Below are 57354 nucleotides of genomic sequence, written 5' to 3' on the forward strand. Positions count from 1 at the left end.
CGCGCGCAACAAGGCGGCGCTCGCATCGCGGGAAGAAGAGATCCGTGCGGGCAAGGCACAGCTGATCCTCGTCAAAGAGGCGTTGGGGCGGGGCGAAGCGGAATGCGCCGCCGGCGCATCGGAACTGGAAGAGAAGCGCAGGACGGGCGCCGCGGAGCTCGACGCCGCGGCGAAAGAGCTCTGGCAGGGCCGTGCGGATCTGGAGGCGGCGCGCAGGGAATACGCCGAGAGAGAGCCCGAAGCCTTGCGAGAACTGAAAGAAGGCGCGGAGGATTTGGACCGGGCCGAGGAACTATTGACGGTCCTGCGCAAGCCCACCTATACGATTACGCCGGCGAACGAAGAGACGAAGGTCTATACCTTCCTCGACTACGCCAAGCGGATCGATCTGCTCGCGGGGATCTTTCCCGTGTTTCTGTTTGCCATCGCCCTCTTGCTCGCATCGACGGTGACCAATCGCATGGTCGAGGAGCAGCGCATTCAGATCGGCACCTATAAGGCGTTGGGCTACGGCAATATGGACATCGCCGCAAAATACGTTAAATTCGGATCCTTGGCGGCGCTGTTGGGCGGCATACCCGGGGCGCTGGCGGGGAACTTCTTCTTAAGCCGCGTGATCGCCGACGCCTACTTCAGCGGCGGTGCCTTCTTCGTCCTGTCGATGGGGCTCTATCCCCTACACATCGTCCTCGCGATCGCGGCGGGCATCCTCGCCACGGGACTGATCGCCTTTTTGAGCGTGCGGGGCAGCCTTACCGAGCGCACCGCCACGCTGCTTTTGCCTAAGCAACCGGCAAAGGGCACGCGGATCTTCCTCGAGCGCATTCGGCCGCTGTGGGCGCGCATGACCTTTTTGCAAAAGGTCACCTCGCGCAATCTCTTCCGCGACAAAAAGCGCATGGCCATGACCGTGATCGGCGTCATGGGCTGTATGGCGCTATTGGTGCTGGGCTTCGGCATCCGCACCTCCGTCGACGGCCTGGTGGATAAGCAGTTTGGCGAGATTACCCGTTTCGACCACATCCTATTGTACGAGCCCCTGCTTTCGCCCGAGGATCACGACGCATATCAGCAAGAGATCGCAAAGGATCCGGACATTCTGCGACGCGCCACGGGCCGGCTGGTACGCCTCCGCGTTCCGTATTCAGAGGGGCTTGCGCAACCGGTGAATTTGATCGTGCCCGAAACGGAAGCGGCGCTCGAAGACGTCGTCGTGCTCCGCGATCCCAAGACCAAAGCGACCGTCGATTTGACAGACGGGGCGGTCATCACCGAAAAACTTGCGAAGATCATGAAGCTTTCCCTCGGCGATTCGATCCGCGTAAAAGACGAGGACGACAGATTCCACGACATCTCCGTCGCCGCCATCACCGAAGGCTACGCGGGCCACTATATGTATATGAACCGCACGACCTACGAGCGGGTATTTGCCGCGGACTACAAGGCGAATACGGATCTGGTGTATACGGCGGGCAAGGACATCGCCCGCTACCGGGACTACGATTCGGTGACGGCGCTGTTGGATACGTCGGGGATTCGGCATATCGTCGAGCAGGTGACCGACAATATCGGCTTTATCGTGTTGGTCATCCTCGTGGCCTCTTCCACCCTCGCGGTGGTGGTGCTCTCGACGCTTACGAGCATCAATATTCAGGAGCGACGACGGGAGATCTCGACGATCCGGGTATTGGGCTTTTATCCCGAAGAGGTCACCGCCTATATCTACCGGGAGACCGGGGTGCTGACCGCCGTGGGCATCCTCGTCGGCTGTGTGGTGGGAAAATACCTCCACGCCCTGGTGATCTCGCTCGTCGTGCCCGACGGCGCCATGCTCGACCCCGCGCTGGGCGCGGCGAACTATTTGATTCCCGTCGCCATCACCCTGGCGATTTCCGTGGTGCTGATGTTCTACTTCCACCGAAAACTGCAGAAGATCGATATGGTGGAGGCGCTCAAGGGCGTAGAGTAGTTGCCTTCGGGGTAAAAATATGCTATACTGTTTAGACCGAAAAAGGGCCCATGCGCCCTTTTTTATTGTCTAAGAATCGAAACGTAAGAAACGAAAAGAAAGAAAGGTGTGTATGAAAGAAAATAAAATGGGTTACGAGCCGATCCCCCGGCTCCTCATACAGATGTCGCTTCCGATCGCCCTTTCTATGTTGGTGCAGGCGCTCTACAATATCGTCGACAGCGTCTGGGTCTCCCGCATCGGCGAGGACGCCTTGGCGGCGGTTTCGATGGCCTTTCCCCTGCAGCTGTTGATCAATGCCCTTTCCATCGGGATCGGCGTGGGGATGAACGCCTTGCTTTCCCGCTCTTTGGGCGAGCGAAATGTCAAAAAGGCGAATCTTACCGCCCAGACCGGCGCCTTTTTGATGCTCGTGACATCGGCGCTGTTTGCGGTGGGAGGCGTCGCCGTGGCGCCTTCATTGATCGGCATGCAGACCGCCGATCCCGGGATCTACGCCGACGGGGTGAGCTATCTGCGGATCTGCTTTTTGTTCAGCTTCGGCCTGTTCGGGCAGATCTATATGGAACGGCTTTTGCAGTCCACGGGCCGGGCGGTCTTGAGTATGTATACGCAGATTTTCGGCGCCGTGCTCAATATGGTCCTCGACCCGATTCTCATCTTCGGCCTCGGGCCCTTTTCGCCCATGGGCGTCGACGGGGCGGCCATCGCCACAGTGAGCAGCCAGATCAGCGCGCTCCTGTTGGGCTTTTATCTGAACGTAAAAAAGAACCCCGAGCTGGAACTTGCGCAGCCGGGCTTTCGCCTAAACGCAGACATCATTAAGAGCATCCTCGCCGTGGGGATTCCCAGCGCCATTATGATGTCGGTGAATTCCTTCTCGATGTTTTTGATCAACGCGATGCTCGCGGTCTTCGGCTCCACCGCCATCGTCGCCTACGGGGTGTATTTTAAGGTACAGAGTTTCGTGTTTATGCCCATCTTCGGCCTAAACAACGGGATGATCCCCGTGATCGCCTACAATTACGGCGCGGGGTATCGCACGCGGATCTACGAGATAATACGGATCGCCTATAAGGCGGCTACGGTGATTATGGTCTTGGGATTTTTGGCATTCCAGTTCTTCTCGCCGCAGCTGATTGGCTTTTTCGATCCCTCGCCACAGCTCTTGGAGATCGGGGTCACGGCATTTCGGATTATTTCGTTTTCCTTTATCTTTGCGGGCATCAGCATTATCAGCTCCGCCGTATTCCAATCCTTAGGAAACGGCATACTCAGCATGATCGTCAACTTGATCCGCCAGTTGGTATTGATCATTCCTTTGGTCTTTGTGCTGAGTCGAACCGGCGTGCTCGCCAATGTGTGGTTCGCCTATCCGGCGGCGGAACTCTTTACCATGGGAATCGCGATTTTCTTTATGCGAAAGATCGATCAGGCGAAGATTCGAAATCTCGAGCCCATCGAGGAACCGGAGGCATAAAATAAGCATCGACTTTGTCGATGCTTATTTTTATTTCAGAAACTTGCCCAAGACCCCACCCAGGGAGTCGACGATGTTTTCGCCTTGGCCGCCGCCCAAACTGCGGAGCACGTCGTCTAAGCCGAAGCCGTCGTCGTCTTTTATGGTTTCGATTTCTTGCTTGGTGACCGTTTCGAGATCCTTGCCCTTCGCCTTTTCTTCCGCGAGCATGGCGGCGATGGCGGGGGAGAGTTTCTCGAGGACGGCATCTACTTCTTCTTTGGAGGCGCCGGATTTTTTGGCGATCTCTTCGGCGACATCGGTCTGTTTGCCTTCAAAGACCTCGTCGAGCATTTCCCGTCCGTCGGCGCGGTCGACGCGGTCCAGATAGCCGCCCACATCGCCGGAGACGGCTTCGCCCTTGTAGCGATCGATTTTCTCTTCCAATTTGGGGCGGGCGTTTTCGCTTTTGGATTTTTGCCAGAGCCCGAAGAGGATCACCGGAATGGCGAATTTGGCCGCCTGTGCGATGGATTCGGAGTTTTTGCCGCCGAGTTTTTGGATATTTTTTTCGTTCTTGAGCACGTCGTTGCCCAGTTGATCGAATAAGCCCATATAGACCTCCCGTAAATATGCCTTGTGTCGTTCTTTCTGTCTGTATCTTACCCCGAATCAAAATTTTTATGCGTCCGGGGCAAATTCCCGTCCCGTTTCTTGACGGGTCGCGGGGGTGTTGCTATAATTCACTTGAGGTTGAAATTCCATAATCCCGACAAACAGCGATTTCTCCCCCGTTACGCGTCCATATTCGGACATCCGTTTAAGTGCATGAAGGAGTGTAGAAATGGGAAAAGAATTTAAGTTTTTTCTGAAACAAGGGGTCGGCGCACCGCCGGAACCGGTTGTGGAAAAAGGCGACTCCGTAAAGCGGGGCCAAGTGATCGCAGATTACGATCCCGAGAAATTGAGTGTACCGCTTCACAGTTCCGTGAACGGAAAGGTAAAAGAAGTACACGAAGACTATATTCTCGTGGAACAGGGCGACAAGAGCGACGATTTCATCAAATTGGAGCCCGGTAAAGACGATGCCGAAACGGTACGCAAGGCCGGCATCCTCGGCATGGGCGGGGCAGGTTTCCCGGCTTATGTAAAAATGGGTACGAAACTCGAGGAAGGCGGATACATCCTCTGTAACGCCGCCGAATGCGAACCGATTCTCGAACACAATATGCTGCAAATCATGGAAGAAACCGAAGCGCTCATCGGCGGTATCCAAATCGCCATGAAGTCTACCGGTGCGGCAAAAGGGATCATCGGCATTAAGCTCAAACACAAAGAAGAAATCAAGCATATCAATAAATTCCTGAAGGAAAAAGGCATCAAAGACATTCGCTGCCTGCCCCTCAGAAATGTATATCCCGTAGGGGAAGAGCGCGCATTGGTACGCGATACCGTAAACGTATTGCTCGAACCCGGTGCGCTGCCCGCGGCGGCAAACTGCGTCGTATTTAACGTGGAAACCCTGTGTGCCATCTACGAAGCCGTAGAACACCACAAGCCCATGATCGACAAATACGTCACCGTAGCCGGCAAGTTCAAGAAATTCAAGAAAAAAGGCGAAAAAGAAATCATCCACATTCCCTACGGCATGATGATCGAAGACATCATCGAAGATTTCGGCGGCATCGACGAGCCCATCGGCGAAATTCTCATCGGCGGCCCCTATACCGGACGCAGAATGTTGGAAAACTCCGCCGTCTACAAACTCTACGGCGGCATAACCGCGGTAGAACCCTTCGCCGAAGCCAAGGGTCCCTTGGGCATCATCCAATGTGCCTGCGGTCCCGCTAAGGAACGCCTCTACGAAATCGCGCAATCCTTGGGACAAGAGCCCATCGGATACCGCGTGTGCAAAAACGCCGTAGAACAAAACAACGGAACCTACAAGTGCAAGGATCCGGGGAACTGCCCGGGACAGGCGGAACACGTGCTCCACTTCAAGAAGGAAGGCGCCAATTCCGTACTGATCGGCCACTGCACCGACTGCTCCAATACGGTTATGGGTTCTGCACCCAAGGCCGGCTTGGAAGTACACCACGCCACCGACGCCGCACTGCGCACCATGGGCATGCCCGTGATCCGCAAGTACGACGAAAGCCAACTCTAAAGACAGATAGGAGGAGACCATGGGAATCGGTCCTTCCACGAAAGAAACCAGTTTACACCACTTTCGCGATCCCCTCGTGGAACTCTTGGGAGAAGATACCGACATCGACTTTCAGGGCGTCGTCCTCGTGGGCACTCCCCAAGACAATGTCGATAAGTATCTGGTCGGCACCCGCGCCGCCCAGTGGATCGAGGGCATGCGTGCAGACGGCGTCATCCTGAGCGCCGACGGCTGGGGCAACTCCCACGTCGACTTTGCCAACACCTGGGAGGAGCTCGGCAAGCGGGGCATCCCCACCGTGGGGGTCACCTTTCAGGGTACGCAAGCCGCATTTGTGGTGAAAAACAAATATATGGACACCCTCGTGGACATCAACAAGTCCGAGGCGGGCATCGAGACGGAAGTCGTCGGCGAAAACAATGTCGACGAATTGGATGCGAAAAAGGCGATCGCCTTTCTCAAACTCAAGATCCGCAAGATGAAATCCCAAAAATAGTCCGACATTTGACAAAAGGGAACGCATATGCGTTTCCTTTTTCTATGTGAAAAATGGCGGGAAAACGCAATGCAAAGATTCGCCGGACTTTCCCAAAACAAAGCAAAACCATGGGGTTTAGAGGTATGAAATGGCGTAAATAAGCCGTTGATAGCCGACTATCGATTTTTCAAATAACTTTTATTTCCCGAGAAATATTCAAATACTAATGTAATTTTATTGACGAAAACTCCCTACCTTTGTTAACATCGTATCTGACGGGGGAATTTCACAAATCGAAATATTCGGGTCTGCAGCAACATGCCTTCGCGAAAGTGCTGCAGTTTTCGTGAAATGGCGTGTAATACCCGCATAGATCGTATGTGGAATTTTGCCTCGCCGACGAAACATCGATTTGAATTCAAATGTATGCAGTTTGTCACGCGTAATGTAAACGTATTCAACTCCGGCCGAGAATACCTTGAAACGAAGGAGGCTGTATATGTCGTTAACCAATGAACAAGTCCAAGCACATTTAAAGGATCCGGCAGTATTCTGCTGCCGCACTGAAAAGGGAACGAAGATCAGCTCTGCCGACCTCGAAGATCCCTCTCTCTTCCCGGATATGGTGGATGCCGGTTTGATCGAACTCTCTGACGACGGCTTGACCATCGAGCAAGTACTGGGATCGGTTCTGCAGGAAGATGCCGACGCATTGATTTCTATCACGAAGGATATGATCGATAAAGTCCAAGAACCTTCCGCCGAAAAAGAAGAGCCGAAAGCAGAAGTCAAGGAAGAAGCGAACAATGTATCTTCTATCGTCCCTACCGTAGGAGGAAGCGGAATGATTCGTATTGAAATAGGAAAGGCGGAAAAATTTGACGGCCTGAAGGTCGAAGTGCCCGTAGGCGTTGCCGCACAAGGCGCACAAGCCGCCGCACCGGCACAAGCCGCAGCGGAAATCGGCGAAAAGAAAGTCATCCATAAACTGACGAAAAAACATATTAAGATCAACGACGCCAAGCTCGGCGACAAGACTTCCATCGAAAACGGCGTCATCACCATCGACAAGAACATCGTAAAAGAAGCCGTCAAGGAAGACGTCCTGGTGAAGAGTCTGGAGCTCGACGTAATCCATCCGGACAATCGCCATATCGAAACCGAAACCATTATGGATGTCGTACCCATCGCCACCAAGATCGAAGGCAATTTGGGCGAAGGCGTTACCAAGATCGTCGACGGCGTCGTATTTATGCTCACCGGCGTAGACGAAGACGGCGTACAAATTCACGAATTCGGTTCTTCCGAAGGATATCTCGACGAGCAAATGTTCTTCGGCCATCCCGGATGTGCCGACGAAGGCGACATCATCATTCGCTGCCACGCCGTAGTAGAACGCCTCACCGGTATGACCAGACCGGGACCCTTGGCCGCACACAAATGCCAAGACTACATTATCCAAGCGGTTAGAGAAGAACTCAAGGATTATGAAGGCGAAGTCGTAAAAGAAGAACTCTGCGAAGACGTACGTCGTCCCGGCAGACCCCGTATCCTCCTCGTTAAGGAAATCATGGGTCAAGGCGCTATGCACGACAACTGCCTCTGTCCCAGCGAACCCTGTGGCGTCGCCGGCGGTCGCATGAACGTAGACCTTGGCAACGTTCCTTTGGTATTGAACTCCAACGAAATCAGAGACGGTGCGGTACATGCGCTGACCTGTATCGGACCGGCTACGAAGGAAATGACCCGCCACTATATCCGCGAACCCTTAATCGAAGGATTGGCAGAAGACGAAGAACTCGACTTGGTCGGCGTATGCCTCGTAGGCTCCCCCCAAGTCAACGACGAAAAAATGTGGGTTTCCGAACGACTCGGTTCCACCCTCGATGCCCTGTCCTTGGACGGCGTAATCATCACCACCGAAGGTTTCGGCAATAACCACATCGACTTTGTAGAACACATCGGCCAAGCCGGTAAGCGCGGCATCCCCGTAGTGGGCGTATCCTTCTGTGCATACCAAGGACAATTGGTCGTAGGTAACGAGCACGCCGATGCCATGGTCGAAGAAAACCTCGATGCGGGCGGATTCGAAAACGACATCGCCGGCTGCAACTGCATCACCCCCGAAGTGGCTGCAAGAGCGATCCAAATGCTCAAGAACAAGATCGAAGGCGTAGAAATCCTTCCCGCCGAAAAGAAATGGAACCACGATGTAATCAACGAAAACAACAAGATCATGGGTCTGCCCGTTTCCGAGCTGGTTGAAAGCGGTACGATTCACTAATTCTGATGGAGTACTCGATACAACCCGTCAAGGTAAAGGGAAAGATTAAGAGCTTCGATCGGGTAGAGGAGAATCGGATAAAGATCCACTTAAGCGGCCGCCTGGGCGTCTTGGTCATCCCCAAGACATTGATCGTCAATTACGAAGATTTCGATAGAAATCGGTATTTGACCTTCTATTACAGTTATCTGCGCGTACAGGATATGCCCTTTGACAATGACGTCTCCGAACTCCTGAATCAGAAGACCATCGAACCTTGTGTAGTCAGCGGCGTTCTCACAGAAGTAAACGATACGGCCGTAGAATGCAAGATGAACCGCGATCTGGGCGCCATCCGCGTCCCGAGGCGCACGGTAATTACCGAAGTACCCTTAAAGGAAGGACTACCGGTAGAGTTCTATCTGAGCAAGGCCCTCGTCGTCGCCGAATAAAGATTCAGACAACAAAGTCGATTGTAAGGAGGACTGAAATGACTTTAAAAACCGTGGAAGGATTGAGATCGGAAATATTCGTGCCGAATATTCCGAAGGCAGTGTTTAACGAATTAAAGAAACCCCTGAGCGAATGTAAAGTCGCCTTTATCACCGCCGGTGGGATTCACAATAAGAAGGACAAACCCTTTAACACCTCGGGCGACTTCTCTTATAGAGAAATTCCCTTCGACACGCCCTCTTCCGAATTGATGGTTACTCACGGGGGATTTGACAACTCCGATATCAACAAGGACGTCAACGCGATGTTCCCCATCGACCGCCTGCACGAGCTGGTGGAAGAAGGATTTATCGGATCCCTCCCGGAAGTAACCTACACCTTTATGGGCGGTGGCGGAAACGTAGAAAAGTTCCGCGAAGAAACCGGCCCCGAAATCGCAAAGAAATTGAAGGAGCAAGGCGTCGACGTCGTACTTTGTACCGGCGGCTGCGGTACCTGTCACAGATCCGCGACCATCGTTACCCGCGCGTGTGAAGAAGCGGGCATGAGCTGTGTGGTAATCGCCGCACTCCCCCCCATCGCAAGACAACAAGGTGCACCCCGCATTGCCGCTGCGCACGTTCCCATCGGATCCAACGCCGGCGAACCCAACAATGTAGAAATGCAAATGGGCATTTTGAAGGATTCCCTGGAATGGGTACGGGACTGCCCCAGCTACAATCAAACCAAGATGTTGCCTTACGAATATCGTCACAACGTATAAACGCGGTTTCGTGGTTTATAAAAAGCTGTCACATTCGTGGCAGCTTTTTTTGAAAGGAGGAATCCATGGGTTTAGGTCCCAGTATCAAGATGACGAGCCTGCACCATTACCGCTGCCCGATAACCGATCTCTTGGGCAAAGACGAAAAGGTCGACTTTCCCGGCGTCATCATCAACGGCGTAAGCGAAGTCTACGGCGATAAGGTCTTTACCGCAAAGCGCACGGCGGAACTCGCCGAGGCGCTTGCAATCGACGGCGCTTTAGTGGCCATCGACGGGTGGGGAAATCACCATATCGATTTTGTGGAAGTGATTCGAGAACTCGGGATTCGCGGGATTCCCTCCGTAGGGCTGAGCTATGTAGCACAGCAGGGGAGGCTCGTCGCGACAAATCCCTATGTGGAGACGGTGATCGATTTTAACAAAGAGGCGTCGGGCTATGAAACCTGTAAGGTGGGCGAAAACAATCTGACAGAGATCGACGCCGTCAAGGCATTGGCGCTATTACAGTCGAAACTCAAGAAAAAGGGCATCGTTCCTGCAGATCCGCTGCCGAAGGGAGAAAAGCGGCATCGCTTGACGAAAAAGACGTTCGCCATCGAAAAAGTAGAATTTGGCGAAGAGACCGCCATTCGTAGAGGCGTCCTCACCGTGCGAAAGGGGATCGAAGAGCGAATAAAAGAGACAGAGCCGCGGATTCGAGATATTCGGGTCTCGATCCTCGTGCCCGGAGAGGTCGACGGCTTCGTCAATTCCAATCTCGATTTCTCGCCCATAGCGGTAAAACACCGCGGCAGCCTTGGAAAGGGTATCACCCACGTGTTGGAAGACGTGACGGTGATGAGCACCGGGGTGGAGGAGAATAGCGGATTTCAGCCGTCGAATATCGGATCGTCCGAAGGCATTCTAAAAGAGCGGGTAGAATTCGACCGGGCGGGGACGCCGGCATCGTCGGATTATATCCTCCACATCGACTATCTGTTTGAAGAAAAAGAAGGACGCACCGCCGAAGGTCTCGAGGCGGCGCACCGCGCCACAGACCGCATTGTCGGAGAGATCCGCGGCGTCTTGGCGGATCTGATGGATATGAAATCCGAGCGCAAGGACTATTACGACGAGACGCGGCCGGGCAATCCCCGTATTCTTTTGGTCAAGATCACCTCGGGCCTCGGCAATATGTACGATAGCGCGGTATTTCCCGACGAGCCGGCGGGATTTATCGGGGCGCGCATGCTGAGAGATTGCAACAATATTCCTTTTTTCGTGACCCCGAACCAAATTCGAGACGGCGTGCTCCACACCCTGCTTTAGGTATCAAAAAAGACCGGCATCGCCGGTCTTCGGTGTGATTTATGCGCGCACGCGGACGCCGTCATGAAATTTGGTGAATCCGCGGCGGTCCATTTCGTCTAAGATCTCGACCGCGTATTTGCGCGAGGTGTCGATGGCGTTTCGGAAGTCGGCGAGTTTCATTTTGCCGGTTTCGTCGATCATCGCAAGGGCAATCGATACCGCCTCGTCCCAGACGTCGCGGTGCAAGGTGCGGGTTTCTAAGGCGATCAGCGTTCCCGATTCTTCCATAAAGCGGAGCACGTGTTCGCGCTTTTTGCCCACGGGAACAAAGTCGCTGTCGTCGGCGCCTTCGAACCCCTTTTCCTTGGCGATGGCTTCGGCGCGCTGCCACTGCTTTTCCTGTTCGGGGGTGAGGGTCGCGGTAAAGTGGCTGTCCTCGATGCGCTTGCCGTGGTCTTCCAGCAGGTGCTTTTGGTAGAAATGGGCGAGAAACGCCTCGGGAATTTTTTCGTCATCGAAGTGCTCCGCCTCTTGGAGCTGATGGCGAAACGCCTGCTTGGGCATGCCCGTCTCGAGGGGAAATTCCTCGTGGTAGCGGGCGAGGATGGCGCGCGCGTTTTCCAGCACGCCTTCTGCGGTGTGCGCGTGTACCAAGAGGCCGCCGGGCAGTTCGACGGTGGTGCCTGCTTCGGTGAGCTCTTTTCGGAGCGCGTGTCGCTTTTCTTCGGAAAAGCCCAGCGCCGCCCCCAGTTCGCGCTCGTCGGCATAGCGATAGCGGTTTTCCTCGAGGGCGAGGGCGAAGATCGTGGCGTCGTCTCCGGTATCTTTTTGAGAAAGCCGCTCGACGACGCGCTCGTCCTTGCGCTTGTGGCGCTTGGGATGCACCTCGAGCACCCGTCCGCCGGCGATGCTTTCGACGGGCGAGAAGAAGCGCAGCACAAAGGGGTCGTCCTTTCGAATGGGAATCGGCGCCTCGAATCGCAACTGGCCGTAGGCGCTCATGGCGGGGAGCAGTTCGTCTTCGCCGAAGAGAATCACCCGCGCCAGTGCTTCGCCGCTGCCGTAGTTTACGTGGACGCGGCTGGAATTTTTCATGGTGCGCTCCGTGGAGGCGAACATGTGAATCGCCACGTCGATCTGCTTGGTGAGGGGAAGGCTATGGGGCGGGGCGAGTACGTCGCCGACTTCGAGGCGGTCTTTTTTGACCGAGATATTGAGTGCCACCCGCTGTCCGCCAAAGGCTTCTTCGACCTCTTTGCCGTGGACTTGAATCCCCCGCACCGCGGCGAGATCCTCTTTGGGGTACAGGCGCAGCGTATCGCCCTTTCGGATGGCGCCTTCTACCAAAGTGCCGGTGACGACGGTGCCGTGGCCTGCCACCGAGAAGATGCGGTCCACCGGCAATCGGGTGAGTTCGGGCGTGCGGGGCGTCTCCTCGGCGGCCTCGGCCATATCGAGCATAAGATTTCGAAGCGTCTCGATATTCTCGCCGGTATAGGCGGAGACGGGGACGAGGGGCGCGTCTTCTAAGAAGCTGCCCTGTACCATTTCTCGGGCTTCTTCTTCGAGGATGGGGATCCACTCCCGATCCACCAGATCCACCTTAGTGAGGACCAGAATGCCCGTATCGATTCCCAGCGCCTTTACGATCTCGAAGTGCTCGCGGGTCTGGGGCATAATGCCCTCCTCGGCGGAGATTAATAAAAGCACCAGATCGACGCCGCCGATACCGGTGAGCATATTATGCACGAACTTTTCGTGGCCCGGCACGTCGATAATGCCGATATCCAGTCCCCGGTCGTTTTCCATGGTGCTGTAGCCGGGATTGATGGTAATGCCTCGTTTTTGTTCTTCTTGTAATGTATCCAAATCGACGCCGGTGAGTGCCTTCAGCAAGGTCGTCTTGCCGTGGTCCACGTGGCCGGCGGTTCCGATAATGACGTTTTTCATCGCGATGTCTTTCTAAGTTTCATGGCGCGCAGAATCGTGTCCGTATCTCCCGGGCGCAGCGTGCGCGCATCGATCAATAGGCGGTCGCGCCGAATGCGAGCGACAATCGGCGGATCGTTCTTGCGGAGGTCTTCCTCGAGCGAGGCGGCGCTCGCCTTGGGGTCTTCTACCGACACCACATAGGTGTCGAGGTACTCCCCGGGGCAGGAGCCGCCGCCGATTTCGCTCTGGTCGCGAGCGACTTCGGCGAAGTAGCCGAGTTCTTTCAGTGCTTCTGCCATCGCCTCGGCTTCTTTTTGGATGTCCTCAGGACGTTTTGCGATCATCGAGAGCACCGGAATGTCTTTGCGCGCCTTTTCGGGATTGCGGTAGCTTTTGAGGGTTGCCTCCAAGGCGGCAAAGCTCATCTTGTCCATGCGCACCACCCGCGCCAAGGGGTGGCGCTTCATGCGGGAGATATACTCGCGCTTTCCGATGGCGATTCCCGCCTGGGGCCCGCCCAACAGCTTGTCGCCGCTAAACAGCACCAGATCCGCCCCCGCCGCGAGGGAAGAGAGCACGTCGGGTTCCCGAATGCCCACATCGGTAAGGGGGTGCATCAGTCCGCTCCCCAAATCGTAGATCAGGGGCAAATCGTGGCGATCGGCGATCTCTCGGAGCGCGGGCAGTTCTACCTCTTCGGTAAAGCCCATAATCTTGAAATTGCTGGTGTGTACTTTGAGGAGCACCTCTGCCGCTTCGCTTTCGGCGGCGCGCCCGTAGTCCGCGGGGTGCACCTTATTGGTGGTGCCGATCTCCCGCAAGGTGGCGCCGGAAAGCTCGATGATTTCGGGAATCCGAAACGAACCGCCGATCTCGACCAGCTCGCCCCGGGAGACGATGACCTCGCCTTCGGGGGCGGTAAGGGCGCTGATGGCGAGGAGCACCGCCGATGCGTTGTTGTTTACGACCATCGCATCTTCCGCGCCGGTGATCTCGCGCAAGAGGCCGCTCAAAATATCGTGGCGGCTGCCGCGACGCCCTGCGTCCACATCGTATTCCAGATTGGCGTAGCGGCCCGTAAGCGCAGAAATATTTGCGATGGCATCCTCACTCAAGAGCGAGCGGCCCAGATTGGTATGAAGGATCACCCCGGTGGCGTTGACCACCGGCATCAGCGCCGGACGCCCCTTGGCGGCGAGGGCAGAAAGGATCGATGCTTCGATCGTGGCCCGATCGGCGAGGGCGCGGCAGCGCTCTCCGTCTTCTGCCGCAAGGATTCCTTTTCTCGCGGCATCGAGTGCATCGCGCACCGCCTCTTTCAATAGCGCCACATCGTCGGATTTGCCTTCGAGCGCCATTAAGAGCTCGTTTACCTGGGGCAGCTGTTGTAAGTATTGTGATTTTTCCTTCATACTAAATGTCATTGGATTTCCGCCTTTTCGTGAATGTATTTTTTGAACGCCTGTGCCTGTTGCGATAAGGTGACGTTCTTATTCCATACCATATAGAAATCCCGCGTCATATGCAACTCTTTGATTTTAAAGATCAGATAGTCCCGCGCCTCGTAGTTTTCCCATGCGGAGATCTTCGAAATGACCGAGATGCCGAGGCCTAGCTCTACGCATTTTTTGATCGATTCGATATGGGTGAGAAGCGCGCTCATGCCCCATTGGTAACTGGAATAGCCGAGCTTTTCCACCTCTTTTTCGAACTGGCGGCGGGTGGCGGAACCCTCTTCTCGCCAGATAAACTGTTCGCCCAAGATCTCCTTGATGCTGAGCGACTGATACTTCTTATATAAGGTCTTGTACTTTTCGTTTTTGGGGCAGATCAGCACCAAGGGATCGGTGAGCACTCGCTCCGATCCCAGTGCGGAGTTGGGCTTTTTGCCGAGAAATCCGAGATCGCCCTGGCCCGAGAGCAGATTGTTTTCTACGATGTCGCTGTCCGACTGGTCGATAAAAAAGCGGACATAGGGGTGTTCCTCGCGAAAGCGGACCAAGTGCTTGGGGATCCAGGATTCGCCGATCACCGACGAGACCTGCATCGAAAGCACCCCCGCCACCTCTTCGTGGACCTCTTGCTTGACCTCGTGAATGGCCTCGTCGCGCACATTGATCAGATTGACCGCGTATTTATAGAGTTTTTTGCCTTCGTCGGTGAGGATCGCCTCGCCGCGATTTCTGTTGAGCAAGATCACGCCCAGTTCCTTTTCTAAGCTGATTACGTGGGCGCTGATCGTCGGTTGGGTCAAAAAAGAAGCATCCGCCGCGCGGGAAAAGCTCTTGTATTTGGCCACATTCACAAAAGCATTAATCTGTTTAAAATCCATTTTTTCCTCCGTCTGAAATAAATCAAGCGCAGTATTGCTCGGATAGATAAAACCTCTACGCCTATTTATTTTTCTATACTTCGATTTTATCACAGCTTCGGGTGGATTCCCACGACTTGGGACGGGGTGTGGCATGGAAGTTTCGGGAAAAAATAATCTCGTATAGGAAAAACAAATTCGTCACAAAGGTGATCGTTTAGACGATAACAAACTGCCGCAGGAAAACTCAGGAAAACATATACAGAGTTTTCCTGAAAAAACAGTCTGTTATTTTTCTCCCAGAAGCTGTAAATGTATAAAGAATACCGTTATTTGACCACGTTTTCAGGAATTGGTATAATTTACCTACATCGAGAGGGAAAGGCAGAGCCGACTTTAAGCGCGTAACCGTCGGAGGCATTTCGCGTATTCCGCGGCCGGTCTTCTCTTCTCGAAGGAATCCGACGGCGATTCTTCCGTCGGGCGCCGGAGTCTCTCCGGTGCAGGTTGTTCATGTATAAGGAGGAAGAAAATGTCTATTACCAAAGAAACGGCTATGCAGCACAAAGGCGATCCTGCCGTAACCTGCTGCCGATTCGAAGCCGGTGAAGTCATCGAGCCTTCCATTTTGGAAGACCCGGCCATTTTCCCGGACCTGCAAGATACCGGTCTGCTGGATATCAATGACGAAACCCTGACGATCGGCCAAGTAATCGGCGGCAAGCTCAAAGAAACCGTCGATGCCCTGACTCCCCTCACCATGGATCTCGTAGAAGAGCTCCCCGAAGAGGAAGCAGACGAAGCCGAAGAAGCTCCCGCAGAAGAAGCGGAAGCGGCGGAAGAAGCACCCGTAGCGCAAGCAGCTCCCCAAGCAGTGGCAGCACCTTCTGTCGGTGGTTATGCGACCATCAAGATCGCTGAAGGTAAAAACATCGAAGTTACGTTTCCCGTCGTAGGCGGCACTGGTGTCGCAGGTGGGGCAGCTTTCCCCCAGATGGCAAGCGCAGCAGCGGGCGCTGACAATACCGGTGCACAAGCGGTAGATGCCGGCGAAGAAGCCGAAGGCGAAACCCACGAAATTCGCACGCTCAAAAAAAAATACTACACGATTGACAAAGTAGAGCGCGGTCCCGAAACCAAGATCGAAGGCGCCACCCTCTATATTCGTGAAGGCATCGAGCAAGAAGTTATCGATTCTCAAGAACTCGTAAAAGACTTCTCCATCGAAATCATTACTCCCGATCGCTATAAGGAATATTCCGAAACGATCATGGACGTACAGCCCATCGCCACCAAAGAAGAAGGCGAACTTGGCGAAGGCGTTACCCGCGTACTCGACGGCGTCATTATGATGCTGACCGGTACCGACGAAGGTGGCGTTCAAATCGGTGAATTCGGTTCTTCCGAAGGGGAAATGGACAAAAACATTATGTGGAATCGCCCCGGCAGCCCGGACAAAGGCGAAACCTTCATTAAGACCCAAATTACCATCCAAGAAAAGACCAACATGGAACGTCGCGGACCCATGGCGGCGCACCACGCTACCGACACCTTGACCGATGAAATCCGTCAAGCGCTCAAGAAGCTGGAAGCCGAACCCGTACGAGAAGAAAACTTCTCCCACGTTCGCAAAGACGGTCGCAAAAAGGTCCTCATCATCAAGGAAATCATGGGACAAGGCGCAATGCACGACAACTTGCTTCTTCCCATCGAACCCTGCGGATGGTTGGGCGGTAAGCCGAACGTCGACTTGGGTAACCTTCCGATCATGCTCAGCCCCCTCGAAATCTTAGACGGCGGCGTGCACGCACTTACCTGTATCGGACCGGCATCCAAGGAAATGAGCCGTCACTACTTCAGAGAACCCTTGGTACTCGAAGCATTGGCTGACGACGAAATCGACTTGCTCGGCGTTTTGCTCGTAGGCTCTCCTCAAGCCAACACCGAAAAATTCTATGTATCCAAGCGTCTCGGTATGACCGTAGAAGCGATCAATCCCGACGGTGTCGTAATCACCACCGAAGGCTTCGGTAACAACCACATCGACTTCGGTTCTCACCACGAACAAGTCGGTATGCGCGGCGTTCCCGTAGTCGGTATGTCCTTCTGTGCCGTTCAAGGTGCCCTCGTAACAGGTAACAAGTATATGACGGCTATGGTCGACAACAACAAGTCCATGCAAGGGATCGAAAACGAAATTCTCGAAAATAACACCCTTTGCGAAGAAGACGCTATCCGCGCCATCGCTATGCTGAAGACCGTAATGGCCGGCGAAGAAATCAAGGCACCGGAAAGAAAGTGGAACAACAATGTGAAGCTGAATAACGTGGAACTGATCCGCGAACAAACCGGTCGTGAATTCGAACTCGTAGACAATGAACAAGTACTCGAAAAGAGTAAGAAACGTCGCGAAATCTACGAACGCGAAGACGAGGAAGACGAAGAATAAACGATGGAAAAACTGAGATATGTCTCCTCGGAGACGTATATTGAAGGCATCATCGTTCGTCTCACCGAAGCATCCGTCACCATCGACTTTAAGGGCAGAATGGGACAACTCAAAGTGCCCCTACGCTATATCATCTCCGACTACCCCCTCGAAGAGGGCATGGAAATCGGAATGTTGATGTCGATGCCCGAAGTGATCAGCCCGGATGTAAACGAAGGATACCAAAGAAATATCGAATTGAGAAGAGAAAGAGGTCTCGAAGACTGATTTCCACAAGGAGGAAATAGAATGAAGCTTACAAGCATTAAGGGCTTGCAATCCGAAATCTATGTTCCTATTACGCCGAAACCCGTCTGGGCACCGGTAAAAAAGGAACTGAAGGATATGCGAGTCGCCATTGCAAGTGCTGCCGGTATTCACTTAAAGACCGACAAGCGGTTTAACCTTGCAGGGGATACCACTTTCCGCGAAATCCCCGGAGATGTAGACGGAGACGAATTGATGGTTTCCCACGGCGGATACGACAACTCCGACGTAAACAAGGACATCAACTGTATGTTCCCCATCGAAAGATTGCAAGAGCTCGCAGAAGAAGGATTTATCGGCGAAGTTGCTCCCATGCACTACGGTTTCATGGGCGGTGGTGGAGACCAAGACGCTTTCACCAACAAGACCGGTCCGAAGATCGCAGAACTTCTGAACAATGAGGATGTAGATGCAGTTATCCTCACAGGTGGCTGAGGTACCTGTCACCGCACCGCGACGATTGTTCAACGTGCGATAGAGGAATCGGGGATTCCTACCATCTTGATCGCTGCATTACCTCCGGTTGTCCGTCAAAACGGATCGCCCAGAGCGGTTGCACCGCGTGTTCCTATGGGAGCCAACGCAGGGGAACCGAACAACGTAGAAATGCAAACCGGTATCTTGAAGGCTACCTTGGAACAGCTTATCGCCATTCCCAGTGCCGGCAAGATCGTCGATTTGCCCTTCGAATACCAAGCGAAGGTCTAAACCATCGTAGTAGGGGGATAGTATGGAAGATATTCGAAAAAGGCGTTTGGTCATCCGCGCCTTTCACGCAACGGATGTGGAATTCGGCAAAAAGCCCGCGTTTAAAGACGGAAAGCTCACCGTACCCGAGCAGACCAAAAACGCGAGCGAACTCGTCGTAAACTCCACGGTATCCATCTTGAAACCGCATCAACACGATGTGGAAGTCAACAGTATCATGGATATTATCCCTATATCTACGAAAGTACTCGGCACGCTCGGTGAAGGCGTCACACACACCTTCACCGGCTGCTATGTACTGCTTACCGGCGTCGACGAAGACGGTCGCCAGATCGGAGAATTCGGCTCTTCCGAGGGCAATCTGAAGGAACAGCTCTACCTGGGAAGACGCGGAACGCCGGGAGAAAATGACTATATTCTGCACATCGACGTATTGGTCAAAGGCGGACAACCCTTCGACCGAAAACTCGCCAACGCCGCTTTTCAAGTGGCGGAGGACTATATCATGGAGATTCGCAAGATGCAAAAGAAGCTCGACGGCACCCTCGCCGACGAATCTCACGATTACTACGATGTGGAGCGAAAAGACGGCATAAAAGTCGTCCTGTTGAAACAGATCGCGGGACAGGGAGCGATGTATGACAATATGTTGTTCCCCTCGGAACCTTCTGGCTTCGACGGCCTTTCGATTATCGACATGGCCAATATGCCCGTGCTCTTGTCGCCCAACGAATATAGAGACGGGGCCATACGCGCCCTAGTATAATAAAATAAGTGAAAAGGAACCGAGGTCGACGTCGCTGATTTGTCGGGAACATGGTATGATACCTGCGGGGAACGCCTCGGTTCTATTTTTCCTTATTGTATGGACAGATATATTTTTATTATGGGAGTAGATAGGTTTCTGGTGTGCCTCGCGGTCTTCAAAACCGTTGTGAGAAGTTCGTAGCTTCTTAGGTGGGTTCGATTCCCACATGCTCCCGCCATTTTACATATAAATGGCATAAAAAGGTATCTTTGTCAGGCAGGAAAATGTTTTTACTTGTGAGGAGGATCCAGAATGAAATTTTCCAGAAGTATTCACGCCGTAGATTCCCATACCGCAGGCGAAGCCACCCGCGTGGTTATCGGCGGTATCCCGAAAATTCCCGGAGACAGCATGCCGGAGAAAAAACAATGGCTAGAAGATAACTTAGACTATCTTCGTACCGCAATCATGTTGGAACCCCGCGGACACAACGACATGTTCGGTTCGATCCTTACACAACCCACGAATCCGGAAGCCGACTTCGGCATCATCTTTATGGATGGCGGCGGCTACCTGAACATGTGCGGTCACGGCACCATCGGCGCAATGTCGGTAGCCGTAGAAACCGGTATCGTTCCCGTAGAAGAACCTATCACCAAGATCGTACAAGAAGCGCCCGCAGGCATCGTCCGCGGCGAAGTGGAAGTCGAAGACGGTCATGCGAAAAAGGTTACCTTCACCAACGTACCTGCATTCCTCTACAAAGAAGACCAAGAAGTTGAACTGCCCGGACACGGAAAAATCAAATTCGATATTTCCTTCGGCGGCAGCTTCTTTGCCATCGTAAAAGCCGACCAAGTGGGACTCGACATCGTGCCCGAAAATGCCGGAAAACTCAACGAACTCGGCATGCAACTGCGCGACATCATCAACGCAGAAATCAAGGTACAACACCCCGAATTGCCCCACATCAACACCGTAGACTTGATCGAATGGTGGTCTGAAACCGACACCAAAGAAGCGACCCTGAAAAACTGCGTCGTATTCGGTCAAGGCCAAGTCGACAGATCCCCCTGCGGCACCGGTACCAGCGCCAAAATGGCCACCCTTTTTGCCAAGGGCGAACTCAAAGTCGGCGACGAATTCGTATACGAATCCATCCTCGGCACCCTCTTCTACGGCAAGATCGTAGAAGAAGCTAAAGTGGGCGATTTGGACGCGGTGATTCCGCAAGTATCCGGCTCCGCTTGGATCACCGGCTTCAACCACTTCGTCATCGATGAAACCGACCCGTTGAAACACGGATTCGTATTGGGCTAATCCGCGAACACACAGAATAGGAGAAATACATGATTGTAACACTACTGTTGGGCGTATTGACCGCGCTGACACTCTACTTTTTATTCTTCCTGGTGAAGGACCTGACCGCCAACAAAGAAATTATGGCACAGGAAAAAGCGAGCTGGGTAAAGAGCGGCCTTATCGGCGCCTTCGTCAACTTTTTCGATACCCTGGGCATCGGCAGCTTTGCGCCGCTGACGGCACTCTTAGACTTCTTCAAGCAATTGGATCACGATAAACTGTTGCCCGGTACCTTGAACGTGTCCTGTACCATTCCGGTACTGACCGAAGCATTTATCTTTATCCAATCCGTAGAAGTAGACCCCATCACCTTGTTCGCCATGGTGGCGGCCGCCGTCGTCGGCTCCTTCGTCGGTTCCAGAACCGTATCGAAACTCCCCGAAAAGAAAGTACAATTCTACATGGGGATCGCCCTTCTGGTAACCGCGGCGCTCATGTTGCTCAAGCAATTCGGCGTACTCGATATGCTCGGCACCGGTAACCAAGCCGTGGGCCTCACCGGCATCAAACTCGTCATCGGCGTCGTCGTCAACTTCTTCCTCGGCGCACTCATGACCATCGGCGTCGGTCTGTACGCTCCCTGTATGGCACTCGTATACATGCTGGGTCTCAACCCCTTGGTTGCCTTCCCCATCATGATGGCCTCCTGTGCAGGACTCATGCCCGTCGCCAGTGCCGAATTCGTAAAGGCAGGCGTCTATGCGCGTAAGGCAAGTATCGCCATCACCATCGGCGGCATGATCGGTGTATTTATCGCGGCGAAATTCGTCACCGGACTTCCCATGGACATCCTGACGGTCATCATCACCATCGTCGTCATCTACACCGCCATCACCTATATCCGCAAATCCAAAAGACAAGTGGCATAAGAAAACACAAAAAACAGCCGTTTCCCCAATCGAGGGAGCGGCTGTTTTTGTATGCTATTCTTTCGGTGTGTCTTTTGCAAAGATCTCGCCGGAATACAGCAAAATATCCCAATGGCGAAATAGATTGTCCGCATCGTCTAAGGCTTGTTGATTGTTTCGCTTCTCGGTAAGCGTAGAGCGGATCAGGTACGCGTGGCGATCGGAAAAGCCGGTCCCTTCGGATAAAAAGATGGGGACATAGCAATTCGCGGGCTCACCATCGTTTCCCCAATGCGCTTTTGCGACCGCTTGTATAAACGGCCGGTCAAATCGTCCTTTCACTTCGTTTCGGATCTCGAGCAATTCCTCCTCGGGTATGTTGGAATCGTCATAGAACAGCTGAATCTCCAGCAGCGCATCGTAGAGATAGGCATGCGTTTTTGTAATCTTCGGGTGCTTCTGCATTAGTTGTTCGCAAAATGCATCCACTTCGGCATTTCGAAGTAGGATATGGTTCCGGTTCCAAAACGAAGAAAAAAAGAACAGAAAGACAATCGCAGCCACGACGATGCCCATTCGTTTTTTCATAGTATCTCCCTTTAGCATTACATCGCCTCTTCCTCTTGAATCAGCAATCCCTCCGGGGTCGCGATCGACCAATAGCGAAATAAATTGTCCGAATCAGAGAGGGGCACCTGTGTATCGTACCCGTCGGCTAGGGTAGAGCTGATCTCGTAGTCATAGTCGTCGTGGAAGCCGTCTCGTTTTTTCAAATAGATTCGAACCGAGAAATCGGCCGGATACATGGAACGCCCCCAATGTTTTCGGCCGATCTTTTCTATAAAATAGCGATTGAACCGATCCTTAAATGCGTCGCGGATCTCGATCAACTCTTCTCGGGAGATTTGAGAATCTTCGTAGTAGAGTTCGAAGCCGATAAATGTCCGAAACATATATTTTTCTATGCGAACGATCTTTGGATGATCTCCCTCCAGCCCCTCGCAGAAGAGGTCGACTTCGGGGTTTCTGAGAATCATATGATTTCTATTCCATATCAGAAAGGAAAGAACCAGTACCGCGGCTATGGCGATAGCGGTAGATATATATTTTTTCATCGCGCCTCCTTCTTGATAATTACTTTACTAATTTTAGTATATATGAGGCATCCTATGGATGAGGTGAAATTGCAGTGAAATTCATAAGGTAATGTATAGAAAATGGCGTGAACAGATCGGCGGCGGTATGAAAACATATTGAAATCAAAAAACCGGGAAGGCATTGCCTTCCCGGTTTCCGCTACTGTGAAAACCGCACTTAGCAGGGTTTTACGACTTTGTTTTGGATCATGAGTTCGCAGATGCGGTACATATTGGTAATGCTGCCGACTTGCACTTTGTCCTTGACACCGTATTGTTCGAGGCAGAGGCCGCAGGAGAGGACTTCTGCGCCTTTTTCTTCGAGTGCCTTGAGGTCTGCGATGACTTTTTCGTTGCCGGTGGGAAGAAGTACGCCCGTGTTGTAGAAAATGACGTATTTCGGGGCGATGTCTTGCTCGGTAAGGGCGTAGATAAAGCCTTCGAGCAGGGTCTTGCTGAATGCCTCCTCTCCCGTTCCCATTTCGGTAGAAGAGATGACGACGGCGTAGTCTTTTCCTTCGTCTTCGAAATCCATGACGTCGCATACGTCGCCGGTCTTTTGCAGATACACGTCGTAGGCGGCGGGGGAGTGTTCGGTTACATCGGCGGTAAAGCCGAGTTGTTTCGCCATTTTGGAGAGGTTTTCGGTGGCGATTTTGTTGTCAACCTTTACGAGTACCTCTTCTAAGTTTTCCTCGGAGATGGCTTTTTTGGTCATAATGACGGGGCGCGGACAGGCTTGTCCCATTGCGTCGATTTCTTTCATCTCGATCACCTCACATAGATGGATTTGTCGCCGGCTTCGATCATTTTCCCGACGGGGTAGACGTCGATGCCCGCGTTTTGCATTTCTTCGTACATGGCTTCGCCGTCTTCGGGATCGACCGAGATCAACAGGCCGCCCGAGGTTTGGGGATCGAAGAGCACTTCTTCTAAGGCGAAGTCGTCGATTTCGAAGGCGATTTGATCGCCATAGGCATTGCGGTTGCGCTGCCCGCCGGCGGTAAAGAGGAAATTTTCCGCCGCTTCGCGCGTGCCTTCCAGGATGTGAAGGCCCTCGGTCTCGACGACGGCGGAGGCGCCTTCGGCCATTTCAGACAGGTGTCCCAAGAGTCCGAAGCCGGTGACGTCGGTTAGGGCGTGTACTTCGTATTGATTTAGGATTTCGTAGGCGGCTTTGTTTAGGGTCGCCATGGATTGTACGGCCTTTTCGTAGTGGGGCCTTTCTACCTCGCCCACGGTGTAGCCGCTCATCAGGAGCGAGACACCCAGGGGCTTGGTAAGATACAGTTTGTCGCCCACTTTGGGGGTGTTGTTGCGATAGACTTTGTTGAGGTCGACGATGCCGATGACGCTCAGGCCGTATTTGATTTTGGGGTCGTGGATGGAGTGGCCCCCGGTGAGCGTGGTCTTGGCTTCTTTGCAGACGTCGGCGCCGCCCTGGAGAATTTCTTCGAGGACGCGCACGTCTTCTTCTTCGGGGAAGCAGACGATGTTCATGGCGCTTACGGGTTCTGCGCCCATGGCGTAGAGATCGGACAGGGCATTTGCCGCCGCGATCTTGCCGAATTCGTAGGCTTCTTCCACCATGGGCGGAAAGAAGTCTAAGGACGTGACGACGCCGATGTCTTCGGTGATTTGTATAATGGCGCCGTCTTCGTTGCCCTCAAAGCCCGCGAGGATCTCTTTGCGGGGAAATAGGGGCAGTTTTTCGAGAATATTGCTCAGGTCGCCCGCGCCGATTTTGGCGTTGCAACCGCCGCATACTTCTAAATGCATAGCATCCCTCCTGTATTCATTATAGCATAGTGAAAATTTGTTTCGGGCATTTTCCCCGATCGGCCGGGATCAGAGCAACGCGGCGATATGGTCTAGGATTTTTCGCGATACGTCGATGCCCGTCGCCTGTTGAAAGCCCATATAGCTCATATTGGAATTGACCTCGATCAGTGCAGGTCGTTCGCAAGAGGCGGTGAGGTCGATGCCCGAAAAGGTAAGACCCAGCGCGCGGTGGGCGGCGAGGGCGATTGCGCGCTGGCGCTCGTTTAGGATGTAGGGTTCGGCGCGGCCGCCGGCGGCGATATTGGCGCGAAAATCGCGGTCGTTGGTGCGCTTGATGGCGCCGATGATCGTATCGCCCACTATGAGGACGCGGATGTCTTTTCCGGCGGCGTCGAGATCGAAGGGCTGAAACAAAAACGGGGCTTCTCCCATGGCGAGGATGCGTTCTTCGAGCGCTGCCCGGTCCTCTGCCAAAAAGACCTGCTCGCCGAAGGATCCCTTTGCCGCCTTTACGACGACGGGATAGCCCAGGGCTTCCACCGCGTCGAGATAGCTGTCTTCGGGCATCGACGAAAAGTAGTGAAAGGGCGCGGGGATGGTGGGTACCATGGGAAGCCGCGGGGCGAGCAGCCGCCAGGTCTCGATTTTGTCGTCGGAGGCGGCGATAGCGTGGGAGGAATTAAAGACGGGGTATCGTTCTTCCAAGAGGCGGGCGAGGAGGATGTCTTTGTCGAAAAACAAGACGGCATCGGGCTCGGGGTCGCGCTTTCGGTCTTTGGCGACGATCTTTTCTCCTTCTTTACAAATGATATAATCGGTATGGGGCTTGGGAATGAGATTTGTGCCCTTTTCGACCAAATCCCGTATGACGCCCGTTAAAGCGGTAGAAGTGGTAAGATAGGCGTGATAGACGATATGTATAGACATAAGACCTCCGGAAAGGACGAGTATGGGAATAGAAGCAATGCGTACAGAAATCGATGCGATCGATGCGGAGATGGCGGCGCTTTTGAAGGCGCGCTTTCGATTGTCCACGCGCATCGGCGCGGAGAAAAAGGCGAAGGGCACCGCGGTGGCGGACCCGGGTCGTGAAGAGGAGATTATAGCGCGGGTGCGCGCGCTCGCCGCCCCCTACGGCGCGGAGGCGGAGGCGATCTGGCGTCTGTTGTTTACGCTTTCGCGGAACGTTCAAAAATAGATGCCGATTCCATTATACAGAATTCTCCCTATGTTATAATGAGCGGACAGGAGGAATCACCATGAAAATATTGATAACGGAAGATGAAACCCCGATCGCGGAAATCATCTCGTATAACTTGCAAAACGAAGGGTACGAAACCGAAATCGCAAAAGACGGCGTGGAATGTCTCGAAAAATTCGAAGAAACGGTGCCGGATCTGGTGATTCTGGACGTGATGATGCCCAGAATGGACGGATTCGAAACCTTAAAGGAAATCCGAAAAAAGAGCCGGGTTCCGGTGATTATGCTGACCGCTAAGGACGCCGAGGGCGATCGGATCCGCGGCCTGGAGCTGGGCGCCGACGACTATGTGGTAAAGCCCTTTTCGATCGGCGAGTTGGTGGCGCGGGTCAAGGCGAACTTCCGCCGCCAGGACTTCGAAAACGAAGGGTATCTCCCCGACGAGGTCATCGAAGAAGCGGATCTGTATATCGATCCGGTAAAATACGAAGTGAGAAAGCGCGGCAAGATCGTAGAACTTACGCTGCGCGAGTTCGAGCTCCTAAAATACCTCGTTCAATCGCCCGGTACGGTCTTTAGCCGAGAGGTGCTGCTCGAGGAGGTATGGAGCTACGAATACTACGGCGATATTCGCACCGTGGATGTGACCGTGCGGCGCCTGCGGGAAAAGATCGAGGACGAAGGGGAAGAGTTCCGCTATATCCTCACCAAGCGGGGGGTCGGGTACTACTTTGGAGGTTAAGTTTTACTCGAGCATCAAATGGCGATTTATCGTCATTTACGTACTGCTCGTGACGGTGGTGATGGCCATCGTCGGCGCGTTTATCGTCAACCGGCTGGAGGATGCCCAGCTGGAAAAGGTCGAGACCGATATGGAACAGACCCTGAGTTCGATGACCAATTCTTCGGTTTATCTGACCGAGACGCCCTGGCGCGATGTGCGCGGTCGGATTCAAAACACGCTGAATGCCTGGCGCATCGGTTCGGAGGAGACGATCTATGTCATCGGGCCGGGCAAGGTGCCCGAGATTTTGGCGTCGACCATCAATTCCAAAAATCTGGTGGCGGGAGAAAACGCCCTGGCGGATCCCAATCTCTCGCCAAAGCTGATCTTAAACGGATTTAAGGGCAAGGGCGCCACGGTGCTCCGAGAAGATGCGGATTCCAAGACGCGCTACGCCCATTACACCCTGCCGGTCTACGGAAAAGACGGCAGCGTAATGGGCTTATTTTACATGGTCAGCAATCTCTCGTCGCTCTACGGCGTGGTGGACGATGCGAGCATTATCCTTACCTATGCCACCATTGTGGCGATTATCGTCACCACCATTCTCGCCTATATCCTCGCCCGTTCCATCACCACGCCGATCCGCGATGTGACCAAACAGGCGCGCGAGATGGCGGAGGGGAACTTCGACCAAAAGGTCGAGGTCAAAAGCGACGACGAGATCGGCCGTTTGGGCTCTATGTTCAACTATCTGACCACGGAGCTGGAAGAGACCATCTCGAGAATGGATATGGAGCGCTCCAAGCTCGACACGATCTTCTATTATATGGCGGAGGGCGTGATTGCGGTGGACAAAAACAGCCGCTTAATCCACGTCAATCCCGTGGCACGGGAGATCCTCGATCTGGAAGAAGGGGATATGGGTAGCTTTTTCGATCTGAAAAATCTGAACATACAAAATATCAACTACTTCGAGCCGGGTTCCCTTTCGGGGATGAGCCAAAAGGAGATCAAAGAGAACTTCTATAATATCCGCTACGCCCCCTACAAGGGCGACGGCAGCCGCAATCAGGGGATTATCGCCGTGTTGCAGGACATTACCGAGGAACACAATCTCGACATCTTCCGAAAAGACTTTATCGCCAATGTGGGCCACGAGCTCAAGACCCCGATCACCACCATCAAGAGCTATACGGAAACCCTGATGCGGGCGGATCTCGACAAGAGCGCGGCGGAGCGGTTTTTGAGCATTATCGACCGCGAAAGCGACCGCATGACGCATTTGGTTACCGATTTGTTGCAGCTGTCGAATATGGACGCGAAGCGCACGAATTGGGAAATCGTGTCGATCGATCCCTACGAAGTGGTGACGAGCATTCTCGAATCGCTCCGGCCCATGATCCAGCAGAAGCACCACCGTGTGCGCCTCGACATTCCCGAAGACATTCGGCCGTTTTTGGCGGATCGACACGGTGCGCACCAGGTGATTGCGAATATCCTGACCAATGCGGTCAAATACACCACCTACGCCGGCAAGATCGAGGTCATCGGCAGAAACTACGGCTCTCGGGTGCATATCGAAATCAAGGACAACGGGATCGGCATTTCCCGCCGCGATCTGGAGCGCATTTTCGAGCGCTTTTACCGAGTGGAAAAGGGCCGTAGCCGCGCTATGGGCGGCAGCGGTCTGGGCCTTTCGATCGCCAAAGAAGTGATGGAAAATATGGGCGGGCGCATTCGCATCAAAAGCGAGCTGAATGTGGGCACGCAGGTGCTCTTGTCCTTTCCCACGGATCAGGAGGCGCAATGAAAGAGCATTTTAAGACCGTCATTATCGGCGTGCTCCTGGTGACGAGCGTATTTTTGGCGGAAAAGATTTGGCTCGCCGCTCCGCCGGGGCCCGAGGAATTGCTTCCCAAGGCGCAGCCTAAGATCGCAGAGAATATAGAGCCCAGGGTGCTCCCCGCCAGTATGTTGGTCAATTTCGGAGACGGCAAGCACACCAAGATCTATCAACTGCAAAATCTCTGGCCCTTTTATCGCAATATCCTCAAGCGGAGTTCCGAGATCAACGAAAAGGTGCGCTGGGAATCGGTGGGCACCGCCCGCTATCTCAAACTGCACGAGGAACCGTCGGTGGTCTTCGATTTAGAAAATGCCGTGTATTCGGATCTCTTAAAGAAGATGTATAATCTCGATGATATCGAGGAGGACATTCGCCAGCTCTATTTTTCCGAGAGCGAGGGAATGCTCGTGGTCACCGACAACGGGATCTTTAAGCCCCGCGTGCCGCAGTCGTATTCGGATATCGAAACCTATATCTCCTCGGTCGCCAAGGAGAACCTGCCGTCTTACAGTTCCCTGTGGGAGCGCTACGGCATTCCCCGGGCGGTGTATCTGCCCGACGGCGCGGCGGGGTTTGCGCCGGGGCACATTTACAGAAACGAGCTGTCCGATATGCCCGCAGCTTACAAGAACGACCTGGTGCAGCGGCTCCTGAAGGTCTCGATCGACGACATCCACGTGATCGTCGAGGAGGACTCGGTGCTCTATGTGGCGGGGCAAAAATCGGTGCGGCTGTTCAAAAACGGCATTCTCGAGTACCGAAACGGCGGCGAGAGCCAAGGCAGCGGCACCGATGCCGCAAGCGCCGTGCAGACGGCCATGGCATTTACCGTGCGCGCCACGGGAAACGGCGATTCGCTCTATGTAAAGGACGTGGTGCCCGTGCGCGACAACGGGCGCGGCGGATACCGGGTATCGCTGAACTTCTTTGAGCGCGGCATCGGCGTGGTGCCCGTAGACGGGCGCATCAAAAACTATGTGGAGGCGGAGATCTACGACAATCAGGTGCGCAGTTTTCGCTATATTTACCGCAACAACAGCGGCGAGCGGGTAGAAGACGAGCCGGTATCGACGCTTTCGGTCGACGAGATCGTCGCCAAAAACCCGAATGTCTTCGGCGATCCCGCCCGCGGCTATAACAAGATCTTAAAGGACGTGCGCGATTTCGGGTTGTGCTATATCGACTATGCCGACCACTCGCGGAGCAAGTTGCGATACGGCTATACATTCCGCATCGACGACGAAGACTATCTGTTCGACGCCCAGACGGGGGCGTATATCGGAGGGGAGAGGGAATGAACTGGGAAAAGTCGAAAACCGTATTTATCGTGGCCCTCCTCCTCACCAATGTGTTTTTGGCGGGCATTTTGCTCCTGGATCAGCGGCGCATCCGCCCCGCGGAAAGCGCGCCGGAATTCGAACGCGAAGTCGAGGAAATGCTGGCCGATGCCGGCATCGGTTTGAAGACGGAGATCCCCCGGGCGGGCACTTCGCTTCCCGTACTGCACGTGCGCTTTGAATCGGACAGCCCCGAAAACTACAATCGCCGCTTTTTTCGCGGCGAAGGCGTGCTGGCGGAAAACCAAGATCGCTATATGCGGATCGACGGCGCGGGGGCAACGCTGACGGTCATCGACGAGCGCCGCATTCTCTATGAATCCGACGAGCGGGGCGAGGGCGCGCTCTCGAAAGAAGAAGCGCTCAATGCGGCAAGGCTGTTTCTCGACGAGCGGGGTTTTAGCGCCGACGATATGGAACTAGTATCGGAAAAGCGGGCGGGGGAGAATTGGTCGCTGAGCTTTACCTCGAAGTACAAGAACCGCTATATGGAATCCACCTATACCAATATCACCTTAGACGGCGACGTGGTGGTGCGGATGGACAGGCTCTGGATCGAGGTGCTGGGCGAGACCGACGAGACCGCGCCGCTTCCGATGCCGACGCAGGTGCTCCTGCGCCTTTTGACCGAAGACGGGCTGAAGGGACGCACCATCGAAAAGATCGAGCCCTGTTACTACTTCAATCCCGAAGAGCAGGGCGCGGTGGAAAATCTCGCCCATTCGCCGGAGGGCAATTCCTCGGTGGCATGGCGCCTCCTCTTGGACGGCGGCGAGGAATTGGTCCTGTTCCGATAAAAAAAGGCCGAAAACGCGATGGTTTGCGTTTTCGGCTTTTTGTGTGCCTATTTGTTGGCGCCGTGTTTTTCCAATAGATCGTCTTTGACCTTCCACAGGGCGGGACTCAAATCGACGATGTATTCGTGAGGATTGTTGAGCCGCTTGATCTCGTCCCAGAGCGTGCCCAGTTCCTTTTGTACCTTGTCGCGAATGGCGTCGAGGTCGGGGGATTCGTAGACGAGCTTTCCGCCCACATAGATGTCCTCGAGAAGCGGACGCACCTCGTAGTTTTTGAGGGTTTTGCGCTTCCAGGTAAAGAGGGGGTGGAAGATCTCGTATTCGTCCTCGGGAATGGTCTCGCCCTTTTGGGTGATGACATCGGCCAAGGCCTTGCCGTGATCGCGGTCGTAGAATCGCCAGATTTCTTTGACCCCGGGGGTGGTGATCTTGGTGACGTTCTCGGAGATCTTGATGGTGGGAATGATGGTATCGCCGTCTTCTAAGGCCACCAGCTTATACACCCCGCCGAAGACCGGATGGCTCTTGGAGGTGATCAGCCGCTCGCCGACGCCGAAGGAATCGATGCAGGCGTCTTGCTTTAACAGATCCTCGATGACGTATTCGTCGAGGGAGCTGGAGGCCATAATCTTTACGTCCTCGAAGCCCGACGCGTCTAAGATCTTGCGGATCTTTTTGCTCAGATAAGCGATATCGCCCGAGTCGATGCGCACGCCCTTGCCTTCGTGGCCCGCTTCGCGGAGCTCTCGAAAGACCTGAATCGCATTGGGCAGCCCCTGCTTTAAGACGTCGTAGGTGTCGATCAACAAAAAGCAGTTGTCGGGGTAGACCTTGGCATAGGCGCGGAAGGCGTCGATCTCTTCATCGAACATCTGCACCCAGCTGTGGGCCATGGTGCCCAGGGCGGGTACGCCGTATTGGATGTCGGCGAGGGTATTGGCGGTGCCGTTACAGCCCCCGATATAGGCGGCGCGGGCGCCGAGATTGGCGCCGCTGTAACCTTGGGCGCGGCGGGAGCCGAATTCGGTCACGGGGCGCCCGTCGGCGGCGGTACAGATCCGGTTCGCCTTGGTGGCGATCATGGTCTGGTGGTTGATGGTCAGAAGCACCATGGTCTCGATCAGCTGCGCCTGGATCACCGGGCCGCGCACGGTGACCAAGGGTTCCTGCGGAAAGACCACGGTTCCCTCTGGCACCGCGCGCACGTCACAGCTGAACTCGAAATTCGACAGGTACTCGAGAAAGTCCTCGCTGAAGATGCCCTTGGAGCGCAAAAATGCGATGTCTTCGTCGTTGAATTTCAGCGCTTCGATGTATTCGATCATGGGTTCCAGGCCGCTTACAATGGCATAGCTCGCTTCGTCCGGGGCGGAACGGAAAAACATATCGAAGTGGACGATCTGATCGCTCATTCCGTTTTCCAAATATCCGTTGCCCATGGTGAACTCGTAAAAGTCCGCCAAGAGTGTGTAATTGTTTTTTTCTGTAAAATTCATGACACTCACTTTCCGAAAATTAACGTATAAACGCTTTACTGCTTAACATTATAGCACAGCGGAGGGCAAATGCGGTCGGAAGAAACGATTTCATTTCGAGCGAAGCGGCGCCCACGCGACGCCTAAACAATGGTGAATTACCGTCGCGCGGGTGATACAATAGGGGAGAATACTACCAGGAAGGTGAACTATGTTACAAGTAACCGATGTAAGCGTATTGTTTCCGGACAAAAAACTCTTCGACGAAGTGAATCTGCTATTCCAAAAGGGGAATTGCTACGGAATCATCGGCGCCAACGGCGCGGGAAAATCTACATTTTTGAAAATCCTCTCCGGCGAGAAAGAGCCCACCACGGGCCATGTCTCCAAGGGAAAAGACGAGCGGCTCTCCAAACTCAAGCAAGATCACTTCGCCTACGAAGACGAGGTGGTATCGGATGTGGTGATCCGGGGCAACGAGGAATTGTACCGCATCGGCAAGGAAAAAGACGCGATCTATATGAAACCCGACTTTTCCGACGAAGACGGCATTCGCGCCGGCGAACTCGAGGCCCGATTTGCCGAGCTGAACGGCTACGAGGCGGAAAGCGAAGCCGCCCGCCTCTTGCAGGGGTTGGGGATCGGCACCGAAAAGCACGATCTCTTGATGCGGGACTTGATCGAGAGCGAAAAAGTCAAGGTGCTCCTCGCCCAGGCGCTTTTCGGCGAACCCGAGATCCTGATGCTCGACGAGCCGACCAACGGTCTCGACGTAAAGGCGGTGTTATGGCTCGAGGCCTTTTTGGCGGAGTTTCCGGGCATTGTAATCATCGTAAGCCACGACCGCCATTTCTTAAACGAAGTCTGCACCCATATGGTAGACATCGACTACGGCAAGATCAATATGGTTACCGGAAACTACGACTTCTGGTACGAATCGGGGCAGCTCGCCGCCAAGCTCCTCAAGGAACAGAACAAAAAGAAAGAGGAGAAGGTCAAGGAGCTGAAGGAGTTTATCGCCCGCTTCAGCGCCAACAAATCCAAATCGCGCCAGGCGACGAGCCGCAAAAAGTTGCTCGAGAAGATCGACGTGGAAGAGATTCGCCCTTCCCTGCGGCGCTATCCCTTTGTGGGCTTTTCCCTTTCGCGAGAGCCCGGAAACGAGATCCTCACTGTGGAGGGACTATCCGCCAAGAACGAAAAACAGACGCTGCTCGACGACATCTCCTTCCGCGTCGACAAGGGCGACAAGATCGCTTTTATCGGAAACGAGATCGCCGTGACGAAGCTGTTTTCGATTCTCGCAGGAGAAGATGCCGACTATACCGGTACGGTGAAGTGGGGCCAGACCATTACCGCGCGGTACTTTCCCCGGGACAATTCCCGCTATTTCGACGACGTGGAGGACAATCTCATCGATTGGCTGCGCCGCTACTCCGAAGACCAATCCGAAATCGTCATGCGGGGCCTTTTGGGCAAGATGCTATTCTCCGGCGACGAGGCGCTGAAAAAGGCAAAGGTCCTTTCGGGTGGGGAGCGGGTGCGGATGATGTTTTCCAAGATGATGATCGATCCCGCCAATGTGCTCCTGTTCGATCAGCCGACCAACCACTTGGACTTGGAGAGCATCGAGGCGGTCAACAACGGGCTGATCGCCTTTAAGGGGAATGTGCTCTTTTCCTCCCACGACCACCAGTTCGTCAGTTCCGTCGCCAATCGCATTATCGAAATCAAAGAAGACGGCAGCATTCGAGACAGAAAGATGGGTTATGAAGAATATATTCGCGAATTTATCGCCGACGACGATCGCTAATTTACAGAGATTTTACAATTCCAAAATATTAATTTGTTATGGTGTAGACGAGGTGCTTTAAATGCATGGGATTATAGACATCGGTTCTAACACCATTCGTCTTTCGGTGTTTCGCATCGAGGGAAAAAAAGTAATCAATTTGTTCAACGAGAAGCGGACGGTCGGGATCGCCGGCTATCGAAAAGACGGGAAGTTGACCCAAGAGGGCATCGACGTCTTGATCCAGACGCTGTCCTCTTTTGCCTATATCATCGACATATTCGGGGATATCCACTACGCCCACGCCATTGCGACGGCTTCCATCCGAAACATCTCCAATTCCGACGAAGTGATTCGCGCCGTGAAAAAGAAGGTGGGGATGGATATCGAAGTGCTGAGCGGGGAAGAGGAAGCTTATCTCGCCTTTGTCGGGGCGGGATCGTCTTTGGATGCGGTCGACGACGGCGTGCTCACAGACATCGGCGGCGGCTCTTCGGAGATCGTCCTGTTTCGCGATCGAGAGATCGTGGACTCGGCGTCTTTGGACATCGGTTCCTTATCCGCCTTTAAGGAATACGTGGCGGGGCTCTTCATGCAGCCCTGCGAGCGCAAGGCGCTGGATCGGCGCCTGAAGTTTTTGCTCCACGCCCAGGGCGTCGATCGCGAAGACTTCCCCGTCCTCTGTGCCGTCGGCGGCAGCGCTCGGGCGACGCTTTTGATGTATAACGAGTTCTACGACGAACATCCCGATAATGACGAGATGGACGTCGACGACCTGAGGACGTTGATGAAACATTTGTTGGAAATGGACGATAAGGACAAGATGGATATCATCCTCAAGACAAAGGCGGATCGCATACACACATTCTTGCCCGGCCTCTGTATTCTGTACCGAATCGCGAAATACTTCCACGTGGACCGCATCGCGGTTTCGCAGACGGGGATCAGAGAGGGCTATGTACTCAGTCGCATTGTAGGAGGCGAATCATGACCGATATTTCCTTTACACAAAACAGAGAGTTGTCATGGCTCCGTTTTAACGAACGGGTTCTCGACGAAGCCCAAGACGTCAAGGTGCCGCTTTTGGAGCGGATCAAGTTTTTGTCCATCTTCGATTCCAATCTCGACGAATTCTTTATGGTGCGGGTGGGGTCTTTGACCGACCTTTCTATGCTGCAAAAAAAGGTCGTCGACAACAAGTCTTTAATGGACCAGGACGAGCAGCTCGACGCGGTGATGGAGGCGACGAGTTCGCTCTACCAAAAGAAGGACCACGTCTATCAGGAACTGATGGATCGCTTCCGCTCCGAGGGCTATTATTTTGTAGAGAAGGAAGAACTGTCGGAACACGAAGACACGGTGCTCCAGGCGTATTTCGACAACTCGGTCAGCCCCTTCTTAAACTATCAGATCGTGGATATGACCCACCCCTTCCCCCATATTCCCAATCTCGCCATCGTCATCCTCTACACCCTGCACGCCAAGGGGGTGGACGGGGATCGAAAGATCGGCATTATTCAGGTGCCCGACAAGGTCTCCCGATATATGCGCGTAGACAGCAATAAGTATATTATGCTAGAAGAGATTATCCGGGAATACGGAAAGGCGCTCTTCGAAAACTACGATGTGGAAGACTCATACATAATGAGTGTGACCCGAAATGCCGATATCGAGTGGGACGACGAGGACTACGAGCTGGAAGAAGACTACCGCTCGCATATGAAGAAGATGCTCAAAAAGCGCAAGCGTCTGGTGCCGGTGCGCCTGGAAGTCGACCGACTCCCCGACGAGGCGGTCGTGAAGCTGCTCTTGAAAAACCTCTCGCTTTCTCGCAACCGCCTCTTTGTCACCAAGAGCCCCATGCGGTTGGACTATCTTTTCGCCCTTTCCGGCGAGCTGGAAGAAGCCATGGGCCCGGAATATGTGGAACCGCCCTTCACCCCCCAACGCAGCCGCTATGTGCGGGATGACATGCCCATGATCGAACAGGTGGAGGCGCGCGATATTCTATTGTCCTACCCCTACGAGAGCATGGACCCCATCATCCGTCTCTTAAAAGAGGCGGCGGAAGACCCCACGGTGATGTCGATCAAGATCACCCTATACCGCATCGCCAAGGACTCCAAGATCGCCGAGCAGTTGATCGCCGCGGCGGAAAACGGCAAGGACGTGTTGGTCTTGATGGAGCTCCGCGCCCGCTTCGACGAGGAGAACAATATCTTGTGGTCGTCGAATCTGGAAAAGGCGGGTTGCCGGGTGATCTACGGCTTTAACCACTTCAAATGCCACTCCAAGGTCCTCTTGATTACGCGCATGGTCGACGACAAGGCACAATACATCACGCAAGTCGCCACCGGAAACTACAACGAAAAGACCGCCAAGCTCTATACGGACTTTTCGCTCCTGACCGCCGATCAAAAGATCGGCCGCGACGCCAATCGCCTCTTCGACAATTTCCTGATCGGCGATATAGAAGGCGAATACGACGAACTCATGGTCAGCCCCAAATCCATGTCCGAAGGGCTCGAGCGGCTCTTCGACGAGCAGATCGCCTTGGCAAAATCCGGCGGCGAGGGCTATATTCGCCTCAAAATGAACTCGATCTCCGACCGCATTCTGATCGACAAGATCTCCGAGGCGTCCAATGCCGGCGTCAAGATCGATATGATGGTGCGCGGCATTACCTGTATCGTGCCCGGCGTGCCCGGCCGCACGGAAAATCTGTCGGTCTACTCGGTAGTGGGACGCTTTTTGGAGCACCACCGCGTCTACCAGTTCGGAAAGGGCGAGGACGCCAAGGTCTACATCTCCTCCGCCGACTTTATGACGAGAAACATTCGAAAACGCGTGGAAGTCGCCTGCCCCATCTTGGATCCCGAGATCAAAACGCGGGTACTCGACTTTATGGACACGATGTTTGCCGACGACGTAAAGATCCGCGAGCTCCTGCCCACCCGCCGCTATGCGCATGTGGTGAATCGCGACAATATCGTGGCGCAAGAGGCACTTATGAAAGAGGCGTTGGAACACGCCCCCGAGGATACGCCCGTGAAGACCGCGCCCCGGCGATTTGCCGAACCCCTGCCTTCTCAGGGCAGAGAAGAACCCGGTGCACAGAAAGAAGAAAAAGAAGGCTTCTTCGCCCGTCTGATTCGCAAATTGTTCGGGCGATCCCGGTAAACGAGGAGAAGACCTGCGGGTCTTCTTTTTTTATTCGGAAACTTTGATATAATGAAAAAATAAATAAGGAGAAGATGCAATATGCCGAAAGATAAAAAGAAAAAATTAAAAGCGAAAGACGACAAGCGCGCACAAAAAGCGCAGAACGAGAAGAAAAAGAAGGAGGAGAGTAAGGCGGGGGAGAAAAAGACAAAAACAAAAAAGAAAAATAAGGCCAAAGTCGAGCGACAAAAAGCGGCGGACAAAGCTGCCAAAAAGAAGAGCGCCAAAAAGAAGCGATCGAAGGAAGAGGCGAAGGCAAAGAAAGTGAAGCTGTCTTCAAAGGCGAAAAAAGCGAAGACCGCGCCTGAAAACAAGAAGAAGCCGTCGAAGGCAAAAGCGAAGAAGACAAAGACGAAGTCGAAATCGAAAAAAGCCAAGTCTGCAATGGTAAAAGCGAAAAAGAAGCCGTCGAAGGAAAAGAAGGAGAAAGCACAATCCGCACCCGTAAAAGAAGAAGAGAAAACGCCGGCGCATAAGGAGGACGAAGGGGCGGAAAACGACGCGGCGCATGCGGCCGCCCCGGCGGTCGAAGACAGCCCCACAAAAGTGGTGCCGCGCGTACAAGCGGCGACGAGTGCGGCAAAGCCCCTACAAGCGCCCGCCGGCGTATCGGCGGTGCTGCGCCGGGTGATCGAAACGCCCCTGGGCCGCCTCTCCCTAAAGGCGGAAGGGGAGGCGCTTACGGAGATCCTATTTACCGAAGAGGACCTCGGCGGCGACGATGCCCCCCTCTTGCAAGAGGCGGAGCGCCAACTCGCCGAGTACTTTGTCGGCGAGCGCAAGTCCTTCGAGCTGCCCCTCGCCCTGCGGGGCACGGAATTTCAGCGGGCGGTCTACGATGCGCTCCTCGCGATTCCCTACGGCGAAGTGAAGAGCTACCAGGAAGTGGCCGTCGCCATCGGCAGAGACCGCGCCTACCGCGCCGTGGGCGGCGCCGTGGGGAAAAACCCGCTTACGGTGGTGGTGCCTTGCCACCGCGTGGTCCGCAAAGACGGATCCGCCGGCGGCTACAGCGGCGGTGCGCATAGAAAAGAGGCGCTCTTGCGCCTGGAAGGCCGCTAAAAAGCGTGAATGCGATTCTACTATTCGTCTCGACGATCTTTATCGCGGCGCTCTTTGCGATCAAGTTTTCCCATCGCTACGGCATCCCCTCGCTCTTTTTGTTCTTTCTATTGGGGATCGGTGCCAATGCCCTGGGCGTCGACTTCGAAAAATTCGGATTTATGGAGCACTACGCCGGCTTTGCGCTCTTTGTAATCATGTTCTACGGGGGCTACGGCACCAATCTCGAGATGGGGCTTCCGGTCCTTCGGCCCGCCGTGGCGCTCAGTTCCCTGGGCGTGGTGATTACCGCCTTATTGACGGGGTTGTTCGCGCACTATGTGCTGGACTTTTCCCTCGTAGAGGGTATGCTCTTCGGATCGGTTATCGGCTCCACCGACTACGCCTCGGTTTCCTCGGTGCTCCAGAGCAAGAATTTGAACCTGAAGTACCGCTCGGCGCCGCTTTTGGAATTGGAGAGCGGCTCCAATGACCCCACCGCGTATACCATGACGCTGATCTTTTTGGGGTTGTTGACGGGCAGTGCCGTCTCGGTGCCGCTATTGTTGTTGAAGCAGCTCGCCTTTGCGCTCCTTGTGGGCTACGGTATGGCGAAGCTCTTTTTTCTCATTCACGACCGCGTCAATTTTACCAAAGAAGGTCTCTTTACCGTCTTCGTCTTTGCCATGGCCCTCGCCGCCTTTTCCCTCTGCGGACTGGCGGACGGAAACGGCTATCTCGCCGCCTACCTCTTCGGGGTACTGATCGGCAATCGGGATTATTCCGGCAAGCGCGAGATGGTCTTTTTCTTCGACGGCCTGACGGAGATCATGCAGATCAGCCTGTTCTTTCTACTGGGATTTCTTTCCGATCCGCACGCCCTGTGGACGTGGTTTCCCACGGCGCTTGCGGTAATGCTGTTTTTGCTCCTTGTGGCGCGTCCCGTAGCTGTCTTTTTGTTGATGCGATTTTTCGGCGGCACCTTTCGCCAAAATCTCCTACTCTCGTGGGCGGGCCTTCGCGGGGCGGCGGCGATCGTATTCGCCATTATGGTCGTAAACAGCGGCGCCCGATTGGAATCGGACATCTTTCATGCGGCCCTCGGCGTCTGCCTGTTAAGCAGCCTATTGCAGGGGTCTCTTCTCGCCAAAATCGCCATCAAACTCGATATGATCGACCCCGACGATACGGTCTTAAAGACATTTAACTACTATCAGGACCGCAGCGATGTGGGCTTTTTGGAGACTCGCGTCAGGGACGATGAGATCATCGGCATGAAGGTGAAAGATTTGAACCTCGCCTTCGACTTTATCGTCGCTAAAATCGAGCGCGGCGGAAAGACCATCGTGCCCCACGGCGACACCGTGCTTCAGGCGGGGGATCTGGTCGTGGTGGGCGGAAAAAGCCATTTCGACACCGTCGGCGGCTCGCTGGAAGAATTTACGATTCGAAGCGAGCACCCCTGGGCCAATCGGCGGATTCGGGATTTGCACCTTTCGCCCAACGAACTCATCCTAATCGTACAGCGCAATCACAATATCCTCGTGCCGTCGGGGGATACCATTGTATGCCCGGGGGACAAGGTGCTGTTTACCGACAGCGAAGAGCCGCTATTTGCGGAGAAAGACGCCGAATTGTAAATAGAGTCACCGGCGTGTAAAAAAAGAATCATCGATTTCGAAGAAAATGTAAAATCGGCCTTGACAGTTTCTCCATCTGTCTCTATAATAGTATGAGTATTGGAGATGCTATCGTAGCTCAGTCGGTAGAGCACTACATTGGTAATGTAGAGGTCGCAGGTTCAAATCCCGTCGATAGCTCCAAAAAAGGCAAGGTATATACCTTGCCTTTTTTCGTGCGCGCAGATTGTCACAGGAATGAAAAATTAAAAGCCGCCTCCCGTGGTATACTTAAAGCGTAAGAGAGCAAACACGCAAAAGGCGGTGTATATATGAAACAAATCAGGCGAAAAATCGCCGCGGCATTGGCAGTGCTGATGCTCTTGCCTTCGGCGGTCTACGCGAAGAATTTTTCCGACATCGGCGGCCACTGGTCCGCGCCTTATGTGCGCACCCTCAGCGATATGGGCATCGTATCGGGTTACGGCGACGGCAGTTTCCGGCCGAACGGGACAGTTTCCAAGGCGGAGTTTTTTGCCATGGTCAACCGCGCGGCGGGGCTTCGACGCACCTATACGGTGACATTTTCGGACGTCGCGCCGGGCAGTTGGTACTACCGCGAGGTGGCAAAGGGCGTAAAGGCGGGCTATCTCACCCCCACCACGGGGCGGCTTCACCCCAATCAGCCCATTTCCCGCCAGGAGGCGATGCGGATCCTCGCCTATATGTATAATATGACGGCGAGTCCCGGCAGCCTGTCTCGTTTTTCGGATGCGAATTTTATCGCCCCCGCTGCCCGTCCCGGCGTGGCGGCACTGGTCGATGCGGGCGTCGTATCGGGCTACGGCGACGGTCGCTTTGTGCCCGGCGGCTCCATCACTCGGGGCGAGGTTGCAAAGGTATTTCAGGTGCTGATCGCGAACTACAATAAGCCCCTGGCGCGGACGGTTTTGGATTCCAAGATTCCCTTCGGCCCGCGCGATCTTTACGAATAAAGAGTTTGAACATACAAAAACGGCTGCCATCGGGCAGCCGTAATTTTTATGCGCTGTAGGCGTAAAACAGTTCTTCGTGATCGCGTTCCACGGCGTATAGATCGTCTTTTACCACATAGGTGTCGGAGAGCAGGTCGCCGATGTTTTGTTTGCGTTCGGTAAATGCCGTAATCACATACAAAATGGGAAAGGTCGTCTGAATCAACCGGCAGAAGAACTCCCGCACGATGACGGTAACCGGCGACAGGCGGCTTTCCTCCTTGTGGATGACGCGGATGCCGGTGATCATCTTGCCGAGGGTTTGGCCGTCGGTAAAGTAGGTGAACAGCACGAAATACAGGTAGAAGAAAAAGCCGGAGACCGCGGCGGGAAAGATGCCCTCGGGGCGGCCCGCCAGTGCCACGATGGGCGAGGCGAAAATCGCCGAAAAGGCGGATGCCACGGTGGCGTCGATACAAAAGGCGACGAAGCGAATCCAAAATCCCGCCGTCACAAAGGAAGAGACGGGGTATTTTCTTCGGAAGGTCCTCCGCGCTTTGGGGAGGGGAGATTCGGGCACCGTCGCTTGCTGTGCACCCTCTCGATGTTCGCGCAAGATCGCCGCATCCAGGGGCGGGTTGTTCCGATCGAAGGGCTCGCGATAGCGTTCCGTCGTCGCTTCTTCTTTCGCCGGTCGCTTTACCGGTGCCTTTTTGTCGCCGTCTTTCTTAAAGGGGTCGTAGTGTTGGTTTTTCATCTATGCACCTCCGTAGAGATACATGGGTCTAGCGCCTGCATTCAACGATTCAAACAGCAGCTTCTCGATCACTTCGTTTTCGATCGATGTCTTGGAGAAGAAGTTGCCGAAGATACTGCCCGAAAGGCCCGGCGTGTATTCGTAGACCTGTGCATCTTCGGCACCGATGGCGGTCTTTAAGGCGGCGAGCACGTCTTCGGGATAGCCGATTTCGTCGATCAAGCCGTTTGCTTTCGCCTGATTGCCCGTGTAGATCGAGCCGTCGGCGAGGGTACGCACTTGTTCGATGTCCATCTGTCTGCCTTCGGAGACGACCTTCAAAAACTCGCCGTACATATCGTCGATTACGCCCTGCAGGATGGCCCGTTCGTCTTCGGTCATGGGGCGGGTGGTGCTGCCGATGTCCTTGTGTGCGGCGCTCTTAATCGCCTGATCGGCGATGCCTAGTTTTTCCAACAGGCCCGAGAGATTTTGCCCGCCCATAATCACGCCGATGGAACCGGTGATGGTAGAGGGGGCGGCGTAGATCTTTTTGGCGGGCGCGGAGATATAATAACCGCCGCTTGCGGCCATATTGCCCATGCTGACGTAGATGGTCTTGTCGGCATCGGCGATTGCCTTGAGCTTTTTGTGGAGCTCGGCGCTTTCGAACACGCCGCCGCCGGGGGAATTCACCTCCAGGAGTACGCCTTTTACCGTATCGTCTTCGAGGATGTCATCCAATTCGGCGAGCGTCAACCGGTGATCATAGGCCATGGTGCCGGCAAAGGGCGTAGAGGGAATATCCATAATGGGACCTTCTACGGCGATCTTTGCGATCTTTGCGTCTGCATTTTCGCCTTCTAAGACCGTGCGGTCGAAACTGCCGATGGAATTGCGGATGGATTCTTCGACTTTCTTCATTTGCTCCTCGCGGTTGATCAGGGAACTGAGACCACTGGAAAGCGCGGAAAGGCCGAGAATCAAAACGGCGATGCCCACGGCGATCCACCGCTTCGTATTCATTTTTTCGAGCATAAATCCTCCTGTTCGGTACAATTGTTTTTTGGGATATAGTATGATACATCTATCGGGAGTAAAACTCTCTTTCTTGATGATAACATAGGAGACGGGAATGAAACAACGCAATTGGAAAAAGGCATTTGGGATCCTGGCGGCATTGAATTTGCTGATACTCGCCGCCGTCCTGTTCCTCGCGCGGCCTACGGGCGAGGTAAAGACCGAAGAAACCATACCCAAAAAGGGAAATATTCAGATCGCGATGGAAGCGGACGCACTTCGAAGCGTCATTGATCGAGGGCTTTCGGAGGCGGGAATCGAAGGAACGGTAGAGGCGGGCGATGGCATTCGCATGTCGATGCCGGTGGAAGCCTACGGCATCTCCAGCGCGCTTTCGGTGCGCACCGAACCCCGCGCGACAAAAGACGGCCGCATCGAGCTCGCCGTAAAAGAGGCGAAGCTGGGACAAATTCCCCTGCCGCCGGCGGAGACCGTGGCGATGGCGAGCCGGCTGTTTCAAAAAGACGGCGTAGCATTCGATTCCGCGCGCCGATCGATCGTCATCGACCCCGCTATGTGGGCGATCGGCGGTATTCGAGATCTAAAGGCCATAGAGATGGATTCGGCAGAAGGTCGCTATATTTTTGAGGGAACAATGGGAGAATAAAGCATGGATTCAATCGGCATATACGGCGTAGTTATCGTACTCTTAACCGCCGCCTCGGCATTCTTTTCCTCGTCCGAGACGGCGCTCTTATCGGCAAATCAGATCCGCCTGCGCCAGGCGGCGACCGAAGGCGACAAGAGCAGTCTGATGGTGCTTCGGCTCCTGGAAAAACCCCAGGACATGATCTCGAGCATTTTGATCGGAAACAATATCGTAAATATCGCATCGTCCGCCGTGGCGACGGTGCTCTTTACCCGCCTACTCGGCGCCAGCGGACCCGTGGTGGCGACGGCGGTGATGACGGTGGTCGTCTTGGTCTTCGGCGAGGTGATGCCGAAGACCGTGGCGCAGGAACAGCCGGAACTGGTCAGCAAAAAGATCGCCAAGCCGATCTCTGTGATCTCAGTCATTCTAAAACCCGCGGTGTTCTTGTTGGGCGCCTTCACCACTTGGGTCAATCGCCTGCTCTTTCCCGACGTGGGCGATAAGCCGACCATAACCGAGGAAGAATTTAAGACCCTGGTCGAGGTGGGCGAGGAAGAAGGGGTGCTTGAGAGCGCCGAACGCACGTATATCGACAATGTCCTCGACTTTTCTTCCGCCACCGCATCGGATATGATGAAGCCCCGCACCTCGGTGGTCGCCCTCGACGTAGAGGCGGAGCAGGACGAGATCCTCGCGCTTTTGCGCGAAAACCGGTATAGCCGCGTGCCCGTCTACCGCGATTCCATCGACAATATCATCGGCATCCTCTATATGAAAGACGTGGTGCGCACCCTCGCCACCGGCTCGAAACTCGAACTCGAAGAAATGCTTCGGGATCCATATTTTATCGGAGAGAGTGCCGTGGCGGATCGGATCTTTCGCGAAATGAAGGCGCGCAATCTTTCTATCGCCGTGGTGGTGGACGAATACGCCGGCACCAGCGGCATAATCACCATGGAAGACATCCTCGAGGAACTGGTCGGCAATATCGATGACGAGTATGACCTCGAAAACCGCGCCATGATTCTCTTGGACGCGGGGGTATTTTTGATCGATCCGGAGCTTCGGATCGACGAAGTGAACGACCACTTCCGATTGGATTTGGAAAGCGAAAAATCCGACTCCATCGGCGGCTTTGTGATCGAGCAGTTGGACCGCATTCCCAAAGTGGGCGAGGTGATTCGCTACGGGGACATCGTCTTTACCGTTAACGAAATGCAGGGTCTCAAGCTTACCAAACTGAAGATGGACCTACGAGAGCGCTTGTAGGTAAGCGAAGAAAGGAGCGTGAGCGCGATGTTTGAACGATATATGCAGAGAAAGCTCCCCGACGCGCGAGATGCGGCGGCGCGCAGTCGCATGGGGCGAGAGGCGTCTTTGATCGGGATCGGGACCAATCTCGCCCTGGCGGCATCGAAGATTGTGGTAGGCACGCTTTCCGGCGCCATTTCGATGGTCGCCGACGGGCTTAACAACTCCATGGACCTGTTGAGCTCCCTGATTTCTTTGGGGGGCTTTCATTTCGCCGCCATGCCCGCCGATCGCCGCCATCCCTACGGCCATGCGCGCATGGAGTACTTGGCGTCCTTTGTGGTGAGCCTGATCATCCTCTGGACGGGGGCGAGCCTGTTTTGGGAATCGGGAAAAAGCATACTGCATCCCAAGGCGATGGAGGTATTGCCTGTCGCCTTTGTGGTGCTGTTGCTTTCGATCGGGGCAAAATTTCTCCTCTTCGCCTACAATCTCGCCCTGGGAAAGCGCATGGGCTCCGATCTTTTGATCGCCACCGCCTATGACGCCCGGGGTGATGTGCTCGCCACCTCGACGGTGGTGCTTTCGGTGGGCGTACAAAAGCTGTTCGGCCTCAATATCGACGGCTTTGTGGGCCTGCTCGTGGCAGGAGTGATCCTAAAGAGCGGCTGGGAGAGCCTGACCGATACGGTGGATTCTCTTTTGGGCGAAAAGACCGACCCCGCCCTCATCGAAGAGCTCCTCGCCTTTATCGAGAGCTTTCCCGTCGCCATCGGCGTACACGATTTGATCTACCACGACTACGGTGCACAGAAGCGCTTTTTGACCGTCCACGTGGAGGTCAACAGCGAATGGGACGTGCTCAAGATCCACGAGGACATCGACGAGATCGAGCGGCGACTGGCGGAGGAATTTCAGCTGGATGCCACCATACACATCGACCCCATCCGCATCGACGACCCCCGCAGCAATGCGCTCTATGACTATCTGAAGGGGACCTTGCGAGAAATTCACCCCAAACTCGACCTACACGATTTTCGCATCGTCGACCGAAAGGACGGGTTGAATCTCGTATTTGACGTACTCGTTCCCATGGCGATGGAAGGAAAAGAAGAAGAGATCGACAGAAGGCTGCGTCAAAAGGTCGCCGAAAAGCACCCCGAATACGCGCTGATCACCACCTACGATCCCGACTATCAGGATCTGTTGGGGGCACAGGAATGAACGCGCTTTACAATCCCGACGAGAAAAAGCGGCTCTTGGCGATTTGGTCGAAAGAGGGCGGCCTCAGCGGCAACGCACTGAAATTTTTTGCTTGCCTCTTTATGTTCTTCGACCATATGGCCCAGGGCGGCGTGCTGCGCGATTCCCTGGGGATCGAGGTGGGGGGCCTTTTGCCCTTTCAGTATTACGATTCCCCGGGCCTGTTGGCGGGCAATCTTATGGTGCTCTTCGGGCGCATCGCCTTTCCCATATTCTGCTTCTTTTTGGTGCAGGGTCTCTTTCTCACCCGCGACTATAAAAAACAGCTGATTCGGCTCTTTCTCTTCGGCGTTCTTTCCGAGATCCCCTTCGATTTGGTTGCAAACGGCGGCCTAGAATGGGGACATCAGAATGTGTATTTTACCCTGGTGGCGGGGGCGGCGCTCGTCGTGCTCCTAGAAAGAATTCGGCACACGGATTGGAAACGGCTGCCGAAGATCGTCGCATCGACGGCCGTTTTTTTGGCCATCGCCGCTCTTTCCGCGGTTTGCGGCTTCGACTACGGCGCCTTCGGCATCGGCGCCATACTGCTGTATTACCTGGCGCGTGAAGATCGATTCCGCACCCTCTCGGCGACGCTCTTCGGCTTTTGGTTCGAGGCGCCCCTATTCGGTACGGTATATCTTTCGCTGCCTTTTCTTTGGCTCTATAACGGAAAGCGCGGGCGCGGGCATAAATACGCATTTTATGCCTTTTACCCCCTGCACTTGCTCTTTTTATACCTGCTTTCGTTGATTTTCTAGAAAGGAGATCTATGACTTTTCTCGATCGCTTGCGGGCCATTCGCCCGTACTTTACGCCTTATCGGGGCATTCTCTTTACCGACCTGCTCTGCGCGGGGCTCACCACGGTGTCGGAGATTGCGCTTCCGATCATACTCCGCCACTTGACCAATCTCGGCGTCAAAGACATTGGGCTCATTACGCCGGATTTGATCCTGAGGCTCGCGGGAATCTTTCTGGTCATCAAAATCATAGAGATCGTCGCCGCCTACTATATGACCAATATCGGCCATATGATGGGGGCGAATATCGAAAAGGATATGCGCAGAGACGTCTACAACCATTTGCAGACCCTGAGTGCCTCCTTCTACAACGATATGAAGGTGGGCCAGATTATGAGCCGCATCACCAACGACCTCTTCGACATCACCGAATTTTCGCACCACGCGCCGGAGGAATATTCCATCGGCGTCTTAAAAGTCGTCGCGACCTTCCTAGTCCTCGCCTCGGTGCATTTGCCACTTACCGTATTTTTATACCTTATGATTCCGATCATGCTCATCGCCGCCCGCAAATTCCGGTTGCAGATGCTTTCGGCACAGAGAAAACAGCGGCAGATGATGGGGAATTTGAACGCCACCATCGAAGACTCCATTTCGGGGATTCGCGTCACCAAGAGCTTTGCCAACGAAGGGATCGAACAAGAGCGCTTCGAAAACGAAAATATGCGCTTTTTAGAGACCAAGCGGGAATTCTACAAATCCATGGCGGGCTTTAATGCCGTCACCCGCAACTTCGACGGCATTATGTATTTGATCGTCATCATCGGCGGCGGCTTCTTTATGATGGCCGGCGAGATCCTACCCGGCGATATGGTCGCCTATATTATGTATGTTTCGACCATGGTACAGACCGTGCGCCGGCTGATCGACTTTACCGAGACCTTCCAAAAAGGACTCACCGGCATCGAGCGCTTTCAAGAGATTATGTCCATCGAAAGCGACGTCGTCGATCCGGCGGACGGCGTGGTACTCAAAGACCCCGAAGGCGCCATCGAGTTTCGGGATGTCGACTTCGCCTACGAGGGGAAATTCCCCGTATTGGAGGACTTTTCGCTTTCCATCCGCCCCGGCGAAAACGTGGCACTGGTGGGCCCCAGCGGATCGGGCAAGACCACCATCTGCAATCTGATTCCGCGGTTTTACGACGTGGATGCGGGGGCCGTCACCGTCGACGGCATCGACGTGCGCGAGATTACCCTCAACAGCCTTCGGCGCAATATCGGCATGGTGCAGCAGGATGTGTACCTCTTTAATACCAATATTATGGAAAACATCCGCTACGGCCGGCCCGAAGCCACCGACGCCGAGGTAAGGGAGGCGGCCAAACTCGCCAACGCCTACGACTTTATTATGAACCTCGCCGAGGGATTTGAGACCTTTGTGGGCGAGCGCGGCGTCAAACTGTCCGGCGGGCAGAAACAGCGCATTTCCATCGCGCGGGTATTTTTGAAAAACCCGTCGATCTTGATCCTCGACGAGGCGACCAGCGCACTGGATAACGAGAGCGAGATGATCATTCAAAACTCCCTCGAAGAACTCACTGCCGGGCGCACCACCATCACCATCGCCCACCGCCTCTCGACCGTCGAAAACGCCGACACCATCCTCGTGCTTCAAAAAGACGCGGGCATCGTAGAACAGGGCAACCACCGAGAGCTGATGGCAAAGCAGGGCCTGTATCATCACCTCTACACCAAGGGCGGCAATTTGGAAGCAGGTTTCGAAAATCGGTAAATTTGACAAATATACAATCGTCGGGTATCATAAGTAGATACCCATGGGGACGAAATGGCTTCGACGGGGATTCGGAAGCCGGAGTAGCAAGCCGTTGATGAGTCAGGCAACGTTAAAATGGCTCAAAACTTTAAATGCTAACGACAACAACGTAGCACTGGCAGCGTAAACACGCTACCCACGGAACCGAGAGGTCCACGGCTCGGGGAAGTGTCAATTCAGTGGAGAAACGCGCTCGGTCAAGCTTTGCCCCGAGAACGGAATCTATGAAGCTACCTTATAGACGAGTTTTGTTTTTCCCTCGTGTATAGGGGAAATTTCAGGAAAAACTGAGCTTGGAGAAACTCCGGTGGAAGGATTTTCGGACGCGGGTTCGACCCCCGCCGTCTCCACCAAATCAAAAAAGGCCGTGTGGCAATATACTGTCACGCGGCCTTTTTCTATGCTCCCGGTTTCGCTATGCGTTTCGATTTGATATACTGCGCTCTATAAGGAGGTACTTTATGACGGAAGATATGAAAAGAGAATCCAGCTATTCGGTCGCATCTGGCAAAGACTTGCCGTATGTGGTCTTACAGGTGACGCTGAAAGAAAAGTTTATCGGCACCGGATCCGGCAATCTGGTCGAATTGGAAGAGGTCATCAACGAACAGGCGGCAAAAGGCTACCGGCTGCATACCATGACCACCAGCCACGGCGGCAGTACCGGCTTGCTCGGCGGCGATCGAATCCAGGCGACACTGGTGTTCGAGGCGATCCGATAAAGGATGCGCCGCAATCTATAAAAGATATACATTTCGATTGGCGGGATCGCAGATTTGCGGTCTCGTTTTTTTGTGCAGAAAGACAAAAAATTATCATTCCGAAATTTACCGAAAAATAACTGTACCTTAACTTTTGAATAATGGGGATAAAACAAGGAGCAGATACACTGGGAGCCGATGTATAAAGTTGCGGTATACGCAAAATCGGATCCACGCGCGGCGCGATACGACGCGGGGGCATATGAGGAGGAATTATGAAAAACTGGAAGCGAAGCCTCGCGGTAGGCGGATTGGGAATGATGATGTTGTTGACGGCGTGCGGTGGAAGCGGCGCAAAAGAGGCCGAGAAACCGGTGGATCTCTCTTCGATCAGCGTGGAAGAGCTCGAAAAGAAGGCGAAGGAAGAAGGGGAAATCCAATCCATCGGCATGCCCGATGCATGGGCTAACTGGAAGGACACCTGGGATCAGATTTCCGAGAAGTATGCCCTGAAACACACCGATACGGATATGAGTTCCGCCGAAGAGATCGCCTTGTTTGAGCAAGAAAAATCCAATCCCACCAAGGATATCGGCGACGTGGGCCAAAGTTTCGGGCCCGTCGCCGAAGAAAAGGGCGTCTCCGCCAAGTACAAGACCTCGTACTGGGACAAGGTACCCGATTGGGCAAAAGACGACGACGGCGACTGGATTATCGCGTACTACGGCACCATCGCCATCATTACGAATACCACCAAAGTGGCGAATCCGCCCAAATCCTTTGCCGACGTACTGGAAGGGGACTATAAGGTCTCGATCGGCGATGTCAACGCCGCTACCCAGGCACAAAACGCCCTCCTTTCCGCGGCCATCGCCAATGGCGGAGACGAGAAGAATCTGCAACCGGGCTTCGATTATTTCGCCAAGCTCGCAGAGCAGGGCCGTTTGGACCTCTCCGATCCCTCCGTGCAGCGACTGGAAAAGGGCGAGGTGGAAGTCGCCTTCGTATGGGACTTTAACGGTCTAAACTACGCCAAACAAGTGGAAGAAAGCAATCCGAATCTAAAATTCGAAGTCACCATCCCCTCCGACGGGGCGGTGCAATCCGGGTATTCCACGATCATTAACGCCAGGGCGCCCCACCCCCATGCGGCGGCATTGGCGCGGGAATACATTCTTTCCGACCAGGGACAGATCAATTTGGCAAAGGGGTACGCCCGTCCCATTCGCGACGATGTGGAATTGCCGGCGGATGTCAAGGACATGCTCCTGGACGATTCGCTGTATGCCAAGGCACAACCCATTAAGGATATGAAGGCATGGGATGAGGCGGCGAAGGGACTCGGCCAAAAATGGCAGGCCGAAGTCCTTACCAAGGCAAAGAAGTAATGGAGAAACTGATTCTAATCGTACTGGACGGGCTAAATGCACAGACCGCTTTTCGCCATATGGGCTATTTGGAATCCCTCGCCGAGGCGGGTTTGTGTGCCACCTACCGGGTGATCTCCGAGCTGCCGGCGATGTCGCGTCCCCTGTATGAGACCATTCAGACCGGCCTCGCGCCGCGCGAGCACGGCATTACCAACAACGGCATTCCCAAGAGAAGCGGCGAAGAAAATATATTTTCCATTGTGAGACAGGCAGGCGGCGTAACGGCTGCCTGTGCCTATTCGTGGGTCAGCGAGTTGTATCACCATACGCCCTTTCGACCGAGCGAAGATCGATTTTTTACAGATGGCGAGGGGGAGATCGCATTGGGTTCGTTCTATTGGAACGACAAATATCCCGACGACCATCTCTTTGCCGACGCGCATTATTTTATCAAAACATATGCACCCGAATATCTCCTGCTGCACCCCATGAATGTAGACGATGCGGGCCACGCCTACGGATCGGACGCGGCGGAATATGCCTTTGCGGCGGCAAATGTCGACGTGGCACTCAGCGATTATTTGCCGCTGTGGCGGGAGGCGGGCTATCAGGTCGTCGTGACCGCCGATCACGGCATGAATCCGCTCCGCTTTCACAACGGCGCATCGGATGCGGAGCGGATTGTCCCGCTCTATATCTTTTCGGAAAAAATACTGCCCGGCGATTTTCGCGATCAACAGCGGTCGCAACGGGAGGTGGCGCCCCTCTGCCTGTATCTGTTGGGGCTTTCCCCTTCGAAAAAGATGATCCCCATGGGGGTTGCCCGCCGTTCTATGTAAAAGGAAAGGATCGAAAATGAGAACCGACGCAAAACTTCCGCTCCTATTGTTCCTCCCCTTCGGGGTGTTGGCCCTCTTTTATATTCTCCTGCCTCTATTTTCTATTCTGTGGAAAAGCTTTTTCGACAATGGCGGTGCCTTTATCGGGATGTCCAATTATGGAGAGATTTTTTCGAATCCCTACTATTTTATGGGCATCGCCAATTCCCTGAAAGTATCGTTCTTTAGTGCGCTTATCGGCCTGATTCTCGATTTTATGGGCGCCTATGTGATTTATAACAACGAAGGCGTCTTAAAAAAGGTATTTTTGAATGTCCTCAATATGACGTCGAATTTTCAGGGCATTCAGCTCGCCTTCGCCTTTATGATCATCCTGGGCAATTCCGGCGTGCTGGTGCTCTTGGGCCAGGCTTTGGGTTGGAGCTTTCTCGCCGATTTCGACCTCTACGGCACCAATGGCCTGCTCCTCACCTTTATCCACTTTCAGATTCCTTTGGGCACGCTGCTCTTGTACCCGGCATTCGCCATGATCCAGGACGAATACAAGGAAGCGGCACAGCTCTTAAAGACCGGTACCCTTCGTTTTTGGCTGTATATCGGCATTCCCATTCTATCGCCGGTGCTCTTCGGCACCTTCTCGATTCTGTTTGCCAACGCATTGGCGGCCTACGCCACCCCCTATGCGCTGTTGGGGAACAACTACCCCCTTATGCCGATTCAAATCTCCTCTATGTTTACGGGGGATATCGTGCAGCAGCCGGGAACCGGGAGTGCCCTTTCGGTGATTATGATATTGATCATGCTCTTGGTAAATGGCTTGGGATTGCTCGCCGGTAGCAATCGAGAGGGGAGGGAAGTCCGTGAAGAAAAACAGTAAACTGCTCGATATCCTCGCCTTTGTGGTGATCGGCTTATTTTTGATACTGCCGCTCTTTATGACCGTGGTGTATAGCTTTTTCAGGGATTTTACCAAGATCATACCACGGGAATTTACCTTCGATTTTTATCGGGAACTGTTTACCGCCACAGAGATATGGCCGGTGTTGATCCGCACCGTCTTGATCTCCGTCCTCCCCGTCTTGATTACCGTAATGATTATGCTCCTCGCCCTATATGCGGCCCGGGTTTACTATCCCAAAGCGGAAGTCATCATGGATGCGGTCTCCAAAATCCCGTACGGGATCCAGGGCGTAATTATGGCGGTTTCCTTGATCGTCTTATACGGCAATTCCGAGAACTTTTACGGCAATCGGATCTTTCTGCTCGTCTGCTCCTACTGCGTGTTAATCTGCCCGTATATGTATCAGGGCGTCAAAAACACCCTGACCGCCATCGATATGACGCCTATGCTCGAGGCGGCGGAAATCCTCGGCGCCTCTTCTCTCCGCACCTTTGTGACCATTATTGTACCCGCCGCCTATCGGGGACTCTTGGCGACGATGCTCCTCTCGGCGGGACTGTTGTTTGCGGACTTTGTGCTCGTAAATATATTGGCGGGTTCCTATTATGAGACCCTGGGCATCTTCCTCAATCGCATGCTCAGCGTTTCCGGTCCCACCGCCGCCGCCATTTCTACGATTATGAGTGTGGTAATGCTGGCGCTTTCCGCCCTGGTCAACCACTTGAACGCACGACAATCGTCCCCGCAAAACGGGAGTAAGGAGAACTAAGATGAGTTATATCGCATTTGAAAACATACAGAAGAGCTATGACGGCACCCACTATGTGCTCAAAGACATCAATCTCGAAATCCAAAAAGGGGAGCTCCTCACCCTCTTGGGCCCCTCCGGTTGCGGAAAATCCACATTGCTGCGTTGTTTGGCGGGATTTAACCGCGTCGATCACGGTACCATCCGCATCGGCGATAAGATCGTCAACGATCTCGCGCCCGGGGAGCGAAATGTGGGGATGGTATTTCAGTCTTATTCGCTCTTTCCCAATATGAACGTAGAAAACAATATCGGCTTTGGGCTGAAAATGCAGAAGATGCCCAAGGAAACCATACGAAAAAAAGTCGCCGAAATGATCGAAATCGTCGGCCTTAAGGGGCGGGAACATTATGCGCCGTCCCAACTTTCCGGCGGGCAAAAACAGAGAGTCGCTCTGGCGCGGGCGCTGGTCACCGAGCCCCGCGTGCTCCTATTGGACGAGCCGCTTTCCGCCATCGATGCGCAGCTGCGAAAGAGCCTGCAAAAATCCATCCGAAACATTCAACAGCAACTGAACATCACCACCATATTCGTCACCCACGACCAGAACGAAGCCATGCTGATGAGCGACCATATCACCATCTTAAACGACGGGAGAATCGAGCAGATCGCCACACCCATCGACCTCTACACGCGGCCCCGTACGGAATTTGTCGCCAACTTCGTCGGCAACTACAATGTCCTGCAGCCACAGGCGTTCGAAACCATGACCGGCGAGACGAGGACGGGCGCCGTCGCCATTCGTCCCGAGGCGATCCAAATCGTGGGCGAAGACACGCCCCAAAAGGACGACTACATTCGCCTGGTGGGGCGGGTGCGCGACCGCATTCCCAAGGGAAATCTGTTGGAGTATTTGGTAGAAAGCAACGGAATCGTCCTGAAAATCGATACCCTCTTTCGCACCCACAATCTGTACGAGCCGGGCGAAGCGGTCGGCGTCGAGTTCGAAAGGAGAAATGTGCTGGATCTGGAATAAGTAGGCGGCAGAATCCCGAAAAGACCAATGCCGGCCCTACGAGAACTTAACCCGAACACCGCATGGGCATAACAAAACCGAATCCATATGACGGAATTGTAAAATAGTGCTTGCAATCTGTCGGCGACCTTGGTAAACTATATTGTGCTACGGAGAGTTAGCTCAGTTGGTAGAGCGCTACGTTGACATCGTAGAGGTCGCTGGTTCAAGCCCAGTACTGTCCACCATTTGTATAAACGGCTGGTTGCTGCTAACGCTGCAATTTAGCCGTTTTTTCGTGTTTTCATAACTTTGGTTTTTGTTATTTGCGGCTGCAATTTGCTGGTTTTGCATCGTCTCAGAACATCATGGCGCGCACATCAACGCCGTACAAAAGCAAATGCAGAAAGTGCACCGAGATCAGTTGCGGCGACGATGTGGCCAACGAACCGGGAAAGGACAAAAAGCATGCGGCGCGCACACTACATCACACGGAAACGACCTATTTGAAAGCATAGCTGACCTGCTTATGTAAAAAAAGCTGGGCATTAAGGAATATGAATTTTTGGCCACCCTAGATATGAAGACCAGTGCAATATGCCGTTCTATGGACGGCAAGCACTTTCCTATTGACGAAGCTATGCCGGGCGTAAACTATCCGCCTATGCATCCGAGATGCCGATCGACTACGATCACCTACAGGGAGAACAAAGACGGAAAGACGAGGACAGCGAGAAGCGAAGACGGGAAGAGCTATGATGTGCCTCTCGATATGAATTACGAAGAGTGGCATAAGACCTATGTAGAGAACGATCCGGAATATTTGGCTAAGGAAAAAGCATGGAAGAACCGTCATGGTGACAGAAAGCAATATGAGAATTACATTGAAGCGATAGGAAAAAAGAACGTACCCTCTAGCTTTGATAGCTTCCAAAAATTAAAGTATAATAATACGAAAGAGTGGGAGCAATTAAAGCATTATAAACGTTCAATAAAAAGTGGTGAGTTGACGTCATTTGCAGATTTTAAGTTATATAAAGATGTATCTAAAGAGATAGACGAAAAACTGATAGGGCTAAAGACATCAGATGGTGTTGTGATAAATAAGAAATCTAAGCATTTCATCAATAGGGTGATTGGTTCTGTAGAACAAAAGAGAAATGGAGTGGATATTGAACACGCGATACGAATATTGTCAACCCCCGATGACATTAAGAGGCTCAAACATAGTACGAGGTATAGCATAATGGGTGTTGGGTCTGTGTCTGTTAATCCGAAAACTGGTAAATTGATTCAAGTAAATCCATTAGGAGGTCGCAAGAAAAATGATTAACATCACTGAGCTTCAAAAGAATGAATTGAGTAAGGATATTAACAACCTTGAAGAATTATTGAATAACGGCGACTTGGATAAGTTATTGTTAGCGATTGATGAGTTATTTTTGTCAAATCTCGATGAAAATGACGAGCCCACAGAAAAGGCTATGAAATACCAACGGCTATATGATCAAATATACAACCAAAACTAAAAGCACATCTTACGGTATAGCTGGTGTGCTTTTTTGATGCAGTAAAACAAGGTTGCAACTTACAGGCGTGCACTGTAAGGGGCGAAAGGAGCAGAAAGATGAAGAAGAATTGGAACAAACTGAAGTGATTTTATGACTTAAGAGAAGAAAAGAGCCGGAAAGTGGGCAACGCCTTTGAGCAAGTAGTAATTGTATAGAGGCGAGGCACGTCAATGCAAAATCCTGGGTAAACAGGAATCGGCCGAAGTGCCTCGTTTATGGTTGTAAAAATTATCCAAATCCTCAATCAATTACTTAAAATGGTTGCATAATCATAACACGCGTGTCATAATTCATATAGAAAGTGAGGTGAGAAAGTGATAGAAATCGCTTAGGGGTATGGATCCCAAAAGCAATTAACGGGTGCCAACAAATACAAGTTAAAAGCTTGCGATCATAAAGCTAGAATTGAAATGGCTTAAGGGTGGGGGTTAATTCCCTACCCATAAGAAAGTTCTATCACATGGAAAATGTTAAATCACTTACTCAATCTATTGCTCTTCGTCTCGATTTTGGTGTGCATCGCTTTATTCATTAAAAATGGAAAGTTGCAGGAAGAAAAGAAAAGACTAGAAAAGGAGCTTGAGCGTGAACAACGAAAGAAAGACAAGTGATGCTCAAATTCGAGCGTCAAGAAGATGGGAAGAAGAAAATCCGGAGAAGAAAAGGTATCAGCGCGTCAGGAGCAACGCCCGTACGTTTGCTCGGAAATATGCCAGGTCTCGCGAAGAAGTAGAGGAGCTACTTGGTATTTTTGATGAAGAAAATTCGAACGCCACAAAATAAGAGTCCGGAGGTGCGTCCGGATTTCAAAAAGTACATCCTATCGTCCCTATCAGCCCCCAGTTTAGAGGGGTGCTCGATTATAAACGGCTTCACTAGTGATTTATAGGGGTTTAATGATTGGTTCAGTTTCAGTACTGTCCACCATATTTGAAACGGCGTAAGGTGTGTTCTATGTCGTTTAAGGCGTCCCTTATTCGAAGTGCAGAGGATGCACCCAAATAAGCGCACAAAAAAACGCCTCCGAAGAGGCGTTTTTGTCGCGTTTACAGTACTTTTTAGTACGGTGCGAAGTTTTGCATATTCCACCATTCTTGTTGGTAGATTTCATATTGGGTACGCAGGGTTTCCAAGTGGGATTGTTCCCATTTTACGAGGATGTCGAAGAGGTGCTTGGATTCTTCGCTTTCGACTTTTGCCTTTGCGTCTTCGTAGAAGGTCACGGAGTCTTTTTCCATGTTCATGCCTACGGAGAATACGGTTACGGCCAAGCGTACCATGTCTTCATCCAATTTGTCCCATTTGAAGATACCGGGAGAAGGAACTTCTTCTTTTAATTTTTCCGGATCGTAGTTGATTGCCTTGCTGTCGTCGATGATTTTTTCGGACAGGGAACGAAGGTATTCGATGTGCTCTTCTTCTTGTCTTGCGAGGTCCAACAGCGCGTCCTTCGTAGAGGAGGAAGCGAATTTGTCGGCTGCGAGTTTGTAGAATTCTGCACCTTCGACTTCGTTCAGCATTGCCTGTCTGAGGATTTCAACTTCATTTCGCATTTACAATCTCCTTCATTTTTTCTCCACCAAACTTCAAGGCTTCCAAGTTGGATTTCATAACTTTTTCGCCCTTCTTACCGTAGAGTTTGTCTACCGCTTTTTCCAAAGCGCCTTGGCTGACCATGCCGGTGATTTCGTTGAATGCGCCGATCATGATCATGTTGAGAACGCGAGGGTTACCGAATTTTTCGGTTAGACCGTTGACCGGGAGCAAGTGCGAGTTGATGTCGCCTCTGGTCGTGTCTTTGTTGACCAGGGAGCTGTTGATGAAAATGTGTCCGTCGGGAACGACATAGGACTCGAATTTGTCCAAGGAAGGTTCGTTCATGGCGATGACGGCGTCGGCTTGTGCGATGTTGGGCGCGCCGATGGGATCATCGGAAAGAATGACGGAGCAGTTTGCCTTACCGCCGCGCATTTCGGGGCCGTAAGAGGGCAACCAGGATACGTTTTTGTCGTCGAACATGCCGGCATAGGTCAACAGTTGGCCGATGCCCATAACACCTTGTCCACCGAAACCGGATACGATAACTCTTTTCGTAGTCATTATAGATCCTCCCCGTTGCGCAGATTTCCTAAGGGATAGTAGGGAATCATGTTGTCTTCTAACCATTTCAATGCTTCTGTCGGAGGCAGACCCCAGTTGGTCGGGCAGGTAGAAAGAACTTCTACGATGCCGAATCCCGTGCCTTCGAGTTGCAGTTTGAAGCATTCCAT

At 53.5% G+C, this 57354-nt stretch carries 55 protein-coding genes, 3 tRNA genes and 1 other RNA gene (2 of these 59 only partly in view); 44 read left to right on the forward strand and 15 right to left on the reverse strand.

Features of this window, described 5'->3' with window-relative positions:
• Positions 1 to 1969: the 3' portion of an FtsX-like permease family protein gene (locus EL294_RS01665; protein WP_126464801.1), read on the forward strand. The gene continues 1922 nt to the left of window position 1, outside the view; only the last 1969 of its 3891 coding nucleotides appear in the window; its start codon lies off the left edge, out of view; it ends in the stop codon at positions 1967 to 1969.
• Between the two features lie 112 nt (positions 1970 to 2081).
• Entirely contained in the window at positions 2082 to 3449 is a 1368-nt protein-coding gene (locus EL294_RS01670) for an MATE family efflux transporter (protein ID WP_126464802.1), read from the forward strand.
• A 30-nt stretch (positions 3450 to 3479) separates the two neighbouring features.
• On the opposite strand, the gene EL294_RS01675 is transcribed toward EL294_RS01670, so the two are convergent.
• Positions 3480 to 4043, reverse strand: coding sequence for a DUF937 domain-containing protein (locus EL294_RS01675; protein ID WP_126464803.1), 564 nt, complete (start codon positions 4041 to 4043; stop codon positions 3480 to 3482).
• 229 nt (positions 4044 to 4272) lie between these two features.
• Between EL294_RS01675 and prdC the strand changes: the two genes are divergently transcribed.
• The 6 genes from prdC (at position 4273) to EL294_RS01700 (ending at position 10862) form a co-directional block, all read left to right on the forward strand.
• Positions 4273 to 5595, forward strand: coding sequence for a proline reductase-associated electron transfer protein PrdC (gene prdC, locus EL294_RS01680; protein ID WP_126464804.1), 1323 nt, complete (start codon positions 4273 to 4275; stop codon positions 5593 to 5595).
• 19 nt (positions 5596 to 5614) lie between these two features.
• Positions 5615 to 6091: a glycine/sarcosine/betaine reductase component B subunit gene (locus EL294_RS01685; RefSeq protein WP_126464805.1), complete on the forward strand. Its 477-nt coding sequence runs from the start codon at positions 5615 to 5617 to the stop codon at positions 6089 to 6091.
• A 481-nt stretch (positions 6092 to 6572) separates the two neighbouring features.
• Positions 6573 to 8357 (forward strand): D-proline reductase (dithiol) proprotein PrdA, encoded by a 1785-nt coding sequence (gene prdA / locus EL294_RS01690; RefSeq protein ID WP_126464806.1) that lies wholly within the window; start codon positions 6573 to 6575, stop codon positions 8355 to 8357.
• Positions 8358 to 8362: 5 nt separating this feature from the next.
• A complete protein-coding gene (locus EL294_RS07930; protein WP_197721097.1) occupies positions 8363 to 8788 on the forward strand; it encodes a CBO2463/CBO2479 domain-containing protein in 426 nt (141 codons plus the stop codon).
• A 2-nt stretch (positions 8789 to 8790) separates the two neighbouring features.
• Entirely contained in the window at positions 8791 to 9552 is a 762-nt protein-coding gene (prdB, locus tag EL294_RS01695) for a D-proline reductase (dithiol) protein PrdB (RefSeq protein WP_269471189.1), read from the forward strand.
• Positions 9553 to 9617: 65 nt separating this feature from the next.
• Positions 9618 to 10862, forward strand: a complete 1245-nt coding sequence (locus EL294_RS01700) for a glycine/sarcosine/betaine reductase component B subunit (RefSeq protein WP_126464808.1) — start codon at positions 9618 to 9620, stop codon at positions 10860 to 10862.
• Between the two features lie 39 nt (positions 10863 to 10901).
• Here the strand turns inward: EL294_RS01700 and selB are convergent, their stop codons facing one another.
• Genes selB through EL294_RS01715 form a run of 3 tightly spaced genes read right to left on the reverse strand, consistent with a single transcriptional unit; the run spans position 10902 to position 15108 of the window.
• On the reverse strand, positions 10902 to 12794 hold the full coding sequence (selB, locus tag EL294_RS01705) for a selenocysteine-specific translation elongation factor (protein WP_126464809.1): 1893 nt from the start codon (positions 12792 to 12794) through the stop codon (positions 10902 to 10904).
• Entirely contained in the window at positions 12791 to 14200 is a 1410-nt protein-coding gene (gene selA, locus EL294_RS01710; RefSeq protein WP_197721099.1) for an L-seryl-tRNA(Sec) selenium transferase, read from the reverse strand. Before selA ends, selB begins: the two co-directional genes overlap by 4 nt.
• Positions 14197 to 15108, reverse strand: coding sequence for a selenium metabolism-associated LysR family transcriptional regulator (locus tag EL294_RS01715; protein ID WP_164715176.1), 912 nt, complete (start codon positions 15106 to 15108; stop codon positions 14197 to 14199). Before EL294_RS01715 ends, selA begins: the two co-directional genes overlap by 4 nt.
• A gap of 511 nt (positions 15109 to 15619) precedes the next feature.
• On the opposite strand from EL294_RS01715, the gene prdA (EL294_RS01720) reads away from it, so the two are divergent.
• The 8 genes from prdA (EL294_RS01720) to EL294_RS01745 all read left to right on the forward strand — a co-directional run bounded on the left by prdA (EL294_RS01720) (position 15620) and on the right by EL294_RS01745 (position 21529).
• Entirely contained in the window at positions 15620 to 17536 is a 1917-nt protein-coding gene (gene prdA / locus EL294_RS01720) for a D-proline reductase (dithiol) proprotein PrdA (protein ID WP_126464811.1), read from the forward strand.
• A gap of 3 nt (positions 17537 to 17539) precedes the next feature.
• Positions 17540 to 17803, forward strand: a complete 264-nt coding sequence (locus tag EL294_RS01725) for a CBO2463/CBO2479 domain-containing protein (protein WP_126464812.1) — start codon at positions 17540 to 17542, stop codon at positions 17801 to 17803.
• 21 nt (positions 17804 to 17824) lie between these two features.
• Positions 17825 to 18277, forward strand: coding sequence for a glycine/sarcosine/betaine reductase selenoprotein B family protein (locus tag EL294_RS08235; RefSeq protein ID WP_197721100.1), 453 nt, complete (start codon positions 17825 to 17827; stop codon positions 18275 to 18277).
• 135 nt (positions 18278 to 18412) lie between these two features.
• Positions 18413 to 18550 (forward strand): hypothetical protein, encoded by a 138-nt coding sequence (locus EL294_RS08240; protein WP_197721101.1) that lies wholly within the window; start codon positions 18413 to 18415, stop codon positions 18548 to 18550.
• A 22-nt stretch (positions 18551 to 18572) separates the two neighbouring features.
• Positions 18573 to 19316, forward strand: a complete 744-nt coding sequence (prdD, locus tag EL294_RS01735; RefSeq protein WP_126464814.1) for a proline reductase cluster protein PrdD — start codon at positions 18573 to 18575, stop codon at positions 19314 to 19316.
• 122 nt (positions 19317 to 19438) lie between these two features.
• Positions 19439 to 19536 (forward strand) — tRNA-Sec (locus EL294_RS07880).
• 74 nt (positions 19537 to 19610) lie between these two features.
• On the forward strand, positions 19611 to 20618 hold the full coding sequence (locus EL294_RS01740) for a proline racemase (protein ID WP_126464815.1): 1008 nt from the start codon (positions 19611 to 19613) through the stop codon (positions 20616 to 20618).
• Between the two features lie 29 nt (positions 20619 to 20647).
• On the forward strand, positions 20648 to 21529 hold the full coding sequence (locus EL294_RS01745; RefSeq protein WP_197721102.1) for a sulfite exporter TauE/SafE family protein: 882 nt from the start codon (positions 20648 to 20650) through the stop codon (positions 21527 to 21529).
• A 54-nt stretch (positions 21530 to 21583) separates the two neighbouring features.
• Here the strand turns inward: EL294_RS01745 and EL294_RS01750 are convergent, their stop codons facing one another.
• The 5 genes from EL294_RS01750 to EL294_RS01770 all read right to left on the reverse strand — a co-directional run bounded on the left by EL294_RS01750 (position 21584) and on the right by EL294_RS01770 (position 25353).
• A complete protein-coding gene (locus tag EL294_RS01750; RefSeq protein WP_126464816.1) occupies positions 21584 to 22096 on the reverse strand; it encodes a hypothetical protein in 513 nt (170 codons plus the stop codon).
• Between the two features lie 17 nt (positions 22097 to 22113).
• The gene (locus EL294_RS01755) at positions 22114 to 22623 is read right to left on the reverse strand and encodes a hypothetical protein (RefSeq protein WP_126464817.1); all 510 of its coding nucleotides are present in this window, start codon (positions 22621 to 22623) and stop codon (positions 22114 to 22116) included.
• A gap of 199 nt (positions 22624 to 22822) precedes the next feature.
• Positions 22823 to 23410, reverse strand: a complete 588-nt coding sequence (yedF, locus tag EL294_RS01760; protein ID WP_126464818.1) for a sulfurtransferase-like selenium metabolism protein YedF — start codon at positions 23408 to 23410, stop codon at positions 22823 to 22825.
• 5 nt (positions 23411 to 23415) lie between these two features.
• Complete coding sequence (gene selD, locus EL294_RS01765; RefSeq protein WP_126464819.1) at positions 23416 to 24423, reverse strand: selenide, water dikinase SelD; 1008 nt, start codon at positions 24421 to 24423, stop codon at positions 23416 to 23418.
• 69 nt (positions 24424 to 24492) lie between these two features.
• The gene (locus EL294_RS01770) at positions 24493 to 25353 is read right to left on the reverse strand and encodes an ATP-grasp domain-containing protein (protein ID WP_164715177.1); all 861 of its coding nucleotides are present in this window, start codon (positions 25351 to 25353) and stop codon (positions 24493 to 24495) included.
• Positions 25354 to 25375: 22 nt separating this feature from the next.
• Between EL294_RS01770 and EL294_RS01775 the strand changes: the two genes are divergently transcribed.
• From EL294_RS01775 to EL294_RS01795, 5 genes are read left to right on the forward strand one after another with little or no spacing between them, the layout of a single operon-like run.
• Positions 25376 to 25624, forward strand: coding sequence for a chorismate mutase (locus EL294_RS01775; protein WP_126464821.1), 249 nt, complete (start codon positions 25376 to 25378; stop codon positions 25622 to 25624).
• A gap of 55 nt (positions 25625 to 25679) precedes the next feature.
• Entirely contained in the window at positions 25680 to 26369 is a 690-nt protein-coding gene (locus EL294_RS01780) for a response regulator (RefSeq protein WP_126464822.1), read from the forward strand.
• The gene (locus EL294_RS01785; protein ID WP_232006491.1) at positions 26359 to 28164 is read left to right on the forward strand and encodes a HAMP domain-containing sensor histidine kinase; all 1806 of its coding nucleotides are present in this window, start codon (positions 26359 to 26361) and stop codon (positions 28162 to 28164) included. The genes EL294_RS01780 and EL294_RS01785 overlap by 11 nt, the downstream gene beginning before the upstream one ends.
• Positions 28161 to 29498 carry a hypothetical protein gene (locus tag EL294_RS01790; protein WP_126464823.1) on the forward strand — a complete coding sequence of 446 codons (1338 nt, stop codon included), beginning with the start codon at positions 28161 to 28163 and terminating at the stop codon, positions 29496 to 29498. Before EL294_RS01785 ends, EL294_RS01790 begins: the two co-directional genes overlap by 4 nt.
• On the forward strand, positions 29495 to 30334 hold the full coding sequence (locus EL294_RS01795) for a two-component system regulatory protein YycI (RefSeq protein ID WP_126464824.1): 840 nt from the start codon (positions 29495 to 29497) through the stop codon (positions 30332 to 30334). Before EL294_RS01790 ends, EL294_RS01795 begins: the two co-directional genes overlap by 4 nt.
• Before the next feature lie 47 nt (positions 30335 to 30381).
• Here the strand turns inward: EL294_RS01795 and EL294_RS01800 are convergent, their stop codons facing one another.
• A complete protein-coding gene (locus tag EL294_RS01800) occupies positions 30382 to 31830 on the reverse strand; it encodes a nicotinate phosphoribosyltransferase (RefSeq protein WP_126464825.1) in 1449 nt (482 codons plus the stop codon).
• A gap of 190 nt (positions 31831 to 32020) precedes the next feature.
• On the opposite strand from EL294_RS01800, the gene EL294_RS01805 reads away from it, so the two are divergent.
• The 7 genes from EL294_RS01805 to EL294_RS01835 all read left to right on the forward strand — a co-directional run bounded on the left by EL294_RS01805 (position 32021) and on the right by EL294_RS01835 (position 40478).
• A complete protein-coding gene (locus EL294_RS01805) occupies positions 32021 to 33622 on the forward strand; it encodes an ABC-F family ATP-binding cassette domain-containing protein (protein ID WP_126464826.1) in 1602 nt (533 codons plus the stop codon).
• A gap of 61 nt (positions 33623 to 33683) precedes the next feature.
• Positions 33684 to 34592 (forward strand): Ppx/GppA phosphatase family protein, encoded by a 909-nt coding sequence (locus EL294_RS01810; RefSeq protein WP_126464827.1) that lies wholly within the window; start codon positions 33684 to 33686, stop codon positions 34590 to 34592.
• On the forward strand, positions 34589 to 36781 hold the full coding sequence (ppk1, locus tag EL294_RS01815) for a polyphosphate kinase 1 (RefSeq protein WP_126464828.1): 2193 nt from the start codon (positions 34589 to 34591) through the stop codon (positions 36779 to 36781). Before EL294_RS01810 ends, ppk1 begins: the two co-directional genes overlap by 4 nt.
• 81 nt (positions 36782 to 36862) lie before the next feature.
• Positions 36863 to 37885, forward strand: coding sequence for a methylated-DNA--[protein]-cysteine S-methyltransferase (locus EL294_RS01820; RefSeq protein WP_197721103.1), 1023 nt, complete (start codon positions 36863 to 36865; stop codon positions 37883 to 37885).
• Between the two features lie 5 nt (positions 37886 to 37890).
• Positions 37891 to 39504 carry a potassium/proton antiporter gene (locus tag EL294_RS01825; RefSeq protein WP_232006492.1) on the forward strand — a complete coding sequence of 538 codons (1614 nt, stop codon included), beginning with the start codon at positions 37891 to 37893 and terminating at the stop codon, positions 39502 to 39504.
• A 107-nt stretch (positions 39505 to 39611) separates the two neighbouring features.
• Positions 39612 to 39687, forward strand: a tRNA-Thr gene (locus EL294_RS01830).
• Between the two features lie 128 nt (positions 39688 to 39815).
• Complete coding sequence (locus EL294_RS01835; protein ID WP_126464829.1) at positions 39816 to 40478, forward strand: S-layer homology domain-containing protein; 663 nt, start codon at positions 39816 to 39818, stop codon at positions 40476 to 40478.
• Between the two features lie 46 nt (positions 40479 to 40524).
• Here the strand turns inward: EL294_RS01835 and EL294_RS01840 are convergent, their stop codons facing one another.
• Both EL294_RS01840 and sppA read right to left on the reverse strand, forming a co-directional pair.
• Positions 40525 to 41214: an RDD family protein gene (locus EL294_RS01840; RefSeq protein ID WP_126464830.1), complete on the reverse strand. Its 690-nt coding sequence runs from the start codon at positions 41212 to 41214 to the stop codon at positions 40525 to 40527.
• Positions 41215 to 42231: a signal peptide peptidase SppA gene (sppA, locus tag EL294_RS01845; RefSeq protein ID WP_197721104.1), complete on the reverse strand. Its 1017-nt coding sequence runs from the start codon at positions 42229 to 42231 to the stop codon at positions 41215 to 41217.
• Positions 42232 to 42328: 97 nt separating this feature from the next.
• On the opposite strand from sppA, the gene EL294_RS01850 reads away from it, so the two are divergent.
• From EL294_RS01850 to EL294_RS01925, 16 genes are all read left to right on the forward strand, one after another.
• Positions 42329 to 42880, forward strand: a complete 552-nt coding sequence (locus EL294_RS01850) for a DUF2140 family protein (protein ID WP_126464831.1) — start codon at positions 42329 to 42331, stop codon at positions 42878 to 42880.
• A 3-nt stretch (positions 42881 to 42883) separates the two neighbouring features.
• The gene (locus EL294_RS01855) at positions 42884 to 44134 is read left to right on the forward strand and encodes a hemolysin family protein (RefSeq protein WP_126464832.1); all 1251 of its coding nucleotides are present in this window, start codon (positions 42884 to 42886) and stop codon (positions 44132 to 44134) included.
• A gap of 27 nt (positions 44135 to 44161) precedes the next feature.
• Complete coding sequence (locus tag EL294_RS01860) at positions 44162 to 45340, forward strand: cation diffusion facilitator family transporter (RefSeq protein ID WP_126464833.1); 1179 nt, start codon at positions 44162 to 44164, stop codon at positions 45338 to 45340.
• Entirely contained in the window at positions 45337 to 46122 is a 786-nt protein-coding gene (locus EL294_RS01865; RefSeq protein ID WP_126464834.1) for a TraX family protein, read from the forward strand. Before EL294_RS01860 ends, EL294_RS01865 begins: the two co-directional genes overlap by 4 nt.
• A gap of 11 nt (positions 46123 to 46133) precedes the next feature.
• Positions 46134 to 47897 carry an ABC transporter ATP-binding protein gene (locus EL294_RS01870; protein WP_126464835.1) on the forward strand — a complete coding sequence of 588 codons (1764 nt, stop codon included), beginning with the start codon at positions 46134 to 46136 and terminating at the stop codon, positions 47895 to 47897.
• Between the two features lie 45 nt (positions 47898 to 47942).
• Positions 47943 to 48292, forward strand: a transfer-messenger RNA (tmRNA) gene (ssrA, locus tag EL294_RS01875).
• 108 nt (positions 48293 to 48400) lie between these two features.
• Positions 48401 to 48661 (forward strand): DUF4177 domain-containing protein, encoded by a 261-nt coding sequence (locus tag EL294_RS01880; protein WP_126464836.1) that lies wholly within the window; start codon positions 48401 to 48403, stop codon positions 48659 to 48661.
• A gap of 254 nt (positions 48662 to 48915) precedes the next feature.
• Positions 48916 to 50028 (forward strand): ABC transporter substrate-binding protein, encoded by a 1113-nt coding sequence (locus tag EL294_RS01885; protein WP_126464837.1) that lies wholly within the window; start codon positions 48916 to 48918, stop codon positions 50026 to 50028.
• Complete coding sequence (locus EL294_RS01890; protein WP_126464838.1) at positions 50028 to 50849, forward strand: alkaline phosphatase family protein; 822 nt, start codon at positions 50028 to 50030, stop codon at positions 50847 to 50849. Before EL294_RS01885 ends, EL294_RS01890 begins: the two co-directional genes overlap by 1 nt.
• A 16-nt stretch (positions 50850 to 50865) precedes the next feature.
• A complete protein-coding gene (locus EL294_RS01895; protein WP_126464839.1) occupies positions 50866 to 51726 on the forward strand; it encodes an ABC transporter permease in 861 nt (286 codons plus the stop codon).
• On the forward strand, positions 51710 to 52519 hold the full coding sequence (locus tag EL294_RS01900) for an ABC transporter permease (protein ID WP_164715178.1): 810 nt from the start codon (positions 51710 to 51712) through the stop codon (positions 52517 to 52519). Before EL294_RS01895 ends, EL294_RS01900 begins: the two co-directional genes overlap by 17 nt.
• Position 52520: 1 nt before the next feature.
• On the forward strand, positions 52521 to 53534 hold the full coding sequence (locus tag EL294_RS01905) for an ABC transporter ATP-binding protein (RefSeq protein WP_126464841.1): 1014 nt from the start codon (positions 52521 to 52523) through the stop codon (positions 53532 to 53534).
• Between the two features lie 151 nt (positions 53535 to 53685).
• Positions 53686 to 53761 (forward strand) — tRNA-Val (locus tag EL294_RS01910).
• Between the two features lie 299 nt (positions 53762 to 54060).
• Positions 54061 to 54846: a minor capsid protein gene (locus EL294_RS01915; protein WP_269471190.1), complete on the forward strand. Its 786-nt coding sequence runs from the start codon at positions 54061 to 54063 to the stop codon at positions 54844 to 54846.
• On the forward strand, positions 54839 to 55042 hold the full coding sequence (locus tag EL294_RS01920; RefSeq protein WP_126464843.1) for a hypothetical protein: 204 nt from the start codon (positions 54839 to 54841) through the stop codon (positions 55040 to 55042). Before EL294_RS01915 ends, EL294_RS01920 begins: the two co-directional genes overlap by 8 nt.
• Before the next feature lie 627 nt (positions 55043 to 55669).
• Positions 55670 to 55867 carry a hypothetical protein gene (locus tag EL294_RS01925; RefSeq protein ID WP_126464844.1) on the forward strand — a complete coding sequence of 66 codons (198 nt, stop codon included), beginning with the start codon at positions 55670 to 55672 and terminating at the stop codon, positions 55865 to 55867.
• Positions 55868 to 56142: 275 nt separating this feature from the next.
• On the opposite strand, the gene EL294_RS01930 is transcribed toward EL294_RS01925, so the two are convergent.
• The 3 genes in view from EL294_RS01930 to EL294_RS01940 are tightly spaced (each overlapping or abutting the next) and all read right to left on the reverse strand, a layout consistent with a single transcriptional unit that may run on beyond the window.
• Positions 56143 to 56637: a ferritin-like domain-containing protein gene (locus EL294_RS01930; RefSeq protein WP_126464845.1), complete on the reverse strand. Its 495-nt coding sequence runs from the start codon at positions 56635 to 56637 to the stop codon at positions 56143 to 56145.
• The gene (locus tag EL294_RS01935) at positions 56627 to 57184 is read right to left on the reverse strand and encodes a 2-oxoacid:ferredoxin oxidoreductase subunit gamma family protein (protein ID WP_126464846.1); all 558 of its coding nucleotides are present in this window, start codon (positions 57182 to 57184) and stop codon (positions 56627 to 56629) included. Before EL294_RS01935 ends, EL294_RS01930 begins: the two co-directional genes overlap by 11 nt.
• A protein-coding gene (locus tag EL294_RS01940; RefSeq protein ID WP_126464847.1) for a thiamine pyrophosphate-dependent enzyme crosses the window boundary here: on the reverse strand, positions 57184 to 57354 show its final stretch. 576 nt of this gene lie beyond the right edge of the window; only the last 171 of its 747 coding nucleotides appear in the window; its start codon lies beyond the right edge, outside the window; its stop codon occupies positions 57184 to 57186. Before EL294_RS01940 ends, EL294_RS01935 begins: the two co-directional genes overlap by 1 nt.

The organism is Aedoeadaptatus ivorii (assembly GCF_900638585.1).
Classification (GTDB): Bacteria; Bacillota; Clostridia; order Tissierellales; family Peptoniphilaceae; genus Aedoeadaptatus; species Aedoeadaptatus ivorii.

What these genes read in the sequence shown, in the direction of transcription:
- EL294_RS01670 (WP_126464802.1), top strand. Translation starts at nt 2,082, where the DNA reads ATGAAAGAAAATAAAATGGGTTACGAGCCGATCCCCCGGCTCCTCATA.
- EL294_RS01675 (WP_126464803.1), bottom strand. Translation starts at nt 4,043, where the DNA reads ATGGGCTTATTCGATCAACTGGGCAACGACGTGCTCAAGAACGAAAAA.
- prdC (WP_126464804.1), top strand. Translation starts at nt 4,273, where the DNA reads ATGGGAAAAGAATTTAAGTTTTTTCTGAAACAAGGGGTCGGCGCACCG.
- EL294_RS01685 (WP_126464805.1), top strand. Translation starts at nt 5,615, where the DNA reads ATGGGAATCGGTCCTTCCACGAAAGAAACCAGTTTACACCACTTTCGC.
- prdA (WP_126464806.1), top strand. Translation starts at nt 6,573, where the DNA reads ATGTCGTTAACCAATGAACAAGTCCAAGCACATTTAAAGGATCCGGCA.
- EL294_RS07930 (WP_197721097.1), top strand. Translation starts at nt 8,363, where the DNA reads ATGGAGTACTCGATACAACCCGTCAAGGTAAAGGGAAAGATTAAGAGC.
- EL294_RS01700 (WP_126464808.1), top strand. Translation starts at nt 9,618, where the DNA reads ATGGGTTTAGGTCCCAGTATCAAGATGACGAGCCTGCACCATTACCGC.
- selB (WP_126464809.1), bottom strand. Translation starts at nt 12,794, where the DNA reads ATGAAAAACGTCATTATCGGAACCGCCGGCCACGTGGACCACGGCAAG.
- selA (WP_197721099.1), bottom strand. Translation starts at nt 14,200, where the DNA reads ATGACATTTAGTATGAAGGAAAAATCACAATACTTACAACAGCTGCCC.
- EL294_RS01715 (WP_164715176.1), bottom strand. Translation starts at nt 15,108, where the DNA reads ATGGATTTTAAACAGATTAATGCTTTTGTGAATGTGGCCAAATACAAG.
- prdA (WP_126464811.1), top strand. Translation starts at nt 15,620, where the DNA reads ATGTCTATTACCAAAGAAACGGCTATGCAGCACAAAGGCGATCCTGCC.
- EL294_RS01725 (WP_126464812.1), top strand. Translation starts at nt 17,540, where the DNA reads ATGGAAAAACTGAGATATGTCTCCTCGGAGACGTATATTGAAGGCATC.
- EL294_RS08235 (WP_197721100.1), top strand. Translation starts at nt 17,825, where the DNA reads ATGAAGCTTACAAGCATTAAGGGCTTGCAATCCGAAATCTATGTTCCT.
- EL294_RS08240 (WP_197721101.1), top strand. Translation starts at nt 18,413, where the DNA reads ATGGGAGCCAACGCAGGGGAACCGAACAACGTAGAAATGCAAACCGGT.
- prdD (WP_126464814.1), top strand. Translation starts at nt 18,573, where the DNA reads ATGGAAGATATTCGAAAAAGGCGTTTGGTCATCCGCGCCTTTCACGCA.
- EL294_RS01740 (WP_126464815.1), top strand. Translation starts at nt 19,611, where the DNA reads ATGAAATTTTCCAGAAGTATTCACGCCGTAGATTCCCATACCGCAGGC.
- EL294_RS01745 (WP_197721102.1), top strand. Translation starts at nt 20,648, where the DNA reads ATGATTGTAACACTACTGTTGGGCGTATTGACCGCGCTGACACTCTAC.
- EL294_RS01750 (WP_126464816.1), bottom strand. Translation starts at nt 22,096, where the DNA reads ATGAAAAAACGAATGGGCATCGTCGTGGCTGCGATTGTCTTTCTGTTC.
- EL294_RS01755 (WP_126464817.1), bottom strand. Translation starts at nt 22,623, where the DNA reads ATGAAAAAATATATATCTACCGCTATCGCCATAGCCGCGGTACTGGTT.
- yedF (WP_126464818.1), bottom strand. Translation starts at nt 23,410, where the DNA reads ATGAAAGAAATCGACGCAATGGGACAAGCCTGTCCGCGCCCCGTCATT.
- selD (WP_126464819.1), bottom strand. Translation starts at nt 24,423, where the DNA reads ATGCATTTAGAAGTATGCGGCGGTTGCAACGCCAAAATCGGCGCGGGC.
- EL294_RS01770 (WP_164715177.1), bottom strand. Translation starts at nt 25,353, where the DNA reads ATGTCTATACATATCGTCTATCACGCCTATCTTACCACTTCTACCGCT.
- EL294_RS01775 (WP_126464821.1), top strand. Translation starts at nt 25,376, where the DNA reads ATGGGAATAGAAGCAATGCGTACAGAAATCGATGCGATCGATGCGGAG.
- EL294_RS01790 (WP_126464823.1), top strand. Translation starts at nt 28,161, where the DNA reads ATGAAAGAGCATTTTAAGACCGTCATTATCGGCGTGCTCCTGGTGACG.
- EL294_RS01795 (WP_126464824.1), top strand. Translation starts at nt 29,495, where the DNA reads ATGAACTGGGAAAAGTCGAAAACCGTATTTATCGTGGCCCTCCTCCTC.
- EL294_RS01800 (WP_126464825.1), bottom strand. Translation starts at nt 31,830, where the DNA reads ATGAATTTTACAGAAAAAAACAATTACACACTCTTGGCGGACTTTTAC.
- EL294_RS01805 (WP_126464826.1), top strand. Translation starts at nt 32,021, where the DNA reads ATGTTACAAGTAACCGATGTAAGCGTATTGTTTCCGGACAAAAAACTC.
- EL294_RS01810 (WP_126464827.1), top strand. Translation starts at nt 33,684, where the DNA reads ATGCATGGGATTATAGACATCGGTTCTAACACCATTCGTCTTTCGGTG.
- ppk1 (WP_126464828.1), top strand. Translation starts at nt 34,589, where the DNA reads ATGACCGATATTTCCTTTACACAAAACAGAGAGTTGTCATGGCTCCGT.
- EL294_RS01820 (WP_197721103.1), top strand. Translation starts at nt 36,863, where the DNA reads ATGCCGAAAGATAAAAAGAAAAAATTAAAAGCGAAAGACGACAAGCGC.
- EL294_RS01835 (WP_126464829.1), top strand. Translation starts at nt 39,816, where the DNA reads ATGAAACAAATCAGGCGAAAAATCGCCGCGGCATTGGCAGTGCTGATG.
- EL294_RS01840 (WP_126464830.1), bottom strand. Translation starts at nt 41,214, where the DNA reads ATGAAAAACCAACACTACGACCCCTTTAAGAAAGACGGCGACAAAAAG.
- sppA (WP_197721104.1), bottom strand. Translation starts at nt 42,231, where the DNA reads ATGCTCGAAAAAATGAATACGAAGCGGTGGATCGCCGTGGGCATCGCC.
- EL294_RS01850 (WP_126464831.1), top strand. Translation starts at nt 42,329, where the DNA reads ATGAAACAACGCAATTGGAAAAAGGCATTTGGGATCCTGGCGGCATTG.
- EL294_RS01855 (WP_126464832.1), top strand. Translation starts at nt 42,884, where the DNA reads ATGGATTCAATCGGCATATACGGCGTAGTTATCGTACTCTTAACCGCC.
- EL294_RS01860 (WP_126464833.1), top strand. Translation starts at nt 44,162, where the DNA reads ATGTTTGAACGATATATGCAGAGAAAGCTCCCCGACGCGCGAGATGCG.
- EL294_RS01865 (WP_126464834.1), top strand. Translation starts at nt 45,337, where the DNA reads ATGAACGCGCTTTACAATCCCGACGAGAAAAAGCGGCTCTTGGCGATT.
- EL294_RS01870 (WP_126464835.1), top strand. Translation starts at nt 46,134, where the DNA reads ATGACTTTTCTCGATCGCTTGCGGGCCATTCGCCCGTACTTTACGCCT.
- EL294_RS01880 (WP_126464836.1), top strand. Translation starts at nt 48,401, where the DNA reads ATGACGGAAGATATGAAAAGAGAATCCAGCTATTCGGTCGCATCTGGC.
- EL294_RS01885 (WP_126464837.1), top strand. Translation starts at nt 48,916, where the DNA reads ATGAAAAACTGGAAGCGAAGCCTCGCGGTAGGCGGATTGGGAATGATG.
- EL294_RS01890 (WP_126464838.1), top strand. Translation starts at nt 50,028, where the DNA reads ATGGAGAAACTGATTCTAATCGTACTGGACGGGCTAAATGCACAGACC.
- EL294_RS01895 (WP_126464839.1), top strand. Translation starts at nt 50,866, where the DNA reads ATGAGAACCGACGCAAAACTTCCGCTCCTATTGTTCCTCCCCTTCGGG.
- EL294_RS01905 (WP_126464841.1), top strand. Translation starts at nt 52,521, where the DNA reads ATGAGTTATATCGCATTTGAAAACATACAGAAGAGCTATGACGGCACC.
- EL294_RS01920 (WP_126464843.1), top strand. Translation starts at nt 54,839, where the DNA reads ATGATTAACATCACTGAGCTTCAAAAGAATGAATTGAGTAAGGATATT.
- EL294_RS01930 (WP_126464845.1), bottom strand. Translation starts at nt 56,637, where the DNA reads ATGCGAAATGAAGTTGAAATCCTCAGACAGGCAATGCTGAACGAAGTC.
- EL294_RS01935 (WP_126464846.1), bottom strand. Translation starts at nt 57,184, where the DNA reads ATGACTACGAAAAGAGTTATCGTATCCGGTTTCGGTGGACAAGGTGTT.